This is a genomic window from Lachnospira intestinalis, from assembly GCF_040095895.1.
In the GTDB taxonomy this organism is placed as follows: Bacteria; Bacillota; Clostridia; order Lachnospirales; family Lachnospiraceae; genus Lachnospira; species Lachnospira intestinalis.
This window is the reverse complement of record NZ_JBBMFS010000019.1, coordinates 1-40,722: the sequence shown is the minus strand read 5'-3', so window position 1 is coordinate 40,722 and position 40,722 is coordinate 1. Positions and strand designations below refer to the sequence as shown.

37 protein-coding genes, 1 tRNA gene, 1 pseudogene and 1 riboswitch are annotated in these 40,722 nt (G+C 41.3%); of the genes and pseudogenes, 14 read left to right on the top strand and 25 right to left on the bottom strand.

Annotated elements, in window-relative coordinates; genetic code table 11:
* Nucleotides 1–164: 164 nt before the first annotated feature.
* From WMO37_RS14485 to WMO37_RS14415, 16 genes and pseudogenes are all read right to left on the bottom strand, one after another.
* Nucleotides 165–1,745: a glucose-6-phosphate isomerase gene (locus tag WMO37_RS14485; RefSeq protein WP_349155370.1), complete on the bottom strand. Its 1,581-nt coding sequence runs from the start codon at nt 1,743–1,745 to the stop codon at nt 165–167.
* 147 nt (nt 1,746–1,892) lie between these two features.
* On the bottom strand, nt 1,893–2,852 hold the full coding sequence (locus WMO37_RS14480) for a ketopantoate reductase family protein (protein WP_349155369.1): 960 nt from the start codon (nt 2,850–2,852) through the stop codon (nt 1,893–1,895).
* A gap of 153 nt (nt 2,853–3,005) precedes the next feature.
* Nucleotides 3,006–4,187, bottom strand: a complete 1,182-nt coding sequence (locus WMO37_RS14475; RefSeq protein ID WP_349155368.1) for a cation:proton antiporter — start codon at nt 4,185–4,187, stop codon at nt 3,006–3,008.
* Between the two features lie 47 nt (nt 4,188–4,234).
* Nucleotides 4,235–4,311, bottom strand: a riboswitch (Fluoride riboswitch).
* 108 nt (nt 4,312–4,419) lie between these two features.
* A pseudogene (locus WMO37_RS14940) lies at nt 4,420–4,512 on the bottom strand (transcriptional regulator); the annotation flags it as partial.
* The gene (locus WMO37_RS14470; protein ID WP_227090859.1) at nt 4,509–5,129 is read right to left on the bottom strand and encodes a sugar O-acetyltransferase; all 621 of its coding nucleotides are present in this window, start codon (nt 5,127–5,129) and stop codon (nt 4,509–4,511) included. The pseudogene WMO37_RS14940 and the gene WMO37_RS14470, both read right to left, overlap by 4 nt.
* A gap of 7 nt (nt 5,130–5,136) precedes the next feature.
* Complete coding sequence (locus WMO37_RS14465; RefSeq protein WP_349155367.1) at nt 5,137–6,117, bottom strand: diaminopimelate dehydrogenase; 981 nt, start codon at nt 6,115–6,117, stop codon at nt 5,137–5,139.
* A 105-nt stretch (nt 6,118–6,222) separates the two neighbouring features.
* Nucleotides 6,223–7,506: a diguanylate cyclase domain-containing protein gene (locus WMO37_RS14460; protein WP_349155366.1), complete on the bottom strand. Its 1,284-nt coding sequence runs from the start codon at nt 7,504–7,506 to the stop codon at nt 6,223–6,225.
* An 81-nt stretch (nt 7,507–7,587) separates the two neighbouring features.
* A complete protein-coding gene (locus tag WMO37_RS14455; RefSeq protein ID WP_349155365.1) occupies nt 7,588–8,748 on the bottom strand; it encodes a Gfo/Idh/MocA family protein in 1,161 nt (386 codons plus the stop codon).
* Between the two features lie 47 nt (nt 8,749–8,795).
* Nucleotides 8,796–9,893: a Gfo/Idh/MocA family protein gene (locus WMO37_RS14450; protein WP_349155364.1), complete on the bottom strand. Its 1,098-nt coding sequence runs from the start codon at nt 9,891–9,893 to the stop codon at nt 8,796–8,798.
* A 361-nt stretch (nt 9,894–10,254) separates the two neighbouring features.
* Entirely contained in the window at nt 10,255–10,824 is a 570-nt protein-coding gene (locus WMO37_RS14445; protein WP_436970298.1) for a cysteine hydrolase family protein, read from the bottom strand.
* 59 nt (nt 10,825–10,883) lie between these two features.
* Nucleotides 10,884–12,164: a serine--tRNA ligase gene (gene serS, locus WMO37_RS14440; RefSeq protein WP_022431389.1), complete on the bottom strand. Its 1,281-nt coding sequence runs from the start codon at nt 12,162–12,164 to the stop codon at nt 10,884–10,886.
* Nucleotides 12,165–12,256: 92 nt separating this feature from the next.
* The gene (locus tag WMO37_RS14435) at nt 12,257–12,820 is read right to left on the bottom strand and encodes a DUF4446 family protein (protein WP_227090850.1); all 564 of its coding nucleotides are present in this window, start codon (nt 12,818–12,820) and stop codon (nt 12,257–12,259) included.
* A gap of 46 nt (nt 12,821–12,866) precedes the next feature.
* A complete protein-coding gene (locus tag WMO37_RS14430; protein ID WP_349155362.1) occupies nt 12,867–13,787 on the bottom strand; it encodes a ParB/RepB/Spo0J family partition protein in 921 nt (306 codons plus the stop codon).
* Nucleotides 13,788–14,561 (bottom strand): ParA family protein, encoded by a 774-nt coding sequence (locus WMO37_RS14425; protein WP_022431386.1) that lies wholly within the window; start codon nt 14,559–14,561, stop codon nt 13,788–13,790. It abuts the gene before it with no gap.
* 554 nt (nt 14,562–15,115) lie between these two features.
* Nucleotides 15,116–15,760 carry a response regulator gene (locus WMO37_RS14420; protein ID WP_022432578.1) on the bottom strand — a complete coding sequence of 215 codons (645 nt, stop codon included), beginning with the start codon at nt 15,758–15,760 and terminating at the stop codon, nt 15,116–15,118.
* 18 nt (nt 15,761–15,778) lie between these two features.
* Nucleotides 15,779–16,798 (bottom strand): sensor histidine kinase, encoded by a 1,020-nt coding sequence (locus tag WMO37_RS14415; protein WP_227090844.1) that lies wholly within the window; start codon nt 16,796–16,798, stop codon nt 15,779–15,781.
* Nucleotides 16,799–17,084: 286 nt separating this feature from the next.
* Here WMO37_RS14415 and WMO37_RS14410 point away from each other — a divergent pair, with 286 nt between their 5' ends.
* Nucleotides 17,085–18,044 carry an alpha/beta fold hydrolase gene (locus WMO37_RS14410; RefSeq protein WP_349155361.1) on the top strand — a complete coding sequence of 320 codons (960 nt, stop codon included), beginning with the start codon at nt 17,085–17,087 and terminating at the stop codon, nt 18,042–18,044.
* A 213-nt stretch (nt 18,045–18,257) separates the two neighbouring features.
* Here the strand turns inward: WMO37_RS14410 and rsmG are convergent, their stop codons facing one another.
* The 8 genes from rsmG to rpmH form a co-directional block, all read right to left on the bottom strand.
* Nucleotides 18,258–18,974 (bottom strand): 16S rRNA (guanine(527)-N(7))-methyltransferase RsmG, encoded by a 717-nt coding sequence (gene rsmG, locus WMO37_RS14405; RefSeq protein WP_022432581.1) that lies wholly within the window; start codon nt 18,972–18,974, stop codon nt 18,258–18,260.
* Nucleotides 18,975–19,009: 35 nt separating this feature from the next.
* Nucleotides 19,010–20,893: a tRNA uridine-5-carboxymethylaminomethyl(34) synthesis enzyme MnmG gene (gene mnmG / locus WMO37_RS14400; RefSeq protein ID WP_349155360.1), complete on the bottom strand. Its 1,884-nt coding sequence runs from the start codon at nt 20,891–20,893 to the stop codon at nt 19,010–19,012.
* Between the two features lie 51 nt (nt 20,894–20,944).
* Complete coding sequence (mnmE, locus tag WMO37_RS14395; RefSeq protein WP_022432583.1) at nt 20,945–22,318, bottom strand: tRNA uridine-5-carboxymethylaminomethyl(34) synthesis GTPase MnmE; 1,374 nt, start codon at nt 22,316–22,318, stop codon at nt 20,945–20,947.
* 67 nt (nt 22,319–22,385) lie between these two features.
* Nucleotides 22,386–23,141, bottom strand: coding sequence for an RNA-binding cell elongation regulator Jag/EloR (gene jag / locus WMO37_RS14390; protein ID WP_349155359.1), 756 nt, complete (start codon nt 23,139–23,141; stop codon nt 22,386–22,388).
* A 30-nt stretch (nt 23,142–23,171) separates the two neighbouring features.
* Entirely contained in the window at nt 23,172–24,431 is a 1,260-nt protein-coding gene (locus tag WMO37_RS14385) for a YidC/Oxa1 family membrane protein insertase (RefSeq protein WP_349155358.1), read from the bottom strand.
* A gap of 17 nt (nt 24,432–24,448) precedes the next feature.
* Nucleotides 24,449–24,691, bottom strand: coding sequence for a membrane protein insertion efficiency factor YidD (gene yidD / locus WMO37_RS14380; RefSeq protein WP_227090840.1), 243 nt, complete (start codon nt 24,689–24,691; stop codon nt 24,449–24,451).
* Nucleotides 24,672–25,046, bottom strand: a complete 375-nt coding sequence (rnpA, locus tag WMO37_RS14375) for a ribonuclease P protein component (RefSeq protein WP_022432587.1) — start codon at nt 25,044–25,046, stop codon at nt 24,672–24,674. The genes yidD and rnpA overlap by 20 nt, the downstream gene beginning before the upstream one ends.
* A 222-nt stretch (nt 25,047–25,268) precedes the next feature.
* On the bottom strand, nt 25,269–25,403 hold the full coding sequence (gene rpmH, locus WMO37_RS14370; protein WP_022432588.1) for a 50S ribosomal protein L34: 135 nt from the start codon (nt 25,401–25,403) through the stop codon (nt 25,269–25,271).
* 420 nt (nt 25,404–25,823) lie between these two features.
* On the opposite strand from rpmH, the gene dnaA reads away from it, so the two are divergent.
* From dnaA to WMO37_RS14305, 13 genes are all read left to right on the top strand, one after another.
* Nucleotides 25,824–27,176 carry a chromosomal replication initiator protein DnaA gene (dnaA, locus tag WMO37_RS14365; protein ID WP_022432589.1) on the top strand — a complete coding sequence of 451 codons (1,353 nt, stop codon included), beginning with the start codon at nt 25,824–25,826 and terminating at the stop codon, nt 27,174–27,176.
* A 312-nt stretch (nt 27,177–27,488) separates the two neighbouring features.
* The gene (dnaN, locus tag WMO37_RS14360; RefSeq protein ID WP_349155357.1) at nt 27,489–28,595 is read left to right on the top strand and encodes a DNA polymerase III subunit beta; all 1,107 of its coding nucleotides are present in this window, start codon (nt 27,489–27,491) and stop codon (nt 28,593–28,595) included.
* 16 nt (nt 28,596–28,611) lie between these two features.
* A complete protein-coding gene (locus tag WMO37_RS14355; RefSeq protein ID WP_022432591.1) occupies nt 28,612–28,821 on the top strand; it encodes an RNA-binding S4 domain-containing protein in 210 nt (69 codons plus the stop codon).
* A gap of 15 nt (nt 28,822–28,836) precedes the next feature.
* On the top strand, nt 28,837–29,934 hold the full coding sequence (gene recF / locus WMO37_RS14350; RefSeq protein WP_349155356.1) for a DNA replication/repair protein RecF: 1,098 nt from the start codon (nt 28,837–28,839) through the stop codon (nt 29,932–29,934).
* A gap of 32 nt (nt 29,935–29,966) precedes the next feature.
* Nucleotides 29,967–31,889, top strand: a complete 1,923-nt coding sequence (gene gyrB / locus WMO37_RS14345) for a DNA topoisomerase (ATP-hydrolyzing) subunit B (RefSeq protein WP_022432593.1) — start codon at nt 29,967–29,969, stop codon at nt 31,887–31,889.
* 86 nt (nt 31,890–31,975) lie between these two features.
* Nucleotides 31,976–34,486 carry a DNA gyrase subunit A gene (gyrA, locus tag WMO37_RS14340; RefSeq protein WP_022432594.1) on the top strand — a complete coding sequence of 837 codons (2,511 nt, stop codon included), beginning with the start codon at nt 31,976–31,978 and terminating at the stop codon, nt 34,484–34,486.
* A gap of 85 nt (nt 34,487–34,571) precedes the next feature.
* Nucleotides 34,572–35,354, top strand: coding sequence for an alpha/beta hydrolase (locus tag WMO37_RS14335; RefSeq protein ID WP_349155355.1), 783 nt, complete (start codon nt 34,572–34,574; stop codon nt 35,352–35,354).
* A complete protein-coding gene (locus WMO37_RS14330) occupies nt 35,345–36,094 on the top strand; it encodes an alpha/beta hydrolase (protein WP_349155354.1) in 750 nt (249 codons plus the stop codon). Before WMO37_RS14335 ends, WMO37_RS14330 begins: the two co-directional genes overlap by 10 nt.
* Nucleotides 36,095–36,209: 115 nt before the next feature.
* Nucleotides 36,210–37,052: a fumarate hydratase gene (locus WMO37_RS14325; RefSeq protein WP_227090835.1), complete on the top strand. Its 843-nt coding sequence runs from the start codon at nt 36,210–36,212 to the stop codon at nt 37,050–37,052.
* Nucleotides 37,053–37,459: 407 nt separating this feature from the next.
* The gene (locus tag WMO37_RS14320; RefSeq protein ID WP_349155353.1) at nt 37,460–38,008 is read left to right on the top strand and encodes a Fe-S-containing hydro-lyase; all 549 of its coding nucleotides are present in this window, start codon (nt 37,460–37,462) and stop codon (nt 38,006–38,008) included.
* Nucleotides 38,009–38,093: 85 nt separating this feature from the next.
* Nucleotides 38,094–38,181, top strand: a tRNA-Ser gene (locus WMO37_RS14315).
* Nucleotides 38,182–38,262: 81 nt separating this feature from the next.
* On the top strand, nt 38,263–39,474 hold the full coding sequence (locus WMO37_RS14310; protein ID WP_022432599.1) for a lipopolysaccharide biosynthesis protein: 1,212 nt from the start codon (nt 38,263–38,265) through the stop codon (nt 39,472–39,474).
* A gap of 13 nt (nt 39,475–39,487) precedes the next feature.
* Complete coding sequence (locus tag WMO37_RS14305) at nt 39,488–40,297, top strand: LicD family protein (protein ID WP_349155352.1); 810 nt, start codon at nt 39,488–39,490, stop codon at nt 40,295–40,297.
* Here the strand turns inward: WMO37_RS14305 and WMO37_RS14300 are convergent.
* The coding region (locus WMO37_RS14300; protein ID WP_349155351.1) for a hypothetical protein at nt 40,294–40,722 on the bottom strand (429 nt) is incomplete at its 5' end. The two genes, WMO37_RS14305 and WMO37_RS14300, sit on opposite strands and share 4 nt — an antisense overlap.

Here is a 40,722-nt window from a genome sequence, read left to right as displayed (position 1 = left end):
ATTTTACCATAAATCCCAGGGTTTTCGAAGCCTGGGATTTATTTTTTTTAGATTATATACCACATTAACATAAAAAAGGGGGCATCGCACTAATTTCTTAGTGCGACAGCCCCATTATACAAAAGGCTGTCGTATATACAATTACTGTATATACGACAGTCTGATTAAATGTTTAACAAATCGCTGTAAACCTTTAATGCGCCGTCCGTTTCATGCGCAAGCACACGCTTTGCCAGCACCTTGCCAAGCTGTACGCCTTCCTGGTCGAAGCTGTTGACATTCCATAAGAAGCCCTGGAACATAATCTTATTTTCAAAATGCGCAAGCAGAGCGCCCAGTGACTTTGGTGTAAGACTGTCACCAATAATAATGCTGGACGGACGTCCGCCTTCAAAATTCTTGTTGCGGTTGTCATCTGACTTACCACAGGCAAATGCAACAATCTGTGCGGCAACATTTGCACACAGCTTCTGCTGGCTTGTACTTCCCTGAATTTCAATATCCGTGCCAATCTGGCTGTTTCTGAAACCTACAAACTGCAACGGCACAATATCCGTTCCCTGATGAAGCAGCTGATAGAAGGAGTGCTGTCCGTTGGTTCCCGGTTCACCAAAAATGACCGGACCTGTCGGATAATCCACCGGTTCGCCAAAACGGTTCACGGACTTACCGTTAGATTCCATGTCTAACTGCTGTAAATGTGCCGGGAAGCGGCTTAATGCCTGTGAATACGGAAGTACTGCCGTACCCGGATAGCCCAGTACATTGCGCTCATATACGCCGATAAGTGCATCTAACATTTCAGGATTTTCCATAACATTTTTATTGGCTGAAAGCTTATCTTCTGCCGCCGCACCCTCTAAGAACTGTGCAAAAACGTCCGGTCCGAATGCCAGTGACAGTACAGCGCCGCCAACGGCTGATGTCGATGAAAAACGACCGCCAATATAGTCGTCCATGAAAAATGCAGCCAGATAATCATCACTCTTTGCAAGCGGTGAAGTTTCGCTTGTTACGGCAATCATATGCTTTGAAGCATCTAAGCCTGCTTTCTTTAACGCTTCCTTTACAAAGGATTCATTGGTTAATGTTTCAAGGGTTGTGCCGGACTTTGACACCAGTACGAACAGGGCATGTGCCACATCCACTGCATTTAAAACTGCGGCGGCATCATCCGGGTCTACGTTGCTGATAAACTGCGCCTTCATCTTTAACGTATTGTTCTTCTTTGCCCAGTTTTCCAGTGCCAGATACATCGCGCGCGGTCCTAAATCGCTGCCGCCGATACCAATCTGTACAACCGTTGTAAACTTCTCGCCTGCGGCATTGGTAATTCCGCCGTTATGTACTTTATTGGCAAATTCCGCAATCCGCGCCTGCTGTTTTACGTAAAATTCACGCTTGTCCACGCCGTCTGCTTCTACTGCATTACCCAGCTGTCCACGGGTCAGCTGGTGAAGTACCAGTCTGTTTTCTCCGGTATTTATTACCGCACCGTTGTAGAGTTCTTCAAATTTTTCTGCAAGCTGAGCTTCTTCTGCCAGTGCCTTTAACGCATTTAGCACTTCATCATCCACCTGCTTTGCGGCAAAATTATAAGAAAATCCCTCTGCCATCGGTACACTGTACTTCTTTACACGCTCTGCACCTTCTACCCCTGACATTGCCTCTGCCAGCTTCACGCGTTTTACCTCTGAAAGTGCCTTAAAAGTTTCCAGTGTGTCTAAATTCTTCCATGTAGCCATAACCATGTCCTCCCCAACATTTCATAATATAATATGCGTATTCCAGGTAAAATAGAAACATTCCCTGATACCTTTGATACATATGTTAAATTATACTCTCAAACCTATTGAAGTTCAATGTCATAAATCGTAAATTTAGACACATTTTTATTTTGACCACGTCGATTCCTGCGTATCTTTACTGTAATCAAATTTTCCGTCATTTTTTTCTTCCAGCGCCTTAATTATGTGATAGGTATATTCATTATACGGGGTCGGAATGCCTAGTTCTTTTCCCATCCGCATTAACGCCCCGGAAAACATATCAATCTCGGTGTGCCGTCCCGCATCTAAGTCCTGCAATGTCGAATAGCGTGTCTTTGGCAGCACTGCACTTCCGTGGGAAGATGACTTGTCGGCTTTTCCGATGTCAATACCCTTTGCCTGTGCAATGGCTTCAAGCTCTTTTTTCAGTCCTTCACTGATGGCTTTCATATGCGTGCTATCGTTGTAACAGCCGACACCCGCGCCTAAGATTGCCTGCGGCAGGTTATTGCACACATTCAGGCGGAATTTGCTCCACATTTCTTCCTTAATATAGTCTGTTACACGGAAATGTATCTGCGCATTTTCAAAAAGTGTACACACCGCCTGTACACGTTCACTCTCAAACGGCGGCTTGATTTCCCCGAAGATGATACCGATTGTCGTTTCGGGATTAAAGCAGTAACCGTTCTCTTCTTTGTGGGATGCCACTTTAATCAGTGCATGCAAAATGTTATCGGGATTCACTTTCTGCGCAATAATTTCTTCGCTGTCTACACCGTTCATTAAACTCATTACGATTGTGTGTTCTCCCACCGCCTGCGCAATGCTGTCCAATGCGCCCGCCAGTGCGCCGTATTTTAACGATACAATTAAAAGGTCTGCGCCGTGCGCTTCCTTTGGTGTCCAGACCTCCGGACGGTAAACCTGTCCGTTAATCAGACAACCGTTTTCTTTTAAGCGCCCGGCGCGCTCCCCTTCCGCAATCACTCCAAGGCTGAGATTTTCTGCCTGTGAAAGTCCCCATATTACATAAGAGCCAACCGCTCCCGCTCCTAAAACCGCAACTTTTTTTATCTGCATATTAATCTCCATTCCGCAGGCATTCTAATGCCGGAGGAATCGCGGACTGAATTTATTCAGTTCTGCGATAAAAAGCGGATTTGTGACGCCTGCGGCACAAAGCGCTGTGTGAACAAGCTTTCATTTATGGCTTGTTCACACTAATCTCCATTCTTACTTACTTTTCGTCAGCAGCTTCCGGTACGATAAATCAATCGCAAATGCCCCGAGCGGCGCAGTCAACACAATTGCCAATACCGCAACCGTCAGTACCGTATCGCCGCACGCAAAACCCAGCGCCAGCGGAATCCCGCCGATTGCCGCCTGAACTGTGGCTTTCGGTGTATACGCAAGCATTGTAAATGCCTTTTCGCCTGTTTTCAAACCCGTACCCAGCAGACAGACCCAAACGCCCGCCATTCTAAACAGCAATGCACCTGCAATCATCAGCAATGCACGCATGCCAACCCTGCCAAGATAACCGATATTAACAGTTGCACCGACCAGTACGAATAAAAAGACCTCTGCCGCTACCCACAGTTTTCCGTATTTTACGGCAAGTCTTTTTGCAACAGCTTCCCGCTTTCTCTGCAAGCCCACGCCGATAAACATAATCGCAATCAGCGCCGAAAAGGTAACAGGTGTTGTCAGGCTGTCTTCGGCTGCTGCCAGCAGAAATGAAATACCAAGAATAATCAGTACCTTTGCCGTATCTCTAATATGCACTTTTTGAAAATAAAATGCAAGCAGAATGCCAATTGTCAGACCGATAATCATTCCTAAAATAATAGACACCGGAATATTAACAAAACGGATAACCGATGCGCCTTCCCCCTGCATCATGCCCGAAAATGTCGAAAACAGCACGATGACATAGACATCATCGACCGATGCCCCCGCAAGAATCAACTGCGGAATCCCCTCTTTGACACCGTAGCCTTCTTCCATAAGCTTTACCATGCGCGGAACGACGACCGCAGGCGATACTGCCGCAAGCACTGCGCCCATGACCGCCGCTTCCAAAAGGCTCATTCCCATAAGACGCGGCGCTAAAAGCAGCATACCCGCCAGTTCAAACGTTGCCGGCACAAAGCACATTAAAACCGCAGGTCTTCCGATTTTTTTTAAGCTCGTTAAATCCAGTCCAAGCCCCGCTCTTGTCAGAATAATAATCAGGGCGATTTTTCTTAAATCTGCCGATATGCCAAGAAGCTTTATATCCAGCATATTTAACACATACGGACCTAGCACAATACCGGTAATCAACATTCCAAGCAGACCCGGCAGTTTTATTTTCCTGCAAATCCAGCCCATAGACATTCCGACCAGCAAAATCAATGCAATACTTAATAACATACATTCCTCTTTTCTACGCAAAAAAAGCTGACAGCTTCTGCGTTTATTTCATCGCAGAAGTCATCAGCTTAATAAGCGGTTTAAGTGTTTTTCACTTCGGGAGTACTTCATTCCCTTGTTTTATAAGATAGCATAACCGGAAGTTATTTTCAAGATATTAAAAAAGGAGTATCACACGAAATTTCCGCATGACACTCAAAAAGACTCCCATGAACTTACTTTTTCCTTTTCTGGTTCCTCTGGATACCTCAACCAATCCCTCCGCCTTTAACTGCTGTAAAATTTTTCTTACAATCACGGGATTTGTCCCGATACTTCCTGCTATACACCAAATAATTCCGGGTGGCATGACAACGCATCTTCCTCCGTAATCTCCCGGATAACCCGGCACGGAACGCCTGCCGCAAGGACACCTGCCGGAATATCGTGTGTGACCACACTTCCCGCACCGATAACCGTACCACTGCCAATCGTGACACCGCCGCACACTGTTACATTTCCGGCAAGCCAGCAGTTGTCCCCTATTGTAATCGGTTTTGCATATTCCCGGTCTGCGTATACACCATCTGCGCGCCGGTACATATTTCTGTCCTGAAAACGAAACGGATGTACCGGTGTCAGCAGGGATACATTCGGTCCGATAAATACGTCGTTTCCGATTTTTACCGGTGCGCAGTCCAGACACGTGAAATTAAAATTTGCATATGTATTCTTTCCAATTTCCGTAAAACAGCCGTAATCAAACTGGACAGGACCCTGTAAATACACATTTTCACCCATATGCGGTATAAGCTCATGCAGTAAATCCGTCCTCTGCGCATCTGTTTCAAAACAGTCATTATACTTTTTGCTTAAAATATGCGCATTCTGACGAAGCTTTAACAGTTCTTCATCTGATGGGTCGTATATCTGTCCCGCGAGCATTTTTTCTTTTTCTGTCATAATTTTTCTACAGCAGGCTCTTTCTTAATTCAGCGCCATCTTTTGCACTTAAATAAGCCGGGGCAATGTCAAATACTGTCTTACAGCCTGTCTGACCTTCCTTGTACAGACGATATGCCGCTCTTGCGTAAGCCACGATAACACAAGAGGTAAATTCAGGATTAGAATCCAGTTTTAAGCTGTATTCAATCACGTGCTGGTTTTCTTTATTCCAGCCGGTCTTTCCGGAACGGATTACAAATCCGCCATGCGGAATACCACTGTGCTTTTCCTTTAATTCTTCTTCACTGATAAAATGAACAGTCGTGTCATAATCTGCAAAGTAGTTCGGCATATTTTTAATGGTTTCTTCTACCTTTGCCGCATCTGCACCTTCTTCAAGTACCACAAAGCACTCTCTTGTGTGCTTCTGTCTTGTAGTAAGCTGTGGATTTTCTCCGTTTCTTACAGCTTCAAGTGCCGCTTCCACAGGAATTGTATACTGCTTGCCGTCCTTTACGCCTTCTACGCGGCGGATTGCATCAGAATGACCCTGACTGACCCCCTTACCCCAGAATGTATAGTCCTGTCCGTCCGGTAAAATTGCATTTGCATACATACGGTTTAATGAGAACATACCCGGGTCCCAGCCGACTGAAATAATGCCGACATGTCCGCTTTCCTTTGCCGCTGCATCTACATTGTCAAAATGCTCCGGGATTCTTGCGTGTGTATCAAAACTGTCTACCACATTAAACAGCTTTGCATACTTTGGTGTCTGCTCCGGTAAATCCGTTGCACTACCGCCGCACAGAATCATGACGTCAATCTTATCCTTCCACTGTTCCACATCATCAACGGAGCATACTGCCGCACCTTCTGTCAGGATAGACACCGTTTCCGGCGCACGTCTTGTAAATACAGCCGCCAGCTCCATATCCGGATTCTGCTTAATTGCACACTCTACCCCTCTGCCGAGGTTTCCATAACCTAAAATGCCAATTCTCATCTTTGTTCTCCTTCTATTATAAATAGTCTTTATTTATTTTACTTTTTGTGTCCGTAACTGTCAACTGCCGTTGCTTTCTGCTTTACCTTTTTAACAAATGTGTTTTTATAAAGAATCCCTGTACTTTTCCTTCATAGAATCCCAATCCATAATTAATACATAAAACACTTTTCCGTAATGACCGCTCTCCACAATTCTGCCATGGTCAAGCACCTTAAGATAGGTACCATCTTTCTTTTTCAGATAAAAATGCACATAATCATTACACTGCCCTGTTCCAATCTGCTGCCAGATACTCTGCTCCACACCTTCTCTTTCGTCCTCACGAATCAGACTGCGGAAACTCCGCTGTGTATATGTCATAAATTCCTCAATATTTTCACAGCCTGCCAACCGTATTAATTCACTGTTTGCAAATAGAATTTCATCATCCGTATAGTCTGCCTTGTAAATAATAAAGGCTCCCGGAAGATTTTCTGAAATATCCCGCAGTGCAAATCCAAGCTGTGTACGGACTTCTGGATCAAATCCCTCATCATATACCAGGCTTCCCTTTTTTCCACGCAATTTCACCTCATAAAGTGCCGCATCGGCACAGTGCATTAATTGCAGCTGCGATTTTGCATGAACCGGATATTCTGCATATCCAAGCGAAATGTTAAATGCGCGTTCCTCACCTTCATAAACAAAGAAACGCTTTTGTTTTGTAAACTGTACCAGTTTTTCTTCTGCTTCTTTGCAGGTGCAGTCCGGCAGAAAAATGCAGAACTCATCACCACCGTTTCGACCAAGCACCGCATGATCTGGAAAAAACTTCCGCATGCTTTCCGCGAGAATCTGCAGTGCCTTATCCCCGGAAGCATGTCCGTAAATATCGTTAATCAATTTAAAATCATCAATATCAAACTGTACACCGACACAGTGCTTTTCGGGATACTTTTTCATATATACTGTCACATGCTTATCAAAACCGTGACGGTTATAAATACCTGTCAAGGCATCCGTCAGCGCAAGTTTTCTTAACTCCTGACGATTCTCATCAAGAATCAGCAGTGCTGCCGTTAATCCTGTCAAAAGCAACACTATCAGCAGTCCACCGCCAAAAATACTATATAAATAGCTTTTTTCCACCCAGCCGTTCTGCGGCATAACTTCAAGCTTCCAAACACTGCCGCCGATTTCAAATGTATAGGAAACCGGAGCACTGATACTTCCGCCTGAACAATCCACAACCTCATATGCTTCTTCCCAAGGAGAACCTGTCTTGGATAAGCAGTACTGATATCCAAAATCTGAAAGCGGTTTTACGGAATCTGAAAAAATTTCCGGCACACGGATAATCACAATCGTAAATCCCCAAAAAAACTCCTGTCCGCTTTCATCCTCCAAATAAACCGGTTTTCTTACGGCAATCCCGTAACCACCCTGTTTTCCCGTCTGGACAATGATTTAAAGGCAGCTTCCGCTATTTTACATAACAGGTGCATTTTTCTCATCTTCTATAAGGTTATCCATCAATTCTTTATACCGCACCGCATCCAGGGGAAGGTCAACACGAATCCCTTTACATGCCGAATAATATGCCCCCGCACAAAGCATCAGTGAATGAAGCCCTTCCGCACCTTTTGCCACCAGACAGCCTTCGTCGTGTTTTAAGGCAGCCTGTGCAAATTTTTCAAGCAGTTGTGTATAAGGCTCTGCTGACTTTTCATACATAATTTTTTCTTCCGTAAAATGCAGATGCTCTCTTGAGTTGACATCTTCTGTTTTTATATATTTTTCAATATCATCAAACCTTGTAATTGACAGCGTGTTATCCTCCAAAAGCAGTCTTGCCTTTGTTCCTATAATTTCCATTCTTTCTTCACAACAGGCCTCTCCCGTGGTTAAAATAAATGAAGCGGTCATACCCGTATCGTATTCCATCACAATCGTATCTTCATCATCAACCGCAAACGGATTGTATTTGCCAAAAGGAATCACTGCAAACAATCTCTGCGGCATTCCAAACAGATACTGGAATATATCCAGAATATGCTGTCCCTGATTAATAAGCGCTCCGCCGCCTTCACCTGCAAAGCTGCTTCTCCACGAACCGGACTTATGATAATGTGAAGTTCTTAAATATCTGGAATTGATAAGACTGACCCTTTTTAATGTTCCTATTTCGCCGGAATCTATCATTTCTTTTATCTTCATATATTTAGGATATAATCTCTGGTGAAAAACCAGCCCGTAAATTCTGTCATTTTTTTCTGCCGCATCATTCATTGCAAGTGCTTCACCAATATCTGCCGCCGCCGGTTTATCACATAAGACATCTTTTTTTAATTCAAAAGCTCTGACCGCCAGTTCCTTATGGGTCTTATGTGGTGTTGCTATAAGCACCGCATCAAATAAAGACGGGTCTGATTCTGCTGCATGAAACAATTCATCTGCACTTCTGAATATCTCCACCGGCTGTCCGTCAACATTTACAAGTGTTTTTCCCCATGCTATCTGCTCATCCCGCCTTATAACAACAGCTGCCAGCTTCATATGCAAAACTTCACCCGATACAATCATCTGTGCATACTTTTTTCCCATATTTCCTACACCTATCAGTGCCATTTTTAATACTTTATCCTGCATATTTTCCGCCGTCCTTCCTTATCTATATCATCTATATCCCGATATTCTTATTCCTTAATCCGTTTCATATCACTTCTTATACATTTTCCCGTCTTTACTGCCTCTTTCAGCAATATAGCGGCATACGCATCTGCAATTGCATCTTCCACGCTGTACGGTGCAGGCGCTTCATCCCTGTTATATAACGCCGTTTTTATCATGAGTGTGGCAACCGCCGTTTCATCTTCTGATAAACCGCGCAGTCCCCATTGTGGTTCATATAATACTTTTCCCGCGCAGGATATTTTTTCTACCTCATAAATTTCTGACAGATTTGGATTCGGATTATCCGTCCGGGTAATATGAAAACCGGTTATAATTTGATCCGCCTGCCCTTTGTTGTTCTTATCCAGATAATAAATGCGGTCATCTATCATTTCACCCCGTATGCCCTGAACTTTAACGGTATTTTTGCGGATAGGGGATCTGTACTGTTCAGAATCAAAGTCATACCATGCCGTCTTACCGCAGTCATATTCAAATGCCGCAACACACCTTTTCTTATTGGCAATTCTTCCGTCCGTAAACTGCTCATATCTTGTAAGCGTTTCTGTTGTTGGAAATTCATACATTTTACCTGATACCGTAAAATTTTCATCCGGGCGGATTCCAAGATAAGCACGCATAAGACTCACTCCGTGATATTCATGCGCAAGTGAAATATTCATACAGTTTACATTGCCTATAATACCGCTGCCAATCAGTCTAAGTGCTGCCTTATTGGATGGATATTCCCTGTACTGTTCTGCAACAACCTGCTTTTTACCGGCTTTATAATATCCGTAAAGCTTCTTTAGTGCTTCTATATCCAGCGCGGCCGGTGTTTCAGAAAGAACTGTTATGCCTCTGTCCATCCACTCCACCGCCACATTGTATATCTCCGCTTTATTCACCGCTATAACGGCAAAATCCGGTTTATATGCAGCACATTCCTCTTTTGATGTTGTGGTATGTATCTGATATTCCCGCGCAATCTTGTCTGCCTTTTCCTGCGTTCTGCAATACACCGCATCCAGACAGAATATATCCGGCATTGCCTTTGCAATTCTTACATAATAAAGGGCTCTCCAGCCCGCTCCAATAATTATAAAATGATACTTTCCCATAATAATCCTCATTTCTGAACGACTTGTTGTAAAGCGGCGATTTTTCACACTAATCTCCATTCCGCAGGCATTTTAATGCCGGAGGAATCGCGAGCCAAATCTTATTTGGCTCTGCGATAAAAAGCGACTTTGTGACGCCTGCGGCACAAAGTGCTGTGTGAAAAATAAGCGCATCAGCGTTATTTTTCACACTACTTCCCATTTGTTTTATTATAACCATTTTGTCTTTTAACAAATACTGAAATCATTGTGGATTACATATCTTTTACATAAAATTTTTATTATTCGGCATTAAACACACACACCGGCAGTAAAAAACAGAGCCGGATAAGACTGCACTGTCTTATCCGGCTCATGATATTCATTGTCTATCAGAGGTCAACATCTTGTCATCATTTTTAAGCATCCATTCCTCAATCCGTATCTGACAGCCCTTCATTGCATCAAGTGCTGTCTTATGGGACTGTGGTGTAACTCCTGCACAGCATCCGGCATCTACACTGATTTCTACTTCAGGGTTAAATGCCTTTATCGTCATTGCATTGCTGATAACACAGATATCTGTACAGACACCGATAAGCTCCACTTCTGTATATCCCTGTTTGCGAATCCATTCTGCCAGTCCTGTTGAACCAAACGTATTTTTTTCAAAATGTGTCTTCTCCTGAATGTGTTCTAATTCAGGAATCAGTTCCCAGCCCGGTGTTCCTTTTATACAATGTTTCACAGGAAGCTTTCTGCCTTCCTGTGTGTCCGGATAATCCTCTCCGTGTGTATCCAATGTATACACAATATCTGCATCGGTGTGATTTACCTTTTTAACGACATTAGAAACTACCGCCCGGCATTGTGCATTGCCTAAAGCACCGGTAATAAAGTCATTCTGCATATCTATGACTACTAATAGTTTTTTACTCACACGGACCTCCATTCCGCAGGCATTTTAATGCCTTTTCTAAGCATTTCCCCCTGCACGGTTACATACGGTACTTATCGGATTTCTGTCTTTCCACCCATATATGGCTGAAGTACCTTTGGAATCTTTACGCTTCCGTCTGCCTGAAGGTTGTTTTCCAGAAATGCGATTAACATTCTAGGTGGTGCAACAACTGTATTGTTTAATGTATGTGCAAAGTACTTCTTCTTATTTTCATCCTGTACTCTGATTTTTAAACGTCTTGCCTGTGCATCTCCTAAGTTAGAGCATGAACCAACTTCAAAATACTTCTTCTGACGAGGTGACCATGCTTCTACGTCAATAGACTTCACCTTTAAATCTGCAAGGTCGCCAGAGCAGCATTCCAGTGTTCTTACAGGAATATCCAGTGAACGGAATAAATCTACGGTATTCTGCCACAGCTTGTCAAACCACATCTTGCTTTCTTCCGGCTTACACACAACAATCATTTCCTGCTTTTCAAACTGATGGATTCTGTATACACCACGTTCTTCAATACCATGCGCACCCTTTTCTTTTCTAAAGCATGGTGAATAACTTGTTAAAGTCTTTGGCAGTTCAGATTCCGGTGTAATTGTATCAATAAACTTACCAATCATGGAATGTTCGCTTGTTCCAATCAGATATAAATCTTCGCCTTCAATCTTATACATCATGGCATCCATTTCATCAAAGCTCATAACGCCTGTAACAACGTTGCTGCGGATCATAAACGGCGGAATACAGTAAGTAAATCCTCTGTCAATCATAAAATCCCTTGCATAAGAAATAACAGCTGAATGAAGTCTTGCAATATCTCCCATCAGATAATAGAAACCGTTACCGGCAACCTTTCCGGCAGCTTCTAAGTCGATACCGTTAAACTTCTCCATAATATCTGTGTGATATGGGATTTCATAATCCGGCACAACCGGTTCACCGAACTTTTCAATTTCAACATTTTCACTGTCGTCTTTTCCGATAGGAACGCTTGGGTCAATGATGTTCGGAATGGTCATCATAATTTCCTTTACTCTTGCGTTTAATTCACTTTCCTTTGCTTCCAGTTCCTTTAAACGTTCTGCATCGGCATTGACCTTTGCCTTTACTTCTTCCGCTTCTTCTTTCTTGCCCTGTGCCATTAATGCACCAATCTGCTTTGAAAGCTTGTTACGGTTTGCTCTTAACTCATCGGCTTCTGTCTGGGTTGCTCTTGCCTGCTCGTCCAGTTCAATCACTTCATCTACCAGCGGAAGCTTTCTATCCTGAAACTTATTTCTAATATTCTGCTTTACAATTTCCGGATTTTCTCTTACAAATTTTAAATCTAACATTTTCCATAATCTCCATTTCAATTTTTCAATTCATTGCCATCATACAACGTTTTTTTATTCATTTCCAGTCTTTTATATAATTTTCCCCATAATTAATCTACGGAAACATCTTTTTGAATCGCATCATTGATTTTTCTGCCCAGATCAGCATCACCCATGCGTCCTGCCACAGCCTGCTGTAATGCCTGGTTTTCCTCATCGCCCAGTTCAATGTACGACTTTCCGTCAACAACCTCTTTAATGTAAGCAAAACAGCCGTTATTGCTGTGCATTACATTGATAATATATCCGTTATTGACTTTATCCAGCATACATAATGCGAAGCTTAACTTTCCACCCATTTCATGAAATGCATCATACTTCACAATGCCCACCTTCTGAAATGTATACTGCATTTTTTCGTAAATATCTTTCACTGCCGCACTGTTTTTCTCACCGACTGTTCGGATACTTTCAATCTCATCGAGATGTTCATGAATCAGACTCTCAATCGACTTTCCATCTGCACCTTCCATAAAGGAACGGTATTTCTTTTTTAACTTTGCTGCCTTACAAAGCGCAACAATTGCAAGAATCAGCGTAATCAGGCTTACCCCGGCAAGTCCCAAGACAATATACAGGGTATCCACTGAAAATAAATCAAAAAAATTTATCATAATCGTTTGCTCCTATATTTATAGTATAAGTGTAAAAAATATTGAATTATTCATTTTTTATCTGTTTCAGCAAATCATAGATTCTTTCCAGCTCTGCCTGTGAATAATATTCAATTTCAATTTTACCCTTATCGTGTTCCCGGTTTTTAATAACGACTTTTGTACCCATAATTTTATTCATCTTTTCCTCAATATCCCGGTACACAAAATCATTCTGTGGCTTTTGTTTTTCCGGTTTTTCAGGACGGTTCAGATTTTTCATCAATTTTTCCGTTTCACGGACACTCATCTGCTCGTCAAAAATTTTCTGTGCTACCTGATACTGCTGGTCGCCGTCTTCTATTCCGATAATGGCTCTGGCATGACCATTGCTTAATTTGCCTTCCATAACCATTTCCTGTACACGTTCATCAAGCTTTAACAGACGCAGCGAATTCGTAATTGCCGCACGGGACTTTGATACCTTTTCCGCGACTTCATCCTGCTTTAACCGGTAATCTTTGATTAAACGCTGATATGCCTGCGCTTCTTCTATTGGATTTAAGTCTTCACGCTGAATATTTTCAATCAACGCAATCTCCATGACTTCCTGTGTAGAGTAGTCTTTTATAATAACCGGTACTTCTTTGACACCTGCCAGCTTTGCTGCACGCCATCTTCTTTCACCGGCAATAATTTCATAATACTTGTCCTTTTTCTGAACCAGAAGCGGCTGTAAGACGCCATACTGTTTAATCGATTCCGACAATTCAATCAGCGCATCTTCATCAAATACTTTTCTTGGCTGTTCCCGGTTTGGTTCAATCTGTGACAGACGAACTTTCATTTCACTCGGTTCTTTTACAACAACTTCTTTGACTACTTCCTTTACTACTACATTTTCATCTTCTTCCGATTCCCGGATAAGATTTCCCAATCCTTTTCCAAGACCTTTTGAAGATGCTTTGCTTTTCTTCGCTACTGCCATTTATTTTCCCTCATTTCTATTGTTCATTACTTCCTGTGCCAATAAGCGGTAACTTTCTGCACCACTGGACTTTGTATCATAAATATTGATTGGCAGTCCATGGCTCGGTGCTTCGGCTAACCGGATATTTCTTGGAATAATTGTCTTATAGATGTTTTGTTTTAAATTATCTTTTACATTTTCCACAACCTGTAATGAAAGATTGGTTCTGGAATCATACATTGTAAAGACAACACCCTCCAGTTCCAGATTTGGATTTAATTTTTTCTGAACCAGATGAATTGTATGTATCAGCTGTGTTAATCCTTCCAATGCATAGTATTCGCACTGAATCGGCACAAGTACTGTGTCTGCTGCAGTCATTGCGTTGACTGTCAGCATACTTAAAGACGGCGGACAGTCCAATATAATATAATCATAGTTTTTCCGGATCTGAGCGATACTTTTCTTTAAAATATACTCGCGGTCTTCTATATCAATAAGGTCGATTTCCGCACCTGCAAGGTTGACATTAGAAGGGATTACGTCCAGACAATCAAATGCTTCCTTACAGATAGCCTGTTCAATCGAAATTTCACCCAGCATAACTTCATAGATTGTATTTTCTTTTTCTTCTTTATCAATTCCAAGACCGCTTGTGGTATTTCCCTGCGGATCAATATCAATGACTAATACTCTCTGTTTTGCTTCTGCCAGGCAGGCGGACAAGTTAATTGCTGTTGTCGTCTTTCCAACGCCGCCCTTTTGGTTTGCAATTGCTATAATTCTCCCCATTTATTCTCCAATCCCGACGGCATTCTTAATCAATGTTTCACGTGAAACACTTTAGCCGTCCAACATAAAAATGTTAAGGTCAAAAATTCAAAAAGTCTTATCATGCTCATATGTACATGAATAGCTTTTGACCCAGACACACCGTAAATATTATAGCATTTTTTATATTAGATATCTATAGAATTTTCCCATTTTATTTAATTTCATTTTTTCTTTATTTTCACTTGATTCCTATAAAAAGCCACAATGTTTCACGTGAAACACTTTTTATTTAATTTTGCTTATTGCTTAATGTGATTTTAACTCACTGTCTGTTTCATTCAAAAATTAAAGCACCTGCAAAAACCAAACCATTGTATAACCGTTGCATTTTTTTAGAAGTATTTTCTCAGATATAAATATTGCATATCTGTTTTTCTGCAAAATAAAAAATGGTACAAAGACTCATTTCCTTTATACCATTCTCCATAATTTTATTTATCATTTATCTATCGATATATTTGCAATCACACAATAGCAATTATTTTCTTTTATAAAAGCTGTTTTTACGAGAGCTATTTAATATCAACCAGATTATTTTTTATTGCAAATACAGCTGCCTGTGTTCTGTCTGATACCTCTATCTTTTTAAAGATATTTGACACATGATTTTTAACTGTCCGTTCACTGATACAAAGAGTAGATGCAATTTCTTTATTAAACATTCCACTTGCAATTAATTTCAAAACTTCAACTTCACGTTTTGTCAGTTCACTGAGTTTGTCTTTCATTACATCACGCTCTGCCAGACTTGAATTAAGCAATACTGTTAAGCTTGGTTCAATAAATGTTTCTCCATTATATACATCAAAAATTGCTTTTTTCAATGTTTCCGAATCTGAATCTTTTAAAACGTAACCGTCACATCCGGCATCCAATGCCTCAATCAGATAATCTACATCCTTATGAATCGTAAGCATAATCACCTTACTTTTCATTTTCTGCTGTTTCATAATCGACAATACCTGTAAGCCGTCAAGGTTTGGCATATTAATATCAAGCAGCACTACATCCGGGTGTGTCTTATTAATCAGATTCAGGCATTCATATCCATCGCTTGCCTCACTGATTACATCAATATCATGATCTAATTCCAATACTTGTTTTAATCCTTCCCGCACCATCAAATGGTCATCAGCTAATAATATATTAACAGACATTTATAATTCCTCCCAGTTTCATATTTTCTGTGTATCTAAAGGAATCCGGATTGTATAAGAAAGTTCTCCGTCTTTGTAACACACTTCCATTTTTCCCTGTAACAGTGCAATCCTCTCCCGCATCATATTCAATCCAAATCCGGTATTGTTTTTTGTACAATCCGTCGGTTTGTTCAAATCATATCCTTCTCCATTATCTGAATACAAAATGAGCAGTTCATTCTGCTTATCCTGCTTTATCGTAACCTGGATTTTTGTTCCCTTTGAATATTTAATAGAATTGCTGCATAATTCCTGTATTATCCGGATAACCGTAATTCCGATAATCGGATTCATTGAATCAGTATCGCACAGATAATCAGCTTTCACAACCATCTGTGTTGTTCCTTTTATTTTTTCAATTGCTGTATAAAATGTTTTTTCAAATCCAAGATCATCTAAAGACATGGGTCGAAGATCAAATATAATATTGCGCAGTTCGTTAATGGAATCCCGGATAACGTTATTATTCTTTTTCAATTCCAACTGTGCCCGCTGCTTATCTGTTTCAAAAATCTTTCCCACAAATTCATTTTTATGTATTAAAGCAGTCAGCCCCTGGACAACGGTATCATGAATATCTCTGGCAATTCTCTGACGGTCAGCCTCCTGCATATATATTACTTCATATGTATTATAAACCTTTTTAGCCCCGGTCGAATCTTCTTTCAACTTTCCAGTGCTTTGTTTCAGCAGCCGCTCCAGCTTTGCAATCCGGCGTGCTGTCTGGGAAACCGTCTGCTGAAGCCGTAGCTTTTCTTCTGCAAGAGCTGTCTTTTTCTGACTCAGCTTTTTTATCTCTGTCCCGTCAAATCCCTGAAATTCTTCCTCTGACATAAATACCAGGCTTGTTGCATCCTGATTCATTACAATTTTATCTATTGCCTGACAAATCAGCTCTGTCTCAATTTCAATCTTATGAATCTGCTCTTCCAGGTTCTCTTTTTCTTCTTTTGCAGACTGTAATTCTTCCGTCAGATATTTTTGTATTTCATCCATCGTTGTCCCCTTATAGTACATGAATATTTTTTATATTTAATATATATTATATTCTATCACGTATTAATGCTTTTACTATATATAATACTCTATTTTGTGGAATATTTAAAGTACTTTTCTACTAGATTATTTTAATCCCTGAAAATGTTTTTTTCATTTCTTTTGTGTTCGTGCATTTATCGTTGATAGTTCAGCCTTTTTCCATTATAATAGGAGATAATAATATTGGGACGGGTTACCCGTTATTTTATAACGATTGCTGCTATGCAGCGGAATGGAGATAGCTATGAATAAATGGAAAAAATTAGGTCTTGCTGCCGGAATGGGGACCGCAGCTTTTACAACCGCACATATTATAAACCAGTGCATTTTTCAGGCTGCTGTTTCAGATAAGATTACCGAAAACAAGTCAATTTTAAAATACAAATGGAGATTGGGAAATGTTGCCTACACCGTCTGTGGTAAGGGTTCACCGCTCCTTTTAATTCACGATTTAAAACCGGAAAGTTCGTCTTATGAATGGAAGCGTGTTGTAAAAGCGCTCGCCAAAAAACACACCGTATACACCATTGACCTGCTGGGCTGCGGCTATTCTGACAAACCGAATATTACCTACACCGCCTATATGTATACCCAGCTGCTCAATGATTTTATTGTAAATGTAATTGCACGCCGTGTAAGCGTAGCTGCCACCGGACAGTCTGCACCGCTTACCATTATGGCAGCTTACAACAATCCATATCTTTTTGATAAGATTGTTCTTGTAAGCCCTGAAGGCATCCGACATGCCATGATTAATCCGGGGAAGCACAGCAATATCCGTAAAATGCTTTTAAATACGCCGGTTCTTGGCACAATGCTTTACAATATTTTTGTAAACCGCCACGAAATCAACCGCAAATTTACAAACGAGCTGTTTGCATATCAGAATATGATTCCGCGTGAAACCTGCAAGGCTTACCATGAAACAGCGCATTTAGGCGGCGCTTCTGCCAAATACCTCTTTGCCAGTACACAGTGCCATTATACAACGGCCTCCATATCACGTGCTGTCAGCCAGCTTGATAACTGCATTTATATCGTATCCGGCGATAAAAACACCGACATGCGTGCCGTTATTAAAGAATATACCGACTTAAATCCTGCGATTGAAACCTATCTGATTCCAAATGCAAAGGTTCTTCCGCAGATTGAACAGCCGGAGGAATTTGTCAACACCTTAAACATCTATATTAACCAGATTTAATCTGTATACTGCCTGTGCGGTACGATAACAGATTGGTAACACTGTTATCGTACCGCACAGATACATCTTACAGACATTTACCGTTATATTCACTTAAAAAACAGCCGTGACATATGTTCTTTTACATACGCTACGGCTGATTTTATTCTTTATCTGTCAGTTTATCTTTATACTTCTATCTACACTTATAATTGCACATTTTTTTCTGTACGTTTACCCCAACGGCTCTTTTGAGGGCAGTCCTGCTTTTCTCGGATATTTCTTCGGTGTCGGCTTCTCCTTTTTTACAAAGACAAACGACCGCTCAATGTCTGTTCCCGGCAGTGTCATCTTTTCCACGCTTTCAATTCTTCCGCCAAGCAGGGACACCGCCCTTTTTGCGCCCTCTGCTTCCGCATCAATATCCCCGGACTTATACGCAATGAAATATCCACCGGCTTTTACAAACGGCAGGCAGTATTCCACAAGTGTCGATAAGTTAGCCACAGCCCGCGACACACTAATGTCAAACTGCTCCCGGTAAGCTGCATTTCTTGCACCTTCCTCTGCGCGCGCATGTACCGCCGTAATACCCGTAAGTCCCAGCTGCGTAATCACTTCATCTAAGAATTTTACACGCTTATTTAACGAATCCAGAAGCACCACTTTTGCCTGTGGATAAGCGATTTTTAACGGAAGTCCCGGAAATCCGGCGCCCGTTCCTACATCTATAATAGAAAGCTCAGGATTTCCCGCAAACTTTTCACTGTATTTTCCGACGGCAAGGCTGTCTAAAAAATGCTTAACAAGCACTTCTTCATATTCCGTAATGCCTGTCAGATTCATAAAACCATTCCATTCCACCAAAATTTCAAAATATTTGTCAAACTGGCTTCTCTGCGTATCATTTAACACAATGCCTACTTCATTTAACTGCTCTGTAAAATTCATATTGATAATTCTCCTTATTTTCTGAGGAAAAATGATTACTTTCTTCTTCTGAACTGCTCCATATAAACCAGAAGAACCGAAATATCCGCCGGAGATACACCTGAAATTCTGGATGCCTGTCCGATTGAATGTGGACGGAATTTTTCAAGCTTCTGCATTGCCTCCACACGCAGTCCGTTAATTGCCGTATAGTCCATCGTTTCCGGGATAATTCTCTTTTCCAGCTTTTTAAAATGTTCTACCTGACGTAACTGTCTTTCAATATAGCCTTCGTATTTCAGGTTGATATTGACCTGTTCCGCAATATCTTCCCGCAGCTGCGGTCTGTGTGTGTCAAGCGGCGCCAGTGCCTGATAAGAAAGCTCCGGACGCTTAATCAGCTCTGCAAGTGTCGCACCGGTCTTTAATTCCGTACTGCCGTACTGCTGCATCAGTTCCTGCACCTGTGCGCCCGTTCCGATATTGACGGACTTTACACGCTCAATTTCCTCTGCAATCAGCCGTTCCTTTTCAAGAACGCCCTCATAACGCTCCTTACTGATTAATCCGACCTCATATCCGCGCTTTGTCAGACGTAAATCCGCATTATCCTGACGTAACAGCAGACGATACTCTGCCCTGGATGTCATCATACGGTACGGCTCTGTAGATTCCTTTGTCACAAGGTCATCAATTAAAACGCCGATATAAGCCTCAGAGCGGTCTAAGATAAACGGTTCTTTGCCCTTGACATACTGCGCCGCATTAATACCTGCAACAATCCCCTGTGCCGCTGCTTCTTCATAGCCTGAACTTCCATTAAACTGTCCGCCTGCAAATAAACCGCGGATTTTCTTAAATTCAAGCGAAGACTTTAACTGTACGGCACTGATACAGTCATATTCAATCGCATAAGCATTTCTTACAATCTTTACATGCTCTAACCCCGGTACGGTGCGGTACATCGCATACTGCACGTCCTCCGGCATGGAACTGGACATACCGCCCAGATACATTTCATTGGTATAAAGTCCTTCCGGCTCGATAAATACCTGATGGCGGTCTTTATCTGCAAAACGAACGACCTTATCCTCGATAGACGGACAGTATCTCGGTCCTGTACCGTGAATCACACCGGAATACAGCGGGGAACGGTCCAGGTTATCACGGATAATCTGATGTGTTTCTTCATTTGTATATGTCAGCCAGCAGGAAATCTGTTCTTTTTGTACCGTTTCCGGGTCAGTTGTAAATGAAAACGGCACCACGCGCTCGTCACCAAACTGCTCTGTCATCTTACTAAAATCAATGGAACGCTTGTCCACTCTTGCCGGTGTACCCGTCTTAAATCTGCGCACTTCAATACCGTTTTCAATTAAAGATGCCGTCAGATGATTGGCTGCCTGTAAGCCGTTTGGACCGGTTTCATAGCTGACATCACCGTGGATACATTTTGCCTTTAAATATACACCGGTACAAAGTACAACGGCTTTTGCAAAATACTGCGCGCCTGAGAGTGTCTTTACACCCTGAATCACGCCATCTTTGACCATAATTTCCGTAACCTCCGCCTGTCTGACAAACAGATTTTCGGTATTTTCCATAACCTTTCTCATCCGGCGGCTGTAATCCGACTTATCCGCCTGCGCACGAAGGGAATGTACCGCAGGACCTTTGGATTTATTAAGCATTTTAGACTGGATAAAGGTTGCATCAATATTTTTCCCCATTTCACCGCCCAGCGCATCAATTTCCCTTACAAGATGTCCTTTTGAACTACCTCCGATATTCGGATTACATGGCATCATGGCTATACTCTCACAGCTGACGGTAAAACAAATGGTATTTAATCCCATTCTTGCCGCTGCCAGTGCCGCCTCACAGCCTGCATGTCCGGCACCTACTACTATTACATCATATTCTTCCCGTATATTCGGCATAATTTTCCTCCAACCTGTCCGCGCAACGGCAGACACTGCACAACTTTCACTTTATTTACCCATGCAGAAGCTTTTAAAAATCTTATCTGCAAGGTCATCTTCTACTTCTTCACCAATAATATATCCTAATTTTTCATAAGCAGTCATTAAGTCAATCGTTAAGAAATCCTCACTCATGCCACTCTCAATGCCGTCTTTTACCAAAAGAAAGGCTTCTTTTGCTTCAATGAGTAACTGTTTCTGCCGCTGATTGGCAATATAAATATCCTCATTTAATTCAAGATTTCCCGAAAAGAACAGCTCTTTTATAGCATCTTCAAGCTTATCCAGTCCCGTTTCTTCTTTTGCGGAAATCGGAATGACACAGCAGTCCAGCCGCTTTTTCATTTCCTCCGGCGTAACAACCGGTGTCAGATCCGATTTATTAAGCAGCGTAATCACTTTTTTGTCTTGTATCAGTGAAATGATATCCTTATCATTTTCATCGAGTGTACGCGTGCTGTCCACGACAAAAATAACCAGATCTGCTTCCGTGGCAAGTTTCTTAGCTTTTTCCACACCGATACTTTCCACAAAATCCACCGTGTCACGGATACCCGCCGTATCAATAAGATTTAACTGGATTCCGCCGATTGTAATCTGTTCTTCAAGCGTATCCCTCGTTGTCCCCTCAATGTCCGTTACAATAGCACGCTCCTCCTTTGCAAGGGCATTAAGAAGACTTGACTTTCCTGCATTGGTTTTACCGAGAATCACCGTGCGGATACCTTCCTTTGCAATCCTGCCGTTATCACATGTTTTCAACAAGTTATCCACATTATCCACACACTTATCCACATCGATTGACAGTTTATTCACATAGTTATCCAGCGAAATGTGTTCCGGATCGTCTAATGCCGCCTCAATATAGGCAACATTGTTTAAAACCAGCTCCCGGAGTCCTTTGATTTTTTCGGAAAGTTTTCCACTGAGCTGTCTGACAGAGGATTTTAAGGCATATTCGTTCTTGGACTGAATGACATCAATCACCGCTTCTGCCTGCGATAAGTCGATTCTTCCGTTTAAAAAGGCTCTTTTTGTAAATTCCCCCGGCTCTGCAAGGCGCGCTCCCGCAGAAAGCACAGCTTCCAGTACCTTTTTCGTCACCAGAATACCGCCGTGACAGTCAATTTCCACAACATCTTCCCTTGTATACGTATTCGGTGCTTTCATGACAACCATCAGCACTTCATCAATCAGTTCTTCACCGTTATAAATATTGCCATAGTGGACCGTGTGGCTTTCCATGTCCTCTACGTTTTTATTCTTTTTTGAGCGGAATACCTGTTGTGCCACTGACAGTGCATTTTCCCCGCTGATTCTTACAACGCTGATTCCACCGCTGCTGACTGTGCTTGTGGAAATCGCCGCAATCGTATCCTCCATAACTACACTCCATTTCTAATCAAAAATAGCTGTAGTATATCATACCACAGCCATTTTAAAATTCATACTATTTGTTTGCACTTTTTTCTTTATCAAGATAAATCACAACATGTCTGAACGGTTCTTCACCTTCGCTCTTTGTCGATACAAATTTATCATTCTGTAATGCAGAGTGAATGATTCTTCTCTCATATGGATTCATCGGTTCTAAAGCTACAGGACGTCTGCTGCGCTTTACTTTATATGCAATATTTTTTGCAAGGGATTCAAGCGTTTCTTTTCTTCTGTTTCTGTAATCCTCTGTATCCATCTTGATTCTTACATACTTTTCTCTTCCCTTATTAACTACAAGGCTTGTAAGATACTGGATAGAATCGAGTGTCTGACCTCTCTTGCCGATTAAAACGCCCATATTGCCGCCCTTTAATTCGACATTGATACATTCTTCCTTATCATTAAATGTAATCTCTACGGCAACTTCCATATCCATTGCGTTAAAAAGGTCTGAGAGGAAGTTTCTGATTCTTGATTCTACTTCTTCTCTTGTCATTTCCGGCTTCTTTTCCGTTGCCGGTGCCACGGCAGGTTCTTCCTTTTTTTCTTCCTCATGGAATACTTCTGCAACCACATCTTCTTCTAAGATGTCTTTATCCTTTTTTCTGCGTACACGGATGACTGCCGGTTTGTTAAACAATCCTAAGATTCCGGAGCTGCCCTTTTCCACAACTTCCACATCCACTTTATCGCTTGTTGTTTCAAGCTTTACAAGTGCTTCCGTTAAGGCATCATCTACTGTTTTTCCTGAAATTTCAATATAATCCATAATTTCCTCCTTTTGCGTTAAGCAGGTTGATTACTTCTTTGTATTTTTTGTGTTCTTTTCATTATATCTGGCAACCATTCCTGCCTTTTCTGCAAGGCTTCCCGGTTTGGCTGACTTATAATATTCTGTCGATGAAAGAATTTCCTTCATCTTCTTGTCATTGGCTTCCTTCTTTGCCTGAAGTGTTTCTACACGCTGTCTGCTCTTTTCGATAGAATCAAGCTTCTTTGTGTTGGTTACTGCATTTTTAGCAATCTTTTCCGGCGGAAGACCGTTCTTGGCACGCTTCTTGTTCATGCGTTCTACATTCTTTGCAACAATCGCATCCACACCCATCTTATCATAATGACGGTTTACAAGCACCTGTAAAATTGTCTGGAAAACGGCTGTCGCAATCCAGTATACACCAAGACCTGCCGGTACAGAAAATGCGATAAATGCTGACATAATCGGCATAAACAGTGTCATCATCTTCATTGATGCCGCTGTCGGATCGTCCGGATCCATCTGAGTATTTCCCTGTGACACCTTTACACTGATGTACTGTGAAAGACCGGAAAGAATTGGAATTAATACAGCAATACTCAATCCGAAGGTCGGATTCTGTGATACATTAATCGTTAAAAATGTGTTCATTTCCGTAATCTTTGTCTGATTTTCGGCAATCACGCCTGCATATGCCGGGAATAAAGATTTTAATGTTTCCCACTGGTCTGCTGAAAATGAATTCATTGCAGTTACCGCAGAATCAATATTACCCCAGTCCACATTTGTCATTCTGCCCGTCATCTTGAAGTTTTCCGCCATAATATCCGCATAGCCGGAAACATTCATAATACCGCCGTCTGTTCCTGTCAAAATGTTGATAAACAGATTTTTTAACTGTCCTACGTACATTGGAATGTACTGGATAACACGGTACATTGCCATTAAGATTGGGAACTGAATCAGCATCTGAATACAGCCGCCCATCTGTGATGTACCATATTTTTCATAGACAGCCTTTGTTTCTGCCTGCATTTTTAACATGGCTTCCTGATCGTTTCTCTTATCCTTGTATTTATCCTGGATTTTACGGACCTCCGGCATGATGATATTGTTTAATTTCATCATCTTGGACTGTTTTACAGTCAGCGGAAGCATAAGGATTTTTACCAGAAATGTAAATACAATGATTGCAATTGCAATGTTTCCCAATCCAATCGCGTGCAGTCCCATAAACAGGAAATCCAGTATTTTACCGAATACCCACGCAATCGGGTTGATAATTGCATTATAAATTGAACCCAAACTGATACCTCCATTTTTTAGTGCCTTCCCTTTTTAGGCTTGTACACAATGGGTACCGGATCATATCCGCCCTTTGCAAAGGGATTGCACCTTAATATTCTTTTAAATGCCATCCATCCACCTTTTAATGCGCCATACTGTTCGACCGCTTCCAGGGCATACTGGGAACAGGTCGGATAATAAATGCACATGCTGCGTCCTTTATACGGTGAAACTGCCCTCTGGTAAAAGTGTATTAGTTTAATGATCACTTTCTTCATGGACTTTTTCTTCCTTATTATAAATATGATGCAGCTTTAAAAGATGGAGCATCGCACTTTCGGTTTCTTTATAACCTTTTCCTTTCAGACCGGCTCTTGCTATTACCACAACGTCATATCCGGGTGCTACCTGTGTAACATTTAACCGGAATGCTTCGCGTATAAGCCTTGCCAGCCTGTGCCGGACAATACTGTTCCCGACTTTTTTACTCACAGATACGCCGAGTCTATTTGTATCCGTTCCATTCTGAAGTATATACATAATGATATACTTGTTTGCATAAGAGTGTTTCGCCTGATAGACGCTCTTAAACTCACTGTTTTTCTTTAATGTTTCAAAATTCTGATATTTCATAACTCCTCCATTCCGCAGGCATTTTAATGCCGGAGGAAACACGGACTGAATTTATTCAGTTCTGTGATAACGGAAACTTTGTGACGCCTGCGGCACAAAGTTTTGTGTGAAAAATCTCCGATTTAAGGATTTTTCACACTACTCCTCCATACTATATCTTAAAAGTAAAAAAAGGCAGATAAATGCCTTGTTCCGCACTCATCTGCCTTCTTGAAACAACTCTTAAGCTGAAAGTCTTTTTCTTCCTTTTGCTCTTCTTGCTGCTAAAACTTTTCTTCCACCTGCTGAACTCATTCTTGCTCTGAAGCCGTGAACCTTAGCTCTCTGTCTTGTCTTAGGCTGAAATGTCATCTTCATTTATACGCACCTCCTTTTCACACCATGATTGTATATGGCAGGAATTTTCTAATCAAATTTAAAAACATCGCTTCTAATTATAAAAATAAAACATCTATAAGTCAAGTGTTTTTTCGATATTTTTTGTATTCTTTGTCTTTTCCACAAATACCCACAAGCTATGCACAGTAATCCCCAACTTATCCACAAATTGGGGATAAGTTGGGGATAAATTTACAACATCCTGTGTAAAAAAACACGAAAAAGCGCATTTATGGGCATATTTCGTGTTTATAAGTTGTCAACAGCACTGTGATTTGTCCACTTTTAACTGAGTTATCCACTATTTTTTCATGGGCTTCTTGCTAAAAATCCACATTTGTTATATTATATATTAGAATACATTTACTTTAACGAAAGCCAGAAAGGCATTGATATAATATGGAAGATTTAAAACAGAACTGGGATTTGATATTACAGACCTTTAAAGAACGCTATGAGCTTCAGGATATTTCCTTTAACAGCTGGATTAAGCCAATTGAAGTTTATACAGTGGAAAACGATACCATTACACTGATTATGTCGAGTACCTCTATGAACCCCGACATGGCTGTTTCCTATGTGGAAAAAAAATATCTGGAGATGCTTCGCATTACGATTTGTGAGATTATGAACCACGAATATGATGTCCGCTTAATTACAGCCAAAGATAAGCAGGCAGCGGAAATTAAAAAGGCCGCAACCGGCTCTGCTGCGAAGAATTCCGGTCTTCAGAACCTGAATCCGAACTATACTTTTGACACCTTCGTTGTCGGTACAAATAATAACTTAGCACACGCTGCTTCCCTTGCAGTTGCCGAAACACCGGGACAAGTCTATAACCCGCTTTTCATCTACGGAGGCGTTGGACTTGGAAAGACGCATCTGATGCAGGCGATTGCCCATTTTATTATTACCAATGACCCGACACGCAAGGTTTTATACGTAACCTCCGAAACATTCACCAATGAACTGATTGATTCGGTAAAGAACCAGAAAAACTCTGAATTCCGCAAAAAGTACCGCAATATTGATGTGTTACTGATTGACGATATTCAGTTTATTATAGGTAAAGAGTCTACGCAGGAAGAATTCTTCCATACTTTTAATGCGCTCTATCAGGACAGCAAGCAGATTGTAATTTCTTCTGACCGGCCGCCGAAAGAGATGGAAACCCTGACGGAACGACTGCGTACCCGTTTTGAAATGGGTCTGCCTGTCGATATCCAGATTCCTACGTATGAAACAAAACGTGCTATATTAAAGAAGAAAGTCGAACTTGGCGGCTACAACATTCCCGATGATGTTCAGGATTATGTTGCAACCCATATTAAATCCAGTATTCGTGAGCTGGAAGGCGCACTTACCAAGCTTTCGGCTTTTGCAACACTTTCCCACAGCCCGATTACGGTTGAGTTTGCGGAAGAAACTTTAAAAGACCTGATTTCACCGGATGCCAAAAAAGAAGTCACACCGGAACTGATTATCCAGATTGTTGCGGACCACTTCGGTATTTCACCGGCGGATATTCTTTCTTCCAAACGAAGCGCCGACATTGTTTATCCACGACAGATTACGATGTATCTGTGCCGCCAGATGACGAATGTCGCCTTACAGGGAATCGGCAAAGCCCTTGGAAACAGGGACCATACGACGATTATTCACGGAGCGGACAAGATTGCCAAAGAAGTACTCGTCAATGAAACAACCAAGAACACTGTGGATATTCTCATTAAGAAAATTGATCCTTCGTAATAGTTATCCACATTTATTGTGGTTTTTCCGTTGAAAAGCTGTGTAAAAATGCTTTATTTTATGTTGACATTTTTTTGTTTGTCCACAACGGCCATTTGGGAATTTTATTGTGTCTGCGGTTATCCCAAATTTTTTCACAGGCAAAAACGGATTTATCTACCGGGATTTTAGATACCGCAAACCCGCATGAAACAAGGGCTTACACCACATATCAACAAATTCACAGCCCCTACTACTACTACTACGGATTTTTATTTATATATATTTATTTTTGTTTTTTTGTTTTTTCGCTGAAAGGAGTTTTACACAATTATGAAGTTAGTTTTTTCAAAAACGAATCTTGCCAAAGCAGTTGGCATTGTTATGAAAGCAGTTCCTGCCAAAACAACAATGAACATTTTAGAATGTATCTTAATCGATGCGACTACAAATGAAATTAAATTTACCGCCAATGATATGGAGCTTGGTATCGAAACCATCGTTGAAGGTGAAATTCTCGAAAAAGGTAAAGTTGCCATTGATGCAAAGATTTTCTCAGAAATCGTCAGAAAACTGCCGGATAATGAAATCTGCATCGAAACAGACAGTAATTACACCTCTTTAATTACCTGTGAAAAGAGTAAATTTAATATTGCCGGTAAATCAGGGGACGATTTTTCTTATTTACCGATTATTGAAAAAGACAAATTTATTACTTTATCACAGTTTACATTAAGAGAAACCATTAACCAGACACTGTTTTCTATCGCAATGAATGACAACAATAAAATGATGACCGGTGAACTTTTTGAAGTTGCAAACGGTATTTTAAAGGTTGTAGGTCTTGACGGACACCGTATTGCAATCCGCAATATTGAATTGACCAGTCATGCAGATGATGTAAAAGTTGTTGTTCCTGGAAAGACACTTTCTGAAATCAGTAAAATTTTATCGACAAATGCAGAAGATGCCGTTACAATATACTTTACAAATAATCACATTTTATTTGAATTTGACAATACCACCGTTGTATCCCGTCTTATTGAAGGAGAGTATTTCAGAATTAACCAGATGCTTTCCAGTGATTATGAAACCAAAGTAACCATTAACAAAAAAGAATTTTTAGATTCTATTGACAGAGCAACCCTTTTAATCAAAGAAAGTGAAAAGAAACCGATTATTTTAAGCATTACCGATGGTTCACTGGAAGTTCATGTCAATTCTTCCATGGGTTCGTTAAACGAAGATATTGATATTAACAAAGACGGTAAGGATATCATGATTGGCTTTAATCCGAAGTTCTTAATTGATGCATTAAAGGTAATAGATGATGAACAGATTTATATTTATCTGGTAAATCCGAAAGCACCATGTTTTATTAAGGACAAAGAGGAAAGTTATATTTATCTGATTCTTCCGGTAAACTTTACGGCTGAATAGTAAGAATGGAGAAACAATGGAAACAATAAAAATCAGAGATGAGTTTATTAAACTGGGACAGGCATTAAAGGCAGCAGGTCTTGTGGAATCCGGTGTAGAAGCAAAGATTGTCATTCAGAACGGAGAAGTTCTTGTCAATGGCAGGCCTGAGCTTCAGCGCGGCAAAAAACTGACAGGCGGGGAAGTCATTTCCTATAACGGTCAGGAAATCAGAATAGAAAAGTAATTTGCAGGTGTAACCGTGATAATTGAGTCCGTAGATTTAAAAGATTACAGAAATTATAAAATTTTAAATATGAATTTTAACCCGCAGATTAATATTATTTACGGTGATAATGCGCAGGGAAAGACCAATATTTTAGAGGCGCTTTATGTCTGCGCAACATCGCGTTCCCACAAAGGAAGCAAAGACCGTGAAATGATACGGATGGGCAGTGATGAAGCACATATCAAGCTGAATGTGAAAAAAAACGGGCTGCCGTACCGGATTGATATGCATCTGAAAAAAAATAAAAGCAAGGGAATTGCCGTAAACGGTATTCCGATTAAACGGGCGGTAGAGCTGTTTGGAATTTTAAATATTGTCTGTTTTTCACCGGAGGATTTAAGTATTATTAAAAACGGACCGGCGGAGCGCCGCCGGTTTATGGATATGGAGCTGAGCCAGCTTGATAAAATCTACTTAAGCAATCTGATTAACTACAATAAAGTGGTCAATCAGCGCAACAAGCTTTTAAAAGAACTGTCATTTAAGTCGTCAGAAGAAAAGCTTGAAACGCTGGATATCTGGGATTTGCAGCTTGTGAAGTACGGAACGGAAGTCATGAAAAGGCGTGTCGGTTTCGTACAGGAGTTAAATGAAATTATCGGCGGACTGCATGAAAAGTTATCCGGCGGAACAGAGAAACTAACGATTGAGTATCAGCCCTGCGTGGAAGAAACAGCATTTTTAGATACCGTGACAAAGATGCGGGAGCGGGATCTGCGGATGAAATCGACCTGCTTTGGACCACATAAGGACGATTTAATCTTTTTTATCAACGGCAGCGAAGTAAAAAAGTACGGTTCGCAGGGACAGCAGCGTACAGCCGCCCTGTCTTTAAAACTTGCGGAAATCGAACTTGTAAAAAAAGTAGTGAAGGATACGCCGGTGCTGCTTTTGGATGATGTGCTGTCAGAGTTAGACAGTAACCGGCAGCAGTTTTTATTAAATAGTATCGGGCAGATTCAGACAGTGATTACCTGTACGGGGCTGGATGAATTTGTAAACAGTCAGTTTGCCGTTCATAAAACATTTCAGATTCAGAACGGTACCGTGATTCATGAAAATAACATTTAGTTTTCTGAAAAACATTGAAGGAGGAATGCACAGTGTCAGAGAATAATTATGGTGGCGACCAGATTCAGATTCTCAAAGGTCTTGAAGCCGTCCGGAAAAGACCGGGTATGTATATCGGCAGTACATCATCAAGGGGGCTTCATCACCTTGTTTATGAAATTGTCGATAATGCAGTAGATGAGGCTTTGGCAGGATATTGCAATACAATTGAAGTCACAATTAATCAGGATAATTCCATTACGGTTATTGATAACGGACGAGGCGTTCCAGTTGATGTCAATCACGAAACCGGCAAACCGGCAGTTGAAGTTGTGTATACAATGTTACACGCAGGCGGTAAGTTTGGCGGCGGGGGATATAAAGTATCCGGTGGTCTGCACGGTGTAGGTGCATCCGTTGTAAATGCCTTATCCGAGTGGATGGAAGTCTATGTAAAGCGTGACGGACACATCTACAACCAGCGTTATGAACGCGGTAATGTATGTTATCCGTTAAAAGTTGTGGGGGACTGCCCATTGGAAGAAACCGGTACAAAGGTTACATTCTTACCGGATAAAGAGATTTTTCAGGAAACAACTGTTTATGAATATAACATTTTAAAGAGCCGTCTGCGTGAAATGGCTTTTCTTACAAAAGGCATCAAAATTGTGTTAAAGGATGCAAGAGAAGGCATTGAACAGGAAAGAGTATTCCACTATGAGGGCGGTATCAAGGAATTTGTTGAATATTTAAACAAGAGCAAGGATGCGCTTTATGATAAGATTATTTACTGCGAGGGTCTAAAAGACGGTGTGCAGGTTGAAGTGGCATTCCAGCACAATGACGGTTACAACGAAGTTGTGGATTCTTTTGTCAACAACATCAAGACACCGGAAGGCGGAACGCATCTGACCGGTTTTAAAAATGCCTTGACAAAGACATTTAATGATTATGCAAAGAAAAATAAACTGATAAAAGACAGTGAGCAGAGCCTTTCTGGCGATGACATCCGTGAAGGTCTGACAGCGATTGTCAGTGTCAAGATTGAAGACCCGCAGTTTGAGGGACAGACAAAGCAGAAGCTTGGTAACACCGTTGCACGAAGTGCCGTTGACAGCATTGTCAGTGAACAGCTTGAGATTTTCTTAGAGCAGAATCCGGCAGTTGCAAAGGTTATCTGTGAAAAATCCATTCTTGCACAGCGCGCAAGAGAGGCGGCAAGAAAGGCAAGAGATCTGACAAGAAGAAAGACTGCGCTTGAAAATACAAGTCTTCCGGGTAAACTTGCGGACTGCTCTGACAGGGACCCGAAAAACTGTGAAATCTATATCGTTGAGGGTGATTCTGCCGGCGGTTCTGCAAAGACGGCAAGAAGCCGTGCAACACAGGCAATTCTTCCGCTGCGCGGCAAGATTTTAAATGTTGAAAAAGCAAGACTCGACAGAATTTTAGGCAACGAAGAAATCAAGGCTATGATTACGGCATTCGGTACAGGCATTCATGAAGATTTTGATATCAGCAAATTAAGATACCACAAGATTATTATTATGACCGATGCCGATGTGGACGGTGCGCATATTGCAACACTGCTACTTACCTTTTTCTACCGGTTTATGCCGGAGTTAATCAAGCAGGGTCACGTATATCTTGCACAGCCGCCGCTTTATAAGATTGAAAAGAACAAAAAAGTCTGGTATGCATACAGTGATGAGGAACTCAATCAGATTATGCTTGAAATCGGACGTGACCAGAATAACAAAGTCCAGCGCTACAAAGGTCTTGGCGAAATGGATGCCGACCAGCTCTGGGAAACAACCATGGACCCGGAAAAGAGAATTTTATTACGGGTGAACATGGACGAGGATTCAGAATCAGAAATTGATGTAACGTTCTCTACGCTGATGGGCGATAAGGTTGAGCCGCGCAGGGAATTCATTGAAGCCAATGCTAAGTATGTAAAGAATCTGGATATTTAATAAAAATTTGTACCGTCACACGGACTGAGAACGCTCCGGGTGATAATGGATTTTTTCTAAAACGCGTTCTCGGAATGGAGTAGAAAATGGACGAACATATCTTTGATAAGATTCATGAAGTGGATATGAAGCAGACCATGGAAGATTATTATATCGACTATGCGATGAGCGTTATCGCTTCCCGTGCACTTCCTGATGTAAGGGACGGTTTAAAGCCGGTACAGCGAAGAATCTTATTCTCAATGATTGAATTAAATAACGGTCCTGACAAGCCGCACAGAAAATGTGCGCGTATTGTCGGTGATACAATGGGTAAATATCATCCGCACGGAGATTCATCCATTTATGAAGCACTGGTAAAACTGGCACAGGATTTCAATACAAGATACCCGCTGGTAGACGGACACGGTAATTTCGGTTCTGTCGATGGTGACGGTGCCGCCGCCATGCGATATACAGAAGCACGTTTAAGCCGCATTTCCATGGAAATGACAGCCGATATTAATAAAAATACCGTGGATTTTATTCCAAACTTTGATGAAACGGAAAAAGAACCGGTTGTACTGCCGTCCCGTTATCCGAATCTTTTAGTAAACGGAACGTCCGGTATTGCCGTTGGTATGGCAACGAATATCCCGCCGCATAATCTGCGTGAAGTTGTCGATGCCGTTGTCAGGCTGATTGATAACAAAGTCGAGGAAGACCGCGAAACGTCGATTGATGAAGTATTGCAGATTGTCAAAGGTCCGGATTTTCCGACCGGCGGTGTCATTATCGGTAAAATGGGCATTGAGGAAGCATACCGTACAGGCCGCGGAAAGATTAAAGTCCGTGCCGTGACCAATATCGAGCCAATGGAAAACGGAAAGCACCGCATTATCGTAACGGAACTTCCGTACATGGTAAACAAAGCCAAATTAATCCAGAAAATAGCGGAACTGGTCCGCGATAAAAAGATTGACGGCATTACGGCACTGCGTGATGAATCTGACCGAAGCGGTATGAGAATCTGTATTGAACTGCGCCGTGATGTCAATGCAAACATCATTTTAAACCAGCTGTACAAGCATACCCAGTTACAGGATACATTTGGTGTGATTATGCTGGCGCTTGTTGACAACCAGCCAAAGGTATTAAACCTTTACGATATGCTCAAGTATTACCTTCTGCATCAGGAAGAAGTTGTCACAAGAAGAACGCAGTATGATTTAAATAAAGCTGAAGAACGGGCCCACATTTTAGAGGGCTTAATGATTGCGCTTGACAATATTGACCGTGTCATCCAGATTATCAGAGGTTCGCAGAATGTACAGATTGCCAAGGAAGGGCTGATGAGTGAATTCGGACTTTCCGAAGCACAGGCACAGGCAATCGTGGATATGCGTCTGCGTGCACTGACAGGTCTGGAAAGAGAGAAGCTGGAAGCTGAATTAAAGGAACTGCTTGCAAAGATTGCGGAATACAAGGCAATTTTAAGTGACAAGAAAAAGCTCCTTACCGTCATCAAGACAGAAATCAGTGCCATTGCGGATAAATATGCCGATGAAAGAAGAACACAGATTGGATTTGACGAATACGATTTATCCATGGAAGATTTAATCCCGGATGAAGATGTTATTATTGCAAGAACCAATCTCGGATACATCAAGCGCATGACACCGGATAATTTCAAGAGCCAGCACAGAGGCGGCAAGGGCATTAAGGGAATGCAGACCTTAGAAGATGACTTTATTGAAGATTTATTCATGACGACATCACACCACAGCCTGACATTCTTTACCAACCAGGGACGTGCCTATAAGTTAAAGGCTTACGAAATTCCGGAGTCCGGCAGAACCTCAAGAGGAACGGCAATTATTAATCTGCTGCAGCTCCAGCCGGAAGAACAGATTACAGCCGTGATTCCTGTGGATACAAAACATATTAATGATTCAGATTATATGTTTATGGCAACAAAGAAGGGTATTGTAAAAAAGACCCAGTTAAAAGAGTATGCCAATATCAGAAAGACAGGTCTTCAGGCAATTAATCTGCGTGATGACGATGAATTAATTGAAGTAAAATTAACCGATAACACAAAGGATATTCTGCTTGTAACAAAACTCGGACAGTGTATCCGATTCCATGAATCTGATGTAAGAAAGACCGGCAGAAGTTCTATGGGCGTTATCGGCATGAATCTGTTAGACGAAGATGAAGTAGTCGGCATGCAGCTTGATACACAGGGCGATTCGCTGTTAATCGTTTCTGAAAAGGGACTCGGTAAAATCACGGATATGAATGAATTTACAGTCCAGCACAGAGGCGGCAAGGGAATCAAGTGTTACAAGATCAGCGAAAAGACCGGAAATGTAGTCGGTGTCAAGGCAGTTGATGACACACGTGAAGTCATGTTAATTACGACAGAAGGTGTGATTATCCAGATTGAATGTAAAGATATTTCAAAGCTTGGCAGAATTACATCCGGCGTCAAACTGATTAATCTTGATGAGAATGTAACTGTTGCAACGATTGCAAAAGTTTCTAAAAAGCCTGAAAATGAAAAAGGCGAAGAAATAGAAACAGAAAACGACGAAGAAAACACAGAGAGTGAATAAATAATCATTGAAACTGCCGCATGGAGGGGACATCAGAAGATGCCGTTTCTTCGTGCGGCAATTTTTAAACAGGAGTAAGAAAAAAATGGCATGGATAAGTATAAATTTTGAATCCAAGGCATTGGGAATGCCGGTCATGACAAATGTCTTAATGCCGCAGGGGCGTGGCGGATATAAAACCTTGTATCTTTTACACGGCGCAGGGGGCGATTATGCATCATGGCTGCTAAAATCCCGTGTTGCGGATTACGCAGAAGGAAAAAATATTGCAGTGGTGATGCCGTCCGGCAACAACAAATGTTATGTCAACAACCGTTACGGAAAAGACTATTTTACATTTCTGACAGAGGAACTCATCGAAAAATGCGAAACGTGGTTTGACCTTTCGCCAAAAAAAGAAGACCGTTTCATCGCCGGAATGTCGATGGGAGGATACGGAGCGGTTCATGCGGCGTTAAAAAGACCGGAATTATACGGAAAAGCATTTTCCTATTCGGGACTGCTTGACATATCGGAGCGTTTTTTAAGACCGCAGGGACTTGATTTAAAACCGGTTTTTGGTGAAAAAGAGGATTTTTCCACGGCGGCAGCAGATTTATTTGAACTTACACACAAAACCGGCATAAATTTATCGGGAAATGTGGATAACCTTCCGGAAATTTTCATTACCTGTGGATTACAGGATAAGCGCATTGAAATGAGCCGGAAGCTGTACGAGGCGATGAAGCAGGAAAACTTTAATGTGCATTATATCACGGAAAACGGCGGACATGACTGGACGTACTGGGATGCGTGTATACAAAATACAATTCAGATTTTAAATGATAAGGTGCCTGTGTCACCAGATTGGAGGAGCATATGCCGGTAATGAATATCAATCTGTTTTCAATTACACTGCGTTACGGCATTGACTGTATGGTTGTACTGCCTGAAAATCTAAAAAAAGGGGAGAAACTGAAATGTCTGTGGCTGTATCACGGCGGAAGCGGCGATCATACGGCATGGCTGTATCACACACCGCTGGTTGAACTGGCAGAGGAAAAGCATTTTGCAGCGGTACTTCCGAATGTCCATGAATCCTGTTTTGTCAATATGAATATCGGGGATGCCTTTGGTACGTTTGTGGGAAAGGAATTGCCGTCTGTTATCTGGAACATGTTTGCGTGTATTTCCGGTGAAAGACAGGACAACTACATTGCCGGATTTTCAAACGGCGGATACGGCTGTCTGCATACGGCGCTATCATATCCACAAAAATTTGCGGGTGTCGGTGCATTTTCGGCAGGCGATAAGGCGGACTCTGATTTTTCATCACCTGCAAAGCAAAAAAGCAGGATGCTGTTGTTTGGTGAGGGCGATTTACACGAAAATGACTACGGACTTACCCACCTTGCGGGGAAACTTTTGACTGAAAATGTGGATAAGCCGCGAATTTTCCATGCGTGTGGTGGAAAAGATCCGTGGCTTATGCAAAATCACATTCTGCGCGATTATTTTACGGCACATCCCGGATTTGATTACACCTATGATGAAATCCCGGAGCTTGGACATGAGTGGAAGTTCTGGAACGAGGAATTGAAAAGATTTCTGGATTTTCTGCACTGGTAAATCAAAAATTTTGAAAACTTTTGACTTATGAATTAAAATGGTATACGCTATAAAGAAGATGTGAGTAATGACACGCAGTAAAACCTTACACTGCGTTTTTGAAAGGGATAAAGGTATGCGGGAAGTTGATGTAAATGAAATTATCAAAAATATTAAGGAAATGTGTATTGAAGCAAATCATTTTCTGTCAAAGGATATGAAAGAAGTGTATGATGCGGCAGCAGTGGAGGAAGAATCTCCTCTTGGCAGACAGATTTTAGGACAGCTTCAGGAAAATCTGCAAATTGCAGGAGAAGACATGATTCCGATTTGTCAGGATACCGGTATGGCGGTTGTTTTTGTTAAAGTCGGACAGGAAGTCCATATCACGGGCGGCGGTCTTACCGATGCGGTTAATGAGGGCGTGCGTCAGGGATACGTTGACGGATATTTAAGAAAATCCGTTGTCAAAGACCCGATTTACCGTGAAAATACTAAGGACAATACACCGGCAGTTATCCATTATGACATCGTGCCGGGTGATAAAGTGGAAATCACCGTTGCGCCAAAGGGCTTTGGCAGTGAAAATATGAGCCGTGTTTTCATGTTAAAACCGGCAGACGGCATTGAAGGTGTGAAAGAAGCAATTTTAACGGCCGTTAAAGATGCAGGTCCGAATGCCTGTCCGCCAATGGTTGTGGGTGTCGGTATCGGCGGTACATTTGAAAAATGTGCATTTTTAGCGAAAAAGGCGCTGACCAGAAATCTGCATGAAAAGCCGGAAAAAGAGTATGTCAGAAACTTAGAGGAAGAAATGCTTGAAAAAATCAACCGTTTAGGCATCGGACCGGGTGGACTTGGGGGAACCAAAACGGCGCTGGCAGTCAACATCGAAACCTATCCGACACACATCGCGGGACTTCCGGTGGCAGTTAATATCTGCTGTCACGTCAATCGCCATGTGACACGGACGATATAAAGTATGAAAAATAACGCTGATGCGCGACAAAAGCAAATCTACTTATATGGCAGATGAGAAATCGCCTGCGCGAAATTCTCATCGCTACTTTGCGACAAAGCAGTTCATAAGTTTAGAAAAGGAGAAATGCGAAAATCCATAAATCAAAGATTTTCGCATAACAGAATTGTGCCGCAGGCGTCACAATTCTGGATTTATCGCAGAACTGAATAAATTCAGTCCGCGGTTCCTCCGGCATTAAAATGCCTGCGAAGTGTGAACAAGCCATAAACGAAAGCTTGTTCACACAGATGTTTGCTCCTGAGCGAACGCAAACATCTATGATGGCAGATGAGAAATCGCCTGCGCGAAATTCTCATCGCCATTTCGCGACAAAGCAGCTCATAAGTTTAGAAATGGAGAAGAATATGGAAAAGCACATTACTGCCCCGTTGAAGGAATCTGATATTAAAGATTTAAAAGCAGGGGATTATGTATATATTACGGGAACGATTTATACAGCAAGAGATGCTGCGCATAAAAGAATGTATGAAACAATCGGCGAACATAAGGAACTGCCGATAAAGATGCAGGATACGGTGATTTATTATATGGGACCGTCACCGGCAAGACAGGGACGACCAATCGGTTCGGCAGGACCGACAACGGCAAGCAGAATGGATAAGTATGCGCCGACCCTGTTAGATCTCGGTTTAAAGGGAATGATTGGAAAGGGAAAGCGCTCCCAGGCAGTCAAGGACGCCATTGTGCGGAACAAGGCCGTTTACTTTGCGGCAATCGGCGGTGCGGGGGCACTGCTTTCACAGCGCATAAAATCATCTGAGGTCATAGCTTATGATGACTTTGGAACAGAAGCCATCCGCAGACTGGAAGTTGAAGATTTCCCGGTTATTGTGGTCATTGACAGTGAAGGAACAGACCTTTACGAACAGGCTGCAAAAAAATATTGCAAATAAGTTGATAAATGATATTGACAAACAGATATTTCTTTGGTATTCTAATATTCGTGTTTAACACATTATATGATTTGTAACAGAATCTGGAGAAATACTCAAGAGGCTGAAGAGGCGCCCCTGCTAAGGGTGTAGGTCGGGCAACCGGCGCGAGGGTTCAAATCCCTCTTTCTCCGCTGACTAGAAATGCTACGGACTTTCGGGTTCGTAGCATTTTCAGTTTATACAAATAAATAGAAGTCAGAATGGAAATAAGTATGAAAGAAAAGATTAAAGCACTGCTGACGGATTCCATGTGGAGTATTGCAGGATTAATGTTAATGAACGTTGTTGTTCAGTTTTTAGTTTATCCGGTGTGGAACAACCACCTTGGCAGTGAAGAATACGGAAACATTTTATATCTGATATCAATTATGAACATTATCGCTATTTCTGTCGGCAGTGCATGTAATTATGCCCGGATGACAGAGAGCGCGACAAAGGATACATGGAATATCAATTACAATATTATTCTTATGGCATCCTCTGTAATCGTGATTCCGGTAATGCTCATCATTGTAAAGTTCTGCGGTGTTCCGATGACAGTGACTGAAGCGGTTACATTTTTAATTCTTACGATTCTTACAATGTGGCGCTTTTATGCGGATGTGGAGTACAGGCTGCATCTGAATTACAAAGGTTACTTTTTATATTACCTTTTTATCAGTATCGGATATTTAATCGGTATTGTGTTATTTAAAGTAACCGGTATGTGGGCATTGGCATTAATTCCGGGAGAAATCGCAGGACTCATAATGGTTTTTGCCAAAGGTTCTGTTTTCAAAAAGGATACAGAATTTTCAAAAGAATCATTTAAAGAAGTTTTTAAAGTTGTTATCGTTTTAATTATCACAGATATCATTTCCAATATCGTATTTAACGGTGACAGACTGGTTTTAAAAATATTTATTGACGGAACAGCGGTAACGGTATATTATATCGCATCGCTGTTGGGAAAGACGGTTTCATTGATTTCAACACCGCTTAACAGTGTTATTATCGGTTACCTTGCAAAATACAAGGGAAATTTGAATTTGAAATTTATGAATCTGGTGACTGTATTTTCGCTGGCAGCAGTTGTGATTGGAACGCTGCTTTGTACGATTGCCTCACATATTCTGATATACATTTTATATCCACAGAATTATCATGAAGTGAAGCAGTTTTTTATTATTGCAAATATGGCACAGGTCTTTTATTTTGTCACAAATGTAATTACAGTCATTCTGCTTCGTTTTTCAAAAGCGAGGTATCAGCTGTATATTAATGTAGTATATGCAGCAGCATTCTGCGCAATCTGTATTCCGGTAACGCTTTACCTTGCAGATATGTGGGCATTCTGTATTGCATTACTGGTTGTATGTATTTTAAGAATGGCAGTGTCTTTGTTCTTAGGATATAAAGATGCGCTGGCACAAAGTCAGAAATAAGGGGTACGAAAAGATGAAAAGAGAAGAATTGCATAAGCTGTTATTTGAAACATTATGTATTATTGATGACATTTGTAAAAAAGAAAATGTCCGGTGGTTTCTGGATTCCGGCACGGAAATCGGCTCACTCAGGGAACAGAATATTATTCCGTGGGATGATGATATTGACATTAAGGTAATGAGAGAAGATTATCCGGCATTTTGTGAAGCAATGAGAAAACATTTACCGGAGTATCTGCATTTTATCGAACCACAGGATTACAGCCCGGCATTTTACGATTTTATTCCAAGAATCTATGATGAGCGGTATCCGTTAAGGGAAGAAACGGCAGAGGACAGATATTATAAAAACTATCAGAACCGCATTGGAATTGATGTGTTTATTTATGATGTTGCACCGGATAATGCATTTAAAAGAGAAATGATGAAGTTTCATTATAAAGTCCTTTACGGATTGGGCATGTCAAAGCGTTATCAGTTAAAGGATGAAAAATATACCGGACTGCAAAAACTTCAGGTTGCAGTACTGCGTTTTTTAGGAAAATTTACATCAACGCAGAAAGTATGCCGGAAATGGGAAAAGGCATCTACGAAATACATGGGACAGAAAACGAATTGGAGATATGTCTGTAATTATTTTGTAGACGAATTATCGTTTTATCGGACAGATTTATTTGAAAATACAGATTATGGGGTAATTCGGGGAAGAAAATTCCCGGTACCGGCAGGTTATGACGAAGAACTTACAACACATTATGGGGAGTGGCGTCTTCCACCAGAAGATAAAGATGCCTTTGTACATCACGCAGATTTAGAAGACTAAAGACTTCTTATAGATAATAGATAAAAAGAATAAAAGAAAAAACTGCCGGGGCTGCTCCGGCAGTTTTTTGCTTTTGGTAAAAGCAAAAAATATTGCGGGGGTAATGGAAAATGCTTTTCAGGAAGCAGGGATATAAAAAATATGCTGTTATAAATGCAATACGCATCTGAAAAGTGTTGATAAAAACAGAGAGAAAATGCAGAAAATACAATAAAATTCTGCAAAATGTGATATTTTATTGTAAATATAAAATGCCGAAAACCCGCATAAACACTGGGATTCTTGGTGGAAAAGCAAAAACTTTCAAAAAAAAACCAAAAAACTTGAAAAATAATGTTGACAACCTGCCCCATTGGTGATATTATAATCAAGTCGCCGCGAGCGAGGGCAACAAAAACAGCCCACAGCGGTAACGAAATAAAACA

Coding starts and splice junctions, on each gene's coding strand:
- WMO37_RS14445 (WP_436970298.1), bottom strand. CDS start 10,824: ATGGAGGTCCGTGTGAGTAAAAAACTATTAGTAGTCATAGATATGCAG.
- WMO37_RS14310 (WP_022432599.1), top strand. CDS start 38,263: ATGAAAGAAAAGATTAAAGCACTGCTGACGGATTCCATGTGGAGTATT.
- mnmG (WP_349155360.1), bottom strand. CDS start 20,893: ATGCCGAATATACGGGAAGAATATGATGTAATAGTAGTAGGTGCCGGA.
- mnmE (WP_022432583.1), bottom strand. CDS start 22,318: ATGGAGGATACGATTGCGGCGATTTCCACAAGCACAGTCAGCAGCGGT.
- WMO37_RS14480 (WP_349155369.1), bottom strand. CDS start 2,852: ATGCAGATAAAAAAAGTTGCGGTTTTAGGAGCGGGAGCGGTTGGCTCT.
- WMO37_RS14410 (WP_349155361.1), top strand. CDS start 17,085: ATGAATAAATGGAAAAAATTAGGTCTTGCTGCCGGAATGGGGACCGCA.
- WMO37_RS14450 (WP_349155364.1), bottom strand. CDS start 9,893: ATGGGAAAGTATCATTTTATAATTATTGGAGCGGGCTGGAGAGCCCTT.
- WMO37_RS14320 (WP_349155353.1), top strand. CDS start 37,460: ATGGAAAAGCACATTACTGCCCCGTTGAAGGAATCTGATATTAAAGAT.
- WMO37_RS14485 (WP_349155370.1), bottom strand. CDS start 1,745: ATGGCTACATGGAAGAATTTAGACACACTGGAAACTTTTAAGGCACTT.
- WMO37_RS14420 (WP_022432578.1), bottom strand. CDS start 15,760: ATGTCTGTTAATATATTATTAGCTGATGACCATTTGATGGTGCGGGAA.
- dnaN (WP_349155357.1), top strand. CDS start 27,489: ATGAAGTTAGTTTTTTCAAAAACGAATCTTGCCAAAGCAGTTGGCATT.
- dnaA (WP_022432589.1), top strand. CDS start 25,824: ATGGAAGATTTAAAACAGAACTGGGATTTGATATTACAGACCTTTAAA.
- WMO37_RS14305 (WP_349155352.1), top strand. CDS start 39,488: ATGAAAAGAGAAGAATTGCATAAGCTGTTATTTGAAACATTATGTATT.
- WMO37_RS14330 (WP_349155354.1), top strand. CDS start 35,345: ATGCCGGTAATGAATATCAATCTGTTTTCAATTACACTGCGTTACGGC.
- WMO37_RS14430 (WP_349155362.1), bottom strand. CDS start 13,787: ATGGCAGTAGCGAAGAAAAGCAAAGCATCTTCAAAAGGTCTTGGAAAA.
- jag (WP_349155359.1), bottom strand. CDS start 23,141: ATGGATTATATTGAAATTTCAGGAAAAACAGTAGATGATGCCTTAACG.
- WMO37_RS14425 (WP_022431386.1), bottom strand. CDS start 14,561: ATGGGGAGAATTATAGCAATTGCAAACCAAAAGGGCGGCGTTGGAAAG.
- yidD (WP_227090840.1), bottom strand. CDS start 24,691: ATGAAGAAAGTGATCATTAAACTAATACACTTTTACCAGAGGGCAGTT.
- WMO37_RS14455 (WP_349155365.1), bottom strand. CDS start 8,748: ATGCAGGATAAAGTATTAAAAATGGCACTGATAGGTGTAGGAAATATG.
- rpmH (WP_022432588.1), bottom strand. CDS start 25,403: ATGAAGATGACATTTCAGCCTAAGACAAGACAGAGAGCTAAGGTTCAC.
- WMO37_RS14415 (WP_227090844.1), bottom strand. CDS start 16,798: ATGGATGAAATACAAAAATATCTGACGGAAGAATTACAGTCTGCAAAA.
- WMO37_RS14355 (WP_022432591.1), top strand. CDS start 28,612: ATGGAAACAATAAAAATCAGAGATGAGTTTATTAAACTGGGACAGGCA.
- WMO37_RS14325 (WP_227090835.1), top strand. CDS start 36,210: ATGCGGGAAGTTGATGTAAATGAAATTATCAAAAATATTAAGGAAATG.
- WMO37_RS14335 (WP_349155355.1), top strand. CDS start 34,572: ATGGCATGGATAAGTATAAATTTTGAATCCAAGGCATTGGGAATGCCG.
- WMO37_RS14470 (WP_227090859.1), bottom strand. CDS start 5,129: ATGACAGAAAAAGAAAAAATGCTCGCGGGACAGATATACGACCCATCA.
- rsmG (WP_022432581.1), bottom strand. CDS start 18,974: ATGAATTTTACAGAGCAGTTAAATGAAGTAGGCATTGTGTTAAATGAT.
- WMO37_RS14475 (WP_349155368.1), bottom strand. CDS start 4,187: ATGTTATTAAGTATTGCATTGATTTTGCTGGTCGGAATGTCTATGGGC.
- gyrA (WP_022432594.1), top strand. CDS start 31,976: ATGGACGAACATATCTTTGATAAGATTCATGAAGTGGATATGAAGCAG.
- serS (WP_022431389.1), bottom strand. CDS start 12,164: ATGTTAGATTTAAAATTTGTAAGAGAAAATCCGGAAATTGTAAAGCAG.
- WMO37_RS14465 (WP_349155367.1), bottom strand. CDS start 6,117: ATGAGAATTGGCATTTTAGGTTATGGAAACCTCGGCAGAGGGGTAGAG.
- WMO37_RS14435 (WP_227090850.1), bottom strand. CDS start 12,820: ATGATAAATTTTTTTGATTTATTTTCAGTGGATACCCTGTATATTGTC.
- rnpA (WP_022432587.1), bottom strand. CDS start 25,046: ATGAAATATCAGAATTTTGAAACATTAAAGAAAAACAGTGAGTTTAAG.